At 68.9% G+C, this 55,515-nt stretch carries 58 protein-coding genes and 1 pseudogene (1 of these 59 only partly in view); 26 read left to right on the top strand and 33 right to left on the bottom strand.

The features are described from left to right. The 13 genes and pseudogenes from METUNV1_RS15555 to dbpA all read left to right on the top strand — a co-directional run. Positions 1-301: pseudogene (locus METUNV1_RS15555) on the top strand (transposase); the annotation flags it as partial. A 565-nt stretch (positions 302-866) separates the two neighbouring features. Beyond that, positions 867-1,466 carry a hypothetical protein gene (locus tag METUNV1_RS15560; RefSeq protein ID WP_008063408.1) on the top strand — a complete coding sequence of 200 codons (600 nt, stop codon included), beginning with the start codon at positions 867-869 and terminating at the stop codon, positions 1,464-1,466. A gap of 177 nt (positions 1,467-1,643) precedes the next feature. Then, positions 1,644-2,330 (top strand): hypothetical protein, encoded by a 687-nt coding sequence (locus tag METUNV1_RS15565; RefSeq protein WP_081471378.1) that lies wholly within the window; start codon positions 1,644-1,646, stop codon positions 2,328-2,330. Between the two features lie 29 nt (positions 2,331-2,359). Beyond that, complete coding sequence (locus METUNV1_RS15570) at positions 2,360-2,956, top strand: transglutaminase-like domain-containing protein (RefSeq protein ID WP_008063412.1); 597 nt, start codon at positions 2,360-2,362, stop codon at positions 2,954-2,956. Between the two features lie 4 nt (positions 2,957-2,960). Continuing rightward, a complete protein-coding gene (locus tag METUNV1_RS15575; RefSeq protein WP_008063413.1) occupies positions 2,961-3,269 on the top strand; it encodes a hypothetical protein in 309 nt (102 codons plus the stop codon). Between the two features lie 94 nt (positions 3,270-3,363). After that, complete coding sequence (locus tag METUNV1_RS15580) at positions 3,364-3,807, top strand: SRPBCC family protein (RefSeq protein ID WP_008063417.1); 444 nt, start codon at positions 3,364-3,366, stop codon at positions 3,805-3,807. A gap of 101 nt (positions 3,808-3,908) precedes the next feature. Beyond that, positions 3,909-4,463, top strand: a complete 555-nt coding sequence (locus METUNV1_RS15585) for a hypothetical protein (RefSeq protein ID WP_008063418.1) — start codon at positions 3,909-3,911, stop codon at positions 4,461-4,463. Between the two features lie 81 nt (positions 4,464-4,544). After that, positions 4,545-4,913 carry a cupin domain-containing protein gene (locus METUNV1_RS15590; RefSeq protein ID WP_008063419.1) on the top strand — a complete coding sequence of 123 codons (369 nt, stop codon included), beginning with the start codon at positions 4,545-4,547 and terminating at the stop codon, positions 4,911-4,913. 41 nt (positions 4,914-4,954) lie between these two features. Further along, positions 4,955-5,434, top strand: coding sequence for a HugZ family pyridoxamine 5'-phosphate oxidase (locus METUNV1_RS15595; RefSeq protein ID WP_008063420.1), 480 nt, complete (start codon positions 4,955-4,957; stop codon positions 5,432-5,434). A 58-nt stretch (positions 5,435-5,492) separates the two neighbouring features. After that, positions 5,493-5,822, top strand: a complete 330-nt coding sequence (locus METUNV1_RS15600) for a hypothetical protein (RefSeq protein ID WP_008063421.1) — start codon at positions 5,493-5,495, stop codon at positions 5,820-5,822. 4 nt (positions 5,823-5,826) lie between these two features. Beyond that, positions 5,827-6,306, top strand: coding sequence for a DUF2127 domain-containing protein (locus METUNV1_RS15605; RefSeq protein ID WP_008063422.1), 480 nt, complete (start codon positions 5,827-5,829; stop codon positions 6,304-6,306). Positions 6,307-6,446: 140 nt separating this feature from the next. After that, positions 6,447-6,959: a superoxide dismutase family protein gene (sodC, locus tag METUNV1_RS15610; RefSeq protein WP_008063423.1), complete on the top strand. Its 513-nt coding sequence runs from the start codon at positions 6,447-6,449 to the stop codon at positions 6,957-6,959. Positions 6,960-7,057: 98 nt separating this feature from the next. Continuing rightward, positions 7,058-8,464 carry an ATP-dependent RNA helicase DbpA gene (dbpA, locus tag METUNV1_RS15615; RefSeq protein ID WP_008063425.1) on the top strand — a complete coding sequence of 469 codons (1,407 nt, stop codon included), beginning with the start codon at positions 7,058-7,060 and terminating at the stop codon, positions 8,462-8,464. Positions 8,465-8,787: 323 nt separating this feature from the next. On the opposite strand, the gene METUNV1_RS15620 is transcribed toward dbpA, so the two are convergent. The 26 genes from METUNV1_RS15620 to METUNV1_RS15745 form a co-directional block, all read right to left on the bottom strand. Continuing rightward, entirely contained in the window at positions 8,788-10,908 is a 2,121-nt protein-coding gene (locus METUNV1_RS15620) for a TonB-dependent receptor (protein ID WP_008063427.1), read from the bottom strand. 186 nt (positions 10,909-11,094) lie between these two features. After that, complete coding sequence (gene nikR, locus METUNV1_RS15625; RefSeq protein ID WP_008063428.1) at positions 11,095-11,598, bottom strand: nickel-responsive transcriptional regulator NikR; 504 nt, start codon at positions 11,596-11,598, stop codon at positions 11,095-11,097. 13 nt (positions 11,599-11,611) lie between these two features. Then, the gene (locus tag METUNV1_RS15630) at positions 11,612-13,063 is read right to left on the bottom strand and encodes a nickel-dependent hydrogenase large subunit (protein ID WP_008063430.1); all 1,452 of its coding nucleotides are present in this window, start codon (positions 13,061-13,063) and stop codon (positions 11,612-11,614) included. A gap of 48 nt (positions 13,064-13,111) precedes the next feature. Next, the gene (locus METUNV1_RS15635; RefSeq protein WP_139026392.1) at positions 13,112-13,606 is read right to left on the bottom strand and encodes a hypothetical protein; all 495 of its coding nucleotides are present in this window, start codon (positions 13,604-13,606) and stop codon (positions 13,112-13,114) included. A gap of 10 nt (positions 13,607-13,616) precedes the next feature. After that, positions 13,617-14,624, bottom strand: a complete 1,008-nt coding sequence (locus tag METUNV1_RS15640; protein WP_008063432.1) for an NADH-quinone oxidoreductase subunit B family protein — start codon at positions 14,622-14,624, stop codon at positions 13,617-13,619. Positions 14,625-15,067: 443 nt separating this feature from the next. Continuing rightward, positions 15,068-16,516 carry a sigma-54-dependent transcriptional regulator gene (locus tag METUNV1_RS15645; RefSeq protein ID WP_008063435.1) on the bottom strand — a complete coding sequence of 483 codons (1,449 nt, stop codon included), beginning with the start codon at positions 16,514-16,516 and terminating at the stop codon, positions 15,068-15,070. After that, positions 16,513-18,240, bottom strand: coding sequence for an enoyl-CoA hydratase-related protein (locus METUNV1_RS15650; RefSeq protein WP_008063437.1), 1,728 nt, complete (start codon positions 18,238-18,240; stop codon positions 16,513-16,515). The genes METUNV1_RS15645 and METUNV1_RS15650 overlap by 4 nt, the downstream gene beginning before the upstream one ends. A gap of 1 nt (position 18,241) precedes the next feature. Further along, the gene (locus METUNV1_RS15655; RefSeq protein WP_008063439.1) at positions 18,242-18,721 is read right to left on the bottom strand and encodes a hypothetical protein; all 480 of its coding nucleotides are present in this window, start codon (positions 18,719-18,721) and stop codon (positions 18,242-18,244) included. A 5-nt stretch (positions 18,722-18,726) separates the two neighbouring features. Further along, on the bottom strand, positions 18,727-19,803 hold the full coding sequence (hypE, locus tag METUNV1_RS15660; protein WP_008063441.1) for a hydrogenase expression/formation protein HypE: 1,077 nt from the start codon (positions 19,801-19,803) through the stop codon (positions 18,727-18,729). Then, positions 19,800-20,942: a hydrogenase formation protein HypD gene (hypD, locus tag METUNV1_RS15665; protein WP_008063442.1), complete on the bottom strand. Its 1,143-nt coding sequence runs from the start codon at positions 20,940-20,942 to the stop codon at positions 19,800-19,802. The genes hypE and hypD overlap by 4 nt, the downstream gene beginning before the upstream one ends. Next, the gene (locus METUNV1_RS15670; RefSeq protein ID WP_008063444.1) at positions 20,939-21,178 is read right to left on the bottom strand and encodes a HypC/HybG/HupF family hydrogenase formation chaperone; all 240 of its coding nucleotides are present in this window, start codon (positions 21,176-21,178) and stop codon (positions 20,939-20,941) included. The genes hypD and METUNV1_RS15670 overlap by 4 nt, the downstream gene beginning before the upstream one ends. Next, a complete protein-coding gene (locus METUNV1_RS15675) occupies positions 21,169-22,308 on the bottom strand; it encodes a Kae1-like domain-containing protein (RefSeq protein ID WP_008063445.1) in 1,140 nt (379 codons plus the stop codon). The genes METUNV1_RS15670 and METUNV1_RS15675 overlap by 10 nt, the downstream gene beginning before the upstream one ends. Then, positions 22,305-23,246 (bottom strand): hydrogenase nickel incorporation protein HypB, encoded by a 942-nt coding sequence (gene hypB / locus METUNV1_RS15680; protein WP_008063446.1) that lies wholly within the window; start codon positions 23,244-23,246, stop codon positions 22,305-22,307. Before hypB ends, METUNV1_RS15675 begins: the two co-directional genes overlap by 4 nt. 134 nt (positions 23,247-23,380) lie before the next feature. After that, positions 23,381-23,725: a hydrogenase maturation nickel metallochaperone HypA gene (gene hypA / locus METUNV1_RS15685; RefSeq protein WP_008063447.1), complete on the bottom strand. Its 345-nt coding sequence runs from the start codon at positions 23,723-23,725 to the stop codon at positions 23,381-23,383. Beyond that, complete coding sequence (locus tag METUNV1_RS15690) at positions 23,718-24,797, bottom strand: hypothetical protein (protein WP_008063448.1); 1,080 nt, start codon at positions 24,795-24,797, stop codon at positions 23,718-23,720. Before METUNV1_RS15690 ends, hypA begins: the two co-directional genes overlap by 8 nt. After that, on the bottom strand, positions 24,794-25,306 hold the full coding sequence (gene hybE, locus METUNV1_RS15695; protein WP_008063451.1) for a [NiFe]-hydrogenase assembly chaperone HybE: 513 nt from the start codon (positions 25,304-25,306) through the stop codon (positions 24,794-24,796). The genes METUNV1_RS15690 and hybE overlap by 4 nt, the downstream gene beginning before the upstream one ends. Positions 25,307-25,339: 33 nt before the next feature. Then, positions 25,340-25,561 (bottom strand): rubredoxin, encoded by a 222-nt coding sequence (locus METUNV1_RS15700; RefSeq protein ID WP_008063453.1) that lies wholly within the window; start codon positions 25,559-25,561, stop codon positions 25,340-25,342. Positions 25,562-25,563: 2 nt separating this feature from the next. Then, positions 25,564-26,430: a hydrogenase expression/formation protein gene (locus METUNV1_RS15705; RefSeq protein ID WP_008063463.1), complete on the bottom strand. Its 867-nt coding sequence runs from the start codon at positions 26,428-26,430 to the stop codon at positions 25,564-25,566. Between the two features lie 12 nt (positions 26,431-26,442). After that, the gene (locus METUNV1_RS15710; protein ID WP_008063465.1) at positions 26,443-26,940 is read right to left on the bottom strand and encodes a thioredoxin domain-containing protein; all 498 of its coding nucleotides are present in this window, start codon (positions 26,938-26,940) and stop codon (positions 26,443-26,445) included. After that, positions 26,937-27,290: a HypC/HybG/HupF family hydrogenase formation chaperone gene (locus tag METUNV1_RS15715; protein ID WP_008063466.1), complete on the bottom strand. Its 354-nt coding sequence runs from the start codon at positions 27,288-27,290 to the stop codon at positions 26,937-26,939. The genes METUNV1_RS15710 and METUNV1_RS15715 overlap by 4 nt, the downstream gene beginning before the upstream one ends. Positions 27,291-27,293: 3 nt before the next feature. After that, on the bottom strand, positions 27,294-27,968 hold the full coding sequence (locus METUNV1_RS15720) for a HyaD/HybD family hydrogenase maturation endopeptidase (RefSeq protein ID WP_008063468.1): 675 nt from the start codon (positions 27,966-27,968) through the stop codon (positions 27,294-27,296). A gap of 22 nt (positions 27,969-27,990) precedes the next feature. Continuing rightward, on the bottom strand, positions 27,991-28,407 hold the full coding sequence (locus tag METUNV1_RS15725; protein ID WP_339327527.1) for a HigA family addiction module antitoxin: 417 nt from the start codon (positions 28,405-28,407) through the stop codon (positions 27,991-27,993). Between the two features lie 4 nt (positions 28,408-28,411). Continuing rightward, positions 28,412-29,143 carry a Ni/Fe-hydrogenase, b-type cytochrome subunit gene (gene cybH, locus METUNV1_RS15730; protein WP_008063475.1) on the bottom strand — a complete coding sequence of 244 codons (732 nt, stop codon included), beginning with the start codon at positions 29,141-29,143 and terminating at the stop codon, positions 28,412-28,414. A 25-nt stretch (positions 29,144-29,168) separates the two neighbouring features. Further along, positions 29,169-29,759 carry a HupE/UreJ family protein gene (locus tag METUNV1_RS15735; protein ID WP_008063476.1) on the bottom strand — a complete coding sequence of 197 codons (591 nt, stop codon included), beginning with the start codon at positions 29,757-29,759 and terminating at the stop codon, positions 29,169-29,171. Positions 29,760-29,794: 35 nt separating this feature from the next. After that, positions 29,795-31,651, bottom strand: coding sequence for a nickel-dependent hydrogenase large subunit (locus METUNV1_RS15740; protein WP_008063479.1), 1,857 nt, complete (start codon positions 31,649-31,651; stop codon positions 29,795-29,797). Positions 31,652-31,719: 68 nt separating this feature from the next. After that, the gene (locus tag METUNV1_RS15745) at positions 31,720-32,805 is read right to left on the bottom strand and encodes a hydrogenase small subunit (RefSeq protein ID WP_008063481.1); all 1,086 of its coding nucleotides are present in this window, start codon (positions 32,803-32,805) and stop codon (positions 31,720-31,722) included. 552 nt (positions 32,806-33,357) lie between these two features. On the opposite strand from METUNV1_RS15745, the gene METUNV1_RS15750 reads away from it, so the two are divergent. Next, positions 33,358-34,488, top strand: coding sequence for an aminotransferase class V-fold PLP-dependent enzyme (locus METUNV1_RS15750; protein ID WP_008063483.1), 1,131 nt, complete (start codon positions 33,358-33,360; stop codon positions 34,486-34,488). 271 nt (positions 34,489-34,759) lie between these two features. On the opposite strand, the gene METUNV1_RS15755 is transcribed toward METUNV1_RS15750, so the two are convergent. Beyond that, positions 34,760-35,725: a LysR family transcriptional regulator gene (locus METUNV1_RS15755; RefSeq protein WP_008063488.1), complete on the bottom strand. Its 966-nt coding sequence runs from the start codon at positions 35,723-35,725 to the stop codon at positions 34,760-34,762. A 373-nt stretch (positions 35,726-36,098) separates the two neighbouring features. On the opposite strand from METUNV1_RS15755, the gene METUNV1_RS15760 reads away from it, so the two are divergent. From METUNV1_RS15760 to fba, 11 genes are all read left to right on the top strand, one after another. Continuing rightward, on the top strand, positions 36,099-37,565 hold the full coding sequence (locus tag METUNV1_RS15760) for a form I ribulose bisphosphate carboxylase large subunit (RefSeq protein WP_008063489.1): 1,467 nt from the start codon (positions 36,099-36,101) through the stop codon (positions 37,563-37,565). Between the two features lie 136 nt (positions 37,566-37,701). Continuing rightward, on the top strand, positions 37,702-38,121 hold the full coding sequence (locus METUNV1_RS15765) for a ribulose bisphosphate carboxylase small subunit (RefSeq protein ID WP_008063491.1): 420 nt from the start codon (positions 37,702-37,704) through the stop codon (positions 38,119-38,121). Between the two features lie 10 nt (positions 38,122-38,131). Beyond that, entirely contained in the window at positions 38,132-39,064 is a 933-nt protein-coding gene (gene cbbX, locus METUNV1_RS15770; protein ID WP_008063492.1) for a CbbX protein, read from the top strand. After that, the gene (locus METUNV1_RS15775; RefSeq protein WP_008063493.1) at positions 39,054-39,821 is read left to right on the top strand and encodes an HAD-IA family hydrolase; all 768 of its coding nucleotides are present in this window, start codon (positions 39,054-39,056) and stop codon (positions 39,819-39,821) included. The genes cbbX and METUNV1_RS15775 overlap by 11 nt, the downstream gene beginning before the upstream one ends. Beyond that, a complete protein-coding gene (gene rpe, locus METUNV1_RS15780) occupies positions 39,818-40,537 on the top strand; it encodes a ribulose-phosphate 3-epimerase (RefSeq protein WP_008063495.1) in 720 nt (239 codons plus the stop codon). The genes METUNV1_RS15775 and rpe overlap by 4 nt, the downstream gene beginning before the upstream one ends. Continuing rightward, positions 40,530-41,234: an HAD family hydrolase gene (locus tag METUNV1_RS15785; protein ID WP_008063496.1), complete on the top strand. Its 705-nt coding sequence runs from the start codon at positions 40,530-40,532 to the stop codon at positions 41,232-41,234. The genes rpe and METUNV1_RS15785 overlap by 8 nt, the downstream gene beginning before the upstream one ends. 70 nt (positions 41,235-41,304) lie before the next feature. Then, the gene (locus METUNV1_RS15790; protein WP_008063499.1) at positions 41,305-42,375 is read left to right on the top strand and encodes a class 1 fructose-bisphosphatase; all 1,071 of its coding nucleotides are present in this window, start codon (positions 41,305-41,307) and stop codon (positions 42,373-42,375) included. A 38-nt stretch (positions 42,376-42,413) separates the two neighbouring features. Next, positions 42,414-43,292, top strand: coding sequence for a phosphoribulokinase (locus METUNV1_RS15795; protein WP_008063502.1), 879 nt, complete (start codon positions 42,414-42,416; stop codon positions 43,290-43,292). Between the two features lie 10 nt (positions 43,293-43,302). Further along, entirely contained in the window at positions 43,303-45,342 is a 2,040-nt protein-coding gene (gene tkt / locus METUNV1_RS15800) for a transketolase (RefSeq protein ID WP_008063504.1), read from the top strand. Next, a complete protein-coding gene (locus tag METUNV1_RS15805; protein WP_008063506.1) occupies positions 45,339-46,202 on the top strand; it encodes a glyceraldehyde-3-phosphate dehydrogenase in 864 nt (287 codons plus the stop codon). Before tkt ends, METUNV1_RS15805 begins: the two co-directional genes overlap by 4 nt. 102 nt (positions 46,203-46,304) lie before the next feature. After that, positions 46,305-47,321 (top strand): class II fructose-bisphosphate aldolase, encoded by a 1,017-nt coding sequence (gene fba / locus METUNV1_RS15810; protein WP_008063508.1) that lies wholly within the window; start codon positions 46,305-46,307, stop codon positions 47,319-47,321. Positions 47,322-47,486: 165 nt separating this feature from the next. Here fba and METUNV1_RS15815 read toward each other — a convergent pair whose 3' ends face one another. The 4 genes from METUNV1_RS15815 to METUNV1_RS15830 all read right to left on the bottom strand — a co-directional run bounded on the left by METUNV1_RS15815 (position 47,487) and on the right by METUNV1_RS15830 (position 51,534). Further along, positions 47,487-48,860, bottom strand: a complete 1,374-nt coding sequence (locus METUNV1_RS15815) for a sensor histidine kinase (protein WP_008063509.1) — start codon at positions 48,858-48,860, stop codon at positions 47,487-47,489. Positions 48,861-48,880: 20 nt separating this feature from the next. Next, complete coding sequence (locus METUNV1_RS15820) at positions 48,881-49,645, bottom strand: helix-turn-helix transcriptional regulator (protein ID WP_008063511.1); 765 nt, start codon at positions 49,643-49,645, stop codon at positions 48,881-48,883. A gap of 10 nt (positions 49,646-49,655) precedes the next feature. Next, positions 49,656-50,516 carry a DMT family transporter gene (locus tag METUNV1_RS15825; RefSeq protein WP_008063512.1) on the bottom strand — a complete coding sequence of 287 codons (861 nt, stop codon included), beginning with the start codon at positions 50,514-50,516 and terminating at the stop codon, positions 49,656-49,658. Between the two features lie 82 nt (positions 50,517-50,598). Then, positions 50,599-51,534 carry an extracellular catalytic domain type 1 short-chain-length polyhydroxyalkanoate depolymerase gene (locus tag METUNV1_RS15830; protein ID WP_232416310.1) on the bottom strand — a complete coding sequence of 312 codons (936 nt, stop codon included), beginning with the start codon at positions 51,532-51,534 and terminating at the stop codon, positions 50,599-50,601. A 405-nt stretch (positions 51,535-51,939) separates the two neighbouring features. On the opposite strand from METUNV1_RS15830, the gene METUNV1_RS15835 reads away from it, so the two are divergent. Further along, on the top strand, positions 51,940-54,132 hold the full coding sequence (locus tag METUNV1_RS15835) for a putative bifunctional diguanylate cyclase/phosphodiesterase (protein WP_008063516.1): 2,193 nt from the start codon (positions 51,940-51,942) through the stop codon (positions 54,130-54,132). 19 nt (positions 54,133-54,151) lie between these two features. Here the strand turns inward: METUNV1_RS15835 and METUNV1_RS15840 are convergent, their stop codons facing one another. Beyond that, positions 54,152-55,051, bottom strand: a complete 900-nt coding sequence (locus METUNV1_RS15840; RefSeq protein ID WP_008063517.1) for an arylamine N-acetyltransferase family protein — start codon at positions 55,049-55,051, stop codon at positions 54,152-54,154. Positions 55,052-55,107: 56 nt separating this feature from the next. Further along, positions 55,108-55,515, bottom strand: the 3' portion of a protein-coding gene (locus tag METUNV1_RS15845; RefSeq protein ID WP_008063518.1) for an acetamidase/formamidase family protein. 1,077 nt of this gene lie beyond the right edge of the window; the window shows 408 of its 1,485 coding nt (coding positions 1,078-1,485); the start codon falls outside the window, past its right edge; the stop codon is at positions 55,108-55,110.

Consider the following 55,515-nt stretch of genomic DNA (forward strand, 5'->3'; position numbering starts at 1 on the left):
GGCTATGACACGGCGGAATTCGTGGCTGCGCTCGAACGGCGCGGTATCAAGGGCGCACGTGGGGCGCGGCAAGGTCAGCGGCAGCGCCGTCGATGGACGCACCGCGCGTGGCAAGGGCTACGCGATGAGTCTGCGCAGGCGAAAGATGATCGAAGAGGCCTTCGGCTGGATCAAGACGGTGGGTGGTCTGCGCAAGACGCGGCACAAGGGGCTGGAGAGGCTCTCCGGTCAGGCGCTGTTTGCGTTCGCGGCGTACAACCTGACTCGAATGCTGAGCCTGATGCGAACGGCTGCCGCGTAGAGGGATAGATGCGTCCGCTGCCTGGCGAGCAGCCGAATACGAGGGTGAGAGAACCCCGAATCACACGCCACGGCGCACTTCCGGTGCCGGAAAAAACGAGCGGAAGGACATGATCCGGAAGGATTCAAGGGTTTCTCACCAGCCTGCTAACCCTTTCATCGAGCTGACGTGCCGCGGCAAGCCGGGTCACGCAGCTCATATCAAACGTTGAGGCTGTAGAAAAACCCCTCCCGCCCCACCGCCGTCCACATGCCGTCGTTATGATTGCGCATCGCCTCTCCGGAGCTCCGCGATGCCGCGATTCAAGACGCCTGACTACGGCCTGAAGCTCATCCCGGTCGATTTCGCGCAGCAGGTGCTGCCGGGTACCTTCGAGCGCGCGCGGCCATCGGGGCGACACCTGTGCAGACCTGACCGCACTGCGCCACCACTGAGGTGCAACACTTCAAGACAGAGGCACCGGATACGGGCATCAGGCGGGATCACCGGCGGCGCCACGACCTCGGCATAGCGCTGCAGGCAGGCCAAGGCAGAATCGGACGACCACGATTTCGGAACGCACTCGATGCATCTCACCCCCTCCCCGGTCCGCCTGGCCGGACTTTTCGCGCTTGCCATCTGCAAGGCCGTGTTCGCGCAGCAGCCTGCGGGCCTGCCGACGCATTGCGCGAAAGGTGAGTACGCCTATCTGAACGCGTACATGTCGGAAATCCGCCGGCCGCCTGAAGGGGGTTACACGCTCGTCAAGACAGGAAAGCTGCTGTCCGTCTGCGCGGACAGCAGGTCCGAGCCCTTCCGCAAGGTGGCGTACCGCTTCGGGCCGGAGGGAAAGGTCGAGATGGAAAGCGTGGCGAGCGATGACAGGAGGTTCTTCGTGTTCGACCGGTCAACCTCACCGCACACCGGCGAAAACGTGATGTTCTTCAGGATCGGTGCCTACACGTACTGCGTGACCGAGGCGACCGCTCAGGGCAGCGGCATCGGATTGCGGGTCCTGAAGTCGGGTCGTCAGGTGCTGGATCTTTTTTCGGGCAATCGCCGCGGTGCGGACTTCGAATCGGAAATGATTGAGATGAATTTCGTGGCGCCCCGTTCGCCGGTCTTTCGGAGCTACCTGCTGTCAAATCCGTTCGAAACACCCTGCGACCCAATGCCGAGGACCTGACCGGTGCTGCACGCCGACCCCGTCGTCGCGCACGGCTTGACGGGTGTGCGATGCCAGCGTGATCCGCCCGCACCGGATCGGGCGCCGCGGTCCTTCGACACCGTGCAGAGGGATTCGCGTCGGGCTGTTACATTCGAGTCCCGTATCGCCCCACCTCAAACGTCTTTGCGATTGCCCATGAAAACCACGCACACCGCGCTCGTCACCGCGGCATTGCTTTCAATCGGCGCCCGGTGCGGTGCCGCGACATTGCAGATCCCGGCCGGACTGGTGCCGGAAAGTCACAAGGTGGTCGAGACCATCCGGGGAGACCTGAACGGTGACGGCCGGGACGACGTGGTGCTGCTGATCAAGGCCCGGGACCGGAAGGGATTGTTCACCGATGAACAGGGCGGAACGGTCGACCGGAACCGCAGAGGGCTGGTCATCGCGCTCCGGAACGGTGACCGCTACGAACCGGTGCTGAAGAATCTGAACTGCTTCTCGTCCGAAAACGAGGACGGCGGCGTCTACTTTGCGCCCGAGCTAAGCGTGAGCAGCCGGAAAGGCAATCTGCTGATCGAGTACAGCCACGGCAGATACGGTTACTGGACATACACCTTCCGCTACCGGAATTCAGCCTTCGAGCTGATCGGCTATGACAGCAGCAGCAACAGTGGGCCGGTGGTCGACCGGTTCATCAGCATCAACCTGCTGACCAGTAAGGTTCTGAAGAAGGTGAACACGAACGCCGATGCGCAGGGTGGTGACGAGCGGTTCAGAGAAAGCTGGCTGAAGGTGCCGACGCCCAGGCGGATCGCACTTGCGGATATCGAGGACTTCGACGAACTGTCGGTCGAGCGCATGCTGGGTCTGTCCAGATGACGGTCGCACCGATATCGCCCGGATCAGGCATGCCGATGCACGCCTTCCTCGCCGCCAGCCGCTACATCGACTTCGATCATCCCGAGGTGCAGGCCCGCGCACGCAGCCTCGCCGCCGATGCGGATTCCGAGCACGCGCTGGTCCGGCGCTGTTTCGAATTCGTGCGGGACGACATCCGGCACAGCGTCGACTTCCGCCTGAATCCGGTGACCTGCCGGGCCTCGGACGCGCTGCAGCACCGCACCGGCTACTGCTACGCGAAAAGCCATCTGCTGGCAGCGCTGCTGCGGGCGAACGGCATTCCGGCAGGGTTGTGCTACCAGCGGCTGTCGGTCGGCGACCACGGCGCGCCCTACTGCCTGCATGGCCTGAACGCGGTGTTCCTGAGCGACCACGGCTGGTACCGGCTGGATGCGCGGGGCAACAAGCCGGGCGTGGACGCCCGCTTCAGCCCGCCGGTGGAAGCGCTCGCCTTCGCGATCCGCGAACCGGCCGAGCGCGACCTGCCGGAGATCTGGGCCGAGCCGCTGCCGGTGGTGACCGAGGTGCTGGAACGTTACGCGCGCTATGCCGAGGTGCTGGCCCATCTGCCGGACGTGGTGCTGCTCGACCGGGCTGTCGGCTAGGCATATGGATCTTTCGCCGCTGATCGCCCTCGCTGTGCCGCTGGCCGGCTGCGTGCTGGCCGCGCACTGCGGGCTGAGCGCCGCCGGCGCGGCGCGTCCCGCCTATGTCGCGGCCGCGCTCGGCGTCGCGCTCGCGCTGGGTCTGGGCCTCACCTTCGTGCAGTCGGCGCTGCACACGCTGTGCATCGAAAGCCTGCATCTGTGCACCCAGCGCGGCGACCGGAACATGGGCTACTGGTTTCAGTCCCTGCTGGCGACGCCGGTGTTCTGGCTCACCGGCTGGGTGGCCTGGCGCACGCGCCGCGCCCGCTGACGCCGGGACCGGCCGGCTGTCGATTTCCGGCCGGTGCCTTCGTCGACCCGATGTCGCCGGCTTCAGTCCGGCCCCTGCAATGAGGAGATGAACCATGTCCCGCACCCTCCATCTGCACCGCGTGTTCCGCGCGCCGCCGAACCGCGTATGGCGCGCCTTCACCGACGCCGACGCACTGGCGAAATGGCTGCCGCCCTACGGCTTCACCTGCACCGTCCACGAGCTCGATGCGCGCGTGGGCGGCCGCTTCCGCATGTCCTTCCGCAACTTCTCGAACGGCCAGGCGCACGGCTTCAGCGGCGAATACCTCGAACTGGTGCCGGACAGCCTGATCCGCTACACCGACGTGTTCGACGACCCGAATCTGCCGGGCGTGCTGGAGGTGACGGTGACGCTGCGCCCGGTGCTGTGCGGCACCGAGCTGAAGGTGGAGCAGGCGGGCATACCGGAACCGATTCCGCTGGAAATGTGCCACCTCGGCTGGCAGGAATCGCTGGCCCAGCTCGCCACGCTGGTCGAGCCGGACATTCCGGGCTGAGGCCTTCCTGCCGGTCGCGGCTTGGCGGGCCGGGGAGCACCGGCGATACTCGCCAGCCCCGCGTGCGCCGTGCGCGCGAGTGTTCCGTATGGGGTATCCGCATGAGCAGGGAATGGGTTGTCGACGCGAACTACCGTTTCATCGCCGCCAGCCAGGAGGTGAACGCCCGCATCGGCCAGCGGCAGCAGGCGCTTGCCCTGTACGTGACGCTGGTGGTGAGCCTGCTGGCGGCACTGGTCGCGCTGAAGCCAAGCGAAGGTCGCGGGCCGGTGCCGGTCGAGTGGCTGCTGCTCGGCTTTCCGGTGGCGTCGCTGTGTCTTGCCTTCCTGAACTACAAGGCTGAACGCGCGATCACCAATCTGCGCCGCTTCATGGCTGCACTTGAACAGCTCGGCCAGGCGCACGAGCAGATGCCGAGCTATAACACCCACCCGCAATGGGCCAGCGGCGCCAACAAGGCCCGCCGCTTTCACGACTACGCGTCGGCGGTGCTGGTCGCCGGCGGCAACGTGATCGGGCTGGGTGCCGTCATGCGCATCTATCCGGCGCGCATGGCCGAAGCGCCGCTCACGCTATGGCTGTCGACAGCCGTGGCGGTTGCCTCGGTCGTGGTCATGCTGCTCAGCCCGCGCTGGAGTTACCGCCCGACGACGTGACGCCGGGCGCCGCGCCTTGACCACGCCCGGGCCGGCGACGCATGCTTTCGTTTCGCCATCCCTGCCCGCGGAGCCACCGCCATGATCGTGTTTCCCCAGGACGAAAACCGCCTGCATTCGATGCAGGGCAATCACATCGCCGGTGTCGCCACGCCGGGCAGCGGTGCGCGTCAGGTCGAAATGTGGCGCGGCCACATGGAGGCAGGATCCGCCACGCCGCCGCACCGGCATTCGGGCGAGGAGGTGGTGCTGTTCCTGACCGGCAGCGGGCGCGCGACCGTGGATGGACAGGAGGTGCGCTACGCCGCCGGCGACACGCTCATCCTGCCGGCCAACGCGGTGCATCAGATCTTCGCCGAAACCGAAAGCAGCTTCGTGTCGGCGATGCCGCTGGGCGACACCGTGTCGCTGCCGGACGGCACGGTGATGGACCTGCCCTGGCGGGCGTGATGCCGGGCCGGCCGCCACCGCCCGTGCCACAATCCGGCGCCATGAACGCCGAACAGACCGAAGCCCTGCGCCATCTGCTGGCCAGCCAGCCGGTGGCGGCACTCGCCACGCTGCACCGCGGAGATCCGGCGGTGTCCATGGTGCCGTACGCGCTGCTGCCGGACGGCCGCGTCATCATCCACGTCAGCGCGCTGGCCACCCACACCGCCGACATGAAGGCCCACCCGGCGGTGGCACTGATGGTGACCTCGCCGGCCACGCCCGAGGTGTCGCCGCTGGCGCTGCCCCGGCTCAGCATGCGCGGGCAGGCCGCGCCCTGCCCGCCGGACGCGCCGGAACATGCCGACGCGCGCGCCGCCTATCTGGCGCGGCTGCCGGACGCCGAGCCGCTGTTCTCCTTCGCCGACTTCTCGCTGCTGCTGATCACCGTCGATTCGGCACGCTGGGTCGGCGGCTTTGCCCAGGCGCAGTCACTCACAGGGCGCCAGTTCGTCGCCGCGCTCGGCACGGCCGGCGCCTGACACGCGGATACAGTGGCGCCGTACCGCCCGCGGACGCGCCCGGTATGATGGCCGCGCCATGACCGCCCCGCACGACAAGGAAATCCGCGACCACGAACTGACCATGCACGTGTTCACCGTGTCCGCCGGCATGGTCGGCGTGTGCCTGACCGCGATCGGCCTGCTGCGGCTGATCGCGTCGCAGACCCAGGTGCAGACCGTCGGCGACGACCTGCTGGCCATCGACGCGCTGGTTTTCGTGAGCTGTTCATGCCTCGCCTTCTGGTCGTTCAAGACCCGGCGGCCGGTGCTGCGACGGCGGCTGCGGGTGGTGGTCGACAGCCTCTTCCTGTTCGGCCTGGTGGCGATGGCGGCGATCTGTTCGGTCATCGCCTACGCCATCTTCTAGCGCCGTGAGCGCGCACGCCGGCCGCACCGTCCGCCTGATCGCGCTGTTCGAAGGCTTCAAGGGCGCCATCGTGCTGCTGGCCGGCAGCGGCGTGCTGGCGCTGCTGCACCATGACGTGCATGCGCTCGCGGCAACGCTGGTCGCGCACGCGCACCTGAATCCCGCATCGCATTACCCGCGCATCTTCATCGACGCGGCCAGCCGCCTCGATGACCCGCACCTGCTGCAGCTGGCCGCCGGCGCGGCCGCCTATGCCGCGCTGCGGCTGGCCGAAGCCTGGGGGCTGTACCACGGCCGCGCGTGGGCGGAAACGCTGGCGGCGGTGGGCGGGGCGATCTACCTGCCGTTCGAGCTGCAGCAGGTGATCGCCACCCGCGCCCCGCTGGCCATCGTGCTCTGTCTGCTCAACGGTGCGGTGGTGGCGGTCATGGTGGCCGCGCTGGTGCGCCGGCGTCACCCGCCGCCGACGGCGGATCACCGGTAGCGCATCCGGCACCGGGCAAGCAGGTTTTTCCGGCCGGTTCGCCGCCATGACACTATGATCAGAGCAGGCGCACGGCGCTCTGTCGCGCCCGCTGCCCGCAGCCGTGTCCAACCGCAGTGCGTAGAACAGGAGATGACCCGATGAAGAAGACAGCCCTGGTGCTGATGCTGATGGCCGCCGGTGCGGCCTGCGCCGACACCGTCGTGCAGGTGAATCTGGTGGATGAGAAAGGCGTCGGCACGCCGGTCGGCAGCGTGACGATTTCCGAAAGCCGCTACGGCCTGGTGTTCACGCCGGCGCTGCAGGGCCTGCCGCCGGGTCTGCACGGCTTTCACGTGCACCAGAACCCGAGCTGCGACAGCGCGGAGAAGGACGGCAAGCGGGTGCCGGCGCTCGGTGCCGGCGGGCATTACGACCCGAAAGCGAGCAATGTGCACGGCACGCCCTGGGGCGAAGGCCATCTGGGCGACCTGCCGCCGCTTTATGTCGATGCTGCCGGCAATGCGACCACCCCGGTGCTCGCGCCCCGGCTGACCGCCGCCGACGTGGCCGGCCGTTCGCTGATGGTGCACGCGGGCGGCGACAACCACGCCGATCACCCTGCACCGCTGGGCGGTGGCGGGGCCCGCGTCGCCTGCGGCGTCATCCGCTGAACGACCGCGCCGCGCGCACCGCAGCCCTCCCGGCGCCCCGCTCCGGGCGGCGGCCCTCAAACAGCGGCGCGGCGGCGCCGGATCGCGGATAATCCGGCATGACCTCTGCCGCATCCCCCTCCCCCGATACCGCCTTCGACAGCCTGCCGCTGTCGCCCGCCACCCTCGCCAACCTGAAAACGCTGGGCTTCGACGCCATGACGCCGGTGCAGGCCGCCGCGCTGCCGGTGGCGCTGGCTGGCCGCGACCTGATCGCGCAGGCCAAGACCGGCAGTGGCAAGACCGCGGCCTTCGCACTGCCGCTGCTGGCGAAGCTGAACACGCGCTGGTTCTCGCCGCAGGCGCTGGTGCTGTGCCCGACCCGCGAACTGGCCGACCAGGTGGCCAAGGAAGTGCGCCGGCTGGCGCGCGGCACCGACAACATCAAGGTGCTCACGCTGTGCGGCGGCACCAAGATCGGCCCGCAGGTCGACAGCCTTTCGCACGGCGCGCACGTCATCGTCGGTACGCCCGGCCGTCTGCTCGACCACCTTGAACGCGGCTCGCTGGACCTGCGCGGCATCAACACCCTGGTGCTGGACGAAGCCGACCGCATGCTGGACATGGGCTTCGTCGACGACATTGCAGCCGTCGCACGCCAGTGCCCGCGCGAGCGGCAGACCCTGCTGTTCTCGGCCACCTTTCCGGACGGCATCGAGCGGCTGGCCGCGCAGTTCATGCGCACGCCGCAGCGTATCGAGGTGGAAACCCGGCACGCAGAACAGACCATACGCCAGCGCTTCTTCGAGGTGGACGAGGCGCAGCGCCCGGCGGCGGTGCTGGCGCTGCTGCGTCACTACCGGCCGGTCAGCACGATCGCCTTCTGCAACACCAAGCGGCGCTGCCGCGAGGTGGTGAGCGCGCTGCAGGCCGCCGGCATCGAGGCGATCGAACTGTCGGGCGATCTGGAACAGCGCGACCGCGACCGCGCGCTGCTGCGCTTCGCCCAGCGCAGCGTGTCGGTGCTGGTGGCGACCGACGTGGCCGCGCGCGGGCTGGACATCGCCGGGCTTGACGCGGTGATCAGCGTCGAACTGACGCCGGACCCGGAAGTGCATGTGCACCGCATCGGCCGTACCGGCCGTGGCGACGCGGAAGGCGCCGCCTGGTCGCTGGTCGCGCCCTTCGAACAGGTGCGCGCGCAGCGCATAGAACAGACCCAGGGCCGGCCGCTGGAATGGGGCGCGCTGGCCGATCTGAGCCCGGCCAGCGACGCGCCGCTGGTGCCGCCGATGGCCACGCTGCAGATACTCGGCGGCCGCAAGGAAAAGATCCGCCCCGGCGACGTGCTCGGCGCCCTCACCGCCTACGCCGGGTTCGCCCGCGAACAGATCGGCCGCATCGACGTGACCGACTATCTCACCTTCGTCGCGGTCGACCGCAGCATCGCGAAAGAAGCCGTGCTGCGGCTGGACGGCGGCATGGTGAAGGGGCGCTATGTGAAGGTGAGGGTGGTGGACGAGTAAGCGACGCGCACGCTTCTTTTCACCGCAGCCATCGCGGCGAGGGCGCCGCTGGCTCTGTTTCAGCGTCTGATCGCGGCGGGGGTGCCGCGCCCACCAGAGCCGCGCCGCCGTCACCCGGTAAGCGCGGCGGTCCGCCGCGATATGGCGTACGACTTGCCGCGTTCTCCGTTCCACGATCTGATCGCGGCGGGGCGCCGCTCCCACGAAGAGCTGTGCCAGGGTCTGCTCAGACCCGGTGGGAGCGGCGCCCCCGCCGCGATGCGGCGCATCACCCTGCGCCGTTTCCGTTCCGGCGCTGGTCAGCCCGCACGGCCGAAGTCCCCTCAGAACCGCGCATTCACCGTCAGCCGCAGGCTGCGCGGTTCGACCGGGTGGATGTGGCGGTCGTCGGTGCCGGCCAGCGGCTCGCCCGGCAGACGCGAGGTGTAGAAGTACTCGATGTCGTTGTCGCGGCGGTCGAACAGGTTGAACACGTCCAGCATCAGCCGCAGATCCTGCCGCACGCGGTAACCGACGCGCAGCACGGTGAGCGTGGTCGGGTCGGAGCGCACCGAGTTGTCCTCGATCAGCGCGCGGGCGCCGACGTGGCGCAGCTGCACGTGGCCGAACCAGCCGGCGGCCAGCGGGTTGTCTTCGGTCAGGCTCACGCCGGCCGCCAGCACGGTGCCGGCGGCGCCCGGTACGTGGTCACCGGCCGGGTCGCGGTCGGTGAAGCGGGCGCGCGACAGCGCGACGTCGAGGTCGAGCAGCAGCCAGGGGCGCGGCGTCCAGCGGTTGTTCCACTCGATGCCGCTGCGCCGGCTGGCGCGGTTGGGTTCGGTTTCGCCGGCGTCGCCGACGAACAGCAGCTCGGAATCCAGCTTCAGCGTCCACAGCGCGAGCGAGCTCTGCAGGCCGGGCAGCACTTCGCTGCGCACGCCCAGTTCGCCGCCGCGGGTGCGCACCAGCGCATCCACCGGATCGGCCGGCAGGCCGCCCTTGGCGGTGAGCCGCGCGGTGGTGCCGCGCGCGTCGTTGCTGTGGAAACCCTGGCCGTAGTTCACGAAGTACTCGGTGTCGGCCCACGGCCCGAACACCAGCGACAGCTTGGGCGAGGCGATGTGGTCCGAGGTGTCGCCGCTGTTGGCGGCGATCGAACTGGCCACGTCGAACTGGAAGCGATCGATGCGCAGGCCAGCCAGACTACGCAGCCAGGGCGTCCATTGCACGCTGTTCTCGCCGTACAGGCCGACGCTGGTCTGGCGCACCCGGCTTTCCTGGATGACGCCGGTGGTGGTGCGCGCCACGGTCGAATACAGGCCGACCGGCGCCAGCCGGTCGTGGCGCATCTGCACGCCCAGCGTGTTGGTCATGGACCGGCCGGCCAACTGGCCGTCCCAGCTGCGGCTCAGTGCGAAACCGAATACCGAACGCTGTTCCGACTGCCGGAACTGGTCGCCGTCGACCGGGTTTTCCAGCGCGTAGGTGAAGTTGGACCACAGATCGAGTTCGGAGCGGATGGCATAGGCGCTGAAGCGCAGCACGCCGTCGTCGCGCAGGCGCTGGCCGTCGAGCGACAGGCTGTAGCGCTGGGTCTTGCCGCCGTCGGTCGGGTCGACCGCGCCGTAGCGGTCAAGCCGGCCTGCCCGCAGCGCGCGCAGCGGAATCTGGTCGGTGGAATCCCAGCGCGCGCTGTAGGCCATGGCGGTGACCGAAGTGGTGTCGGCCCCCTCGCCCAGCGTGTAGCGCAGTACGCCGTTGATGCGGCGGAAATCTTCCGGGTTCTGCCACGGGCCGTCGGCGCTCGACGTTTCGAGTGCGTACAGCAGCGTGCCGGCGCCGACGGCGTGCGCGTTCATCAGCAGGCCGCGCCGGTAGCCGTCACCACCCAGCGTGGCTTCAGCCGTACCGTAGGCGGTGCGGTCGCGCAGCTTGAGCCGGGCCGAACCGGCGGACGAGAAGTCGCCGTCCTCGGCGAAGTAGGGGCCCTTGCGGTAATCGATGCGCTCGATCAGTTCGGGAATGAGCCAGTTCAGGTCGGCATAGCCGTGGCCGTGCGCGTGGGTGGGCATATTCACCGGCATGCCGCCGACCCAGGTCGCGAAGTCGGTGCCGTGGTCGAGGTTGAAGCCGCGCAGGAAGTACTGGTTCGCCTTGCCGCCGCCGCTGTGCTGCGTGACGATGAGACCGGGCACGAATTCCAGTACCTCGGCCGGGCGCTGCGTGGGCCGGTTCGCGATCAGGCGCGCGGTCGCCGTGCCCTGGCTGGCGGCGTCCGACGTGCCGACCGCATTGTCATAGTGGCCCTCGACCGTCACCGGGTCGACGTGGTGCGCGGCCGGCGCCGCCTCGTGCGCCAGCGCGGTGCCCCAGGCACCCGCGAGGGGCAGGCACAGCGCGGGCAGCCATCGTCGTGCGGGCGCCGGCGCCCGGCGCGGTGCGGTATTCGTCCCGGAGTGGTTCATGGCGTCGTTGTATGAAGAAGTGTCGAATCTTCATACGCGAGAAGCGTGCCAGTGTTTCGCACACGATGAATCAGGGGCTTGGCGCAGGCCTGCGCACCGGAAGCGGTCAGCGCGCTGTCGCTTCAGTCCATGCTGCGGCTGCACCGCTTGCGGTGACAGCGATGTGCGGCCCTCTGCTGCCCGCGCTCAGGTGACCGGCTTCACATGCACATGCCCCGCACTTCCGCCGGCCGCGTGGCGGCGGGTGTAGCGGTGGCCGGCGGGACCGGCGTGGTGGTGGTGGGCATCCATCTCGACCGCGATCAGGTTCACCTTGCCGTGGTGCACGCCGCGCTCGGCGCACACCGCGTCGGCGAAGGCCTTCACCGCCGCGATCTCCCCTTTCAGCAGGACGGTTTCCAGACAGTGGTCATGGTCGAGGTGGGCGTGCATGGTCGACACCGTGAGGTCGTGGTGCGCGTGCTGCAGGCTGGTGAGCCGCTCGGCCAGATCGCGTTCGTGATGGTTGAACACGTAGGACAGGCAGGCCACGCAGTGGGTGGCGCTGCCGGTCTGCTGCTGCGAGCGGTCGAGCTCGGCGCGGAACAGGTCGCGTACAGCCTCGGAGCGGTTGCCGTAGCCGCGCTGCGCGATCCAGTCGTCGAACTGGGCGGCCAGCTGGTCGTCGAGGGAAATGGTGAAGCGCTGCACGCGGGTCTCCGGGTCAGTGCACGGTGCACACCATGCAGGGGTCGAACGATCGCACGATGTGCTGCACCGCCACCGGCGTGGTTTCGCCATCGCGCACCGGCGCGCCCTCGAGCGCGGCTTCCAGTGCGCCGGGCCGGCCCTCGGCGTCGCGCGGCGAGAAATTCCAGGTGGTCGGCGCGACGATCTGGTAGTTGGCGATGCGGCCGTCGCGCACCGAAATCCAGTGGCCCAGGCTGCCGCGCGCCGCTTCCGACAGGCCGGCCGCGATGCCTGCGTCCGGCAGCGGGCCCGGCGTGCAGAAGGGCTCGCCCGGCCGCAGCGCGCGCAGCCAGTCTTCCATCAGCGTGACGACGCGCGCCAGTTCGAGCAGGCGGGCGACCACACGGGTATAGACGGTGCCGCCATGCCGGCTCACCAGATCGACGATGAGCGGGTGGGCGCTCGCCAGCTGGCGCGCGATGGCGCCGGTTTCGACCACCTCGCCGGCCAGCCGCGGCGCCTTGTTCCAGGTGTAGGCGCCCGGCTTGTCCGGTTCCGGCAGCGTGATGCCGGAGCCTGGATGCTGCGGCCCGCCCGCATCGCTGAGCCAGGCGTGGGTCGCGTCTTCGCGGATGGCGGCGGCGTCGACCGGCGACAGCGTGCCGGCATGCCACACGCCCGCGCCGAGCGCGGCGCGGCCGTCCGGCTGCGGATAGGCGCCATAGCTCAGATAGCGGCCGGGGCCGGCGCCCAGCGTGGCGAGCGCGGCGTCGCGCGCCACCGTGGCGAAGAAACGCAGATCGCTGCCCAGCGGGTCGCGCGCGACCCAGTCGTCGAACGCCGCTTCCGAATCGAGCGCGACCACCGCTTCCAGCGGCGCGCCATAGGAGTGGGTTTCGAGAAAGCGGCGGAACTCGCGCACCCGCGCCAGCAGCCGCACTTTCTCCGCCGCGTCGACCGCGCGGGTCGAGCCGCCGGGGTCGATGCTCTGCGTATGCGGCCACTTGCCGGCCAGCGTGCCGAGCAGCGTGAACCAGCGCTGGCGCGCGGCGATCGCGGCGCGCACCCGCTCGCCGGTGCTCGGCGTATAGCGGCGCACCGCCTCTTCGTGCCAGGGGCGGCCGGCATAGACCAGGCGCACGAAATCCGGCATGAAGAACAGATAGAAATGGGTCAGATGATCGGCCAGATTCTCGGTGGCCAGGATCACATTGGTCACGTGCCGGCCGTTGTCCGGCATCGTGATGTCGCCCAGCGCCGCCAGCGCCCGCGCCGCCGCCACCGACTGCGACACCGAACAGATGCCGCAGATGCGCGGCACATACACCAGCGCGTCATGCGGCTCGCGCCCGCGCAGGATCTGCTCGAAGCCGCGGTACATCGGCGCATTCACGTGCGCCGACGCGACCCGGCCATCGGCGACGTCCAGCGTCACTTCAAGATCACCTTCGACGCGGTTGAAGGGGCCGACGAGGAGGCGGGTCATGTGGAGGCGTCCAAAAGATTGTTCCGACGCTTGCGGTTGCGGACGCGGTCAATTTCGCAGGACATGATTTGCACGAACAGTATGGCAACGAGCTGCCAACTTGTAAGCAAGACGACAGAACGATTCAACGTCGAATACGCCGTGGCCAGATTGTGAGCCAACCGTCAGTGACACTAGAGAAAAGCGCTTGCCAAAAATAACCCCGGACTCAGGGTCATGGGACGTCGGAAAGTACGCAAACTCAGCGTGCGCCAGAGCCCTGTTGCGAAGATTTTTACAGAGATCATGCAAGGCCAGCTCTTCCTTGGACAGAGGCGCAAAGTCATCAATTGCAAGCTTGGAGACGGCGTCCCCGGTCCCACTGCTTCTTTCGTTCTGTGAGAACGGCCGGTAATAGACAACTACCGCCATAAAAAGCAGCGCCTCTTTCGCAAGACTGTCTGGTGAATGCAGCAATGACTCTTCGGCAAGCTTTATCGCCTGCTCGAAGTCATGAACAGCAATCGAATATCGATTGAGCTCTGCGCTAGTAAGTGTCCGCATGAACCGATGGTCACTTCAATCGTGTCCGCCGCGCCACCGGCGGCACCACCACGTGGTCCGACACCGCATTCACTTTGACTCGCTTCGGCGTCGCCGACTTGGACAGCGAGGCCAGCGCGACGAACCAGGCCTTGGGCATGTCGGTCGGCAGGCCGATCGGAATGCCGGCGAGCTTGGGCGTGGCGTGGAAGGGGTGGCCGGGTTCCTGGAAGCCGGGTTCGGTGCAGCTGATGCAGGCGTAGCCGCCGCGGGTGCAGGAGCCCTCGCCGTTCCACGGCCGGGTGTTGCAGTCGGCATGCGCCTGCGTGCCCTTGCAGCCCATGTGTTCCATCATGCAGCCGAGGTCCGAGGGCTTTTCGGCGCTGGCCTTGAATTCGTAGTACTCGTTGCGGGTGCAGCCGTGGTGCACCAGCTGGTCGGCGTAGAAGCGCGGCCGGCCCAGCGTGTCGAGGTCGGCGGCGCCAAAGCTGCCGCCGGCCAGCGCCATGAGGGTGTCCAGCACCCAGCTCGGGTGGGTCGGGCAGCCGGCGATATTGATCACCGGCAGGCCGGCGCCGGCGTGGAAATCCGCGCCGAGCAGGCCGCCGCGAGCGTCGTCCTCGTACTGCAGGCCGCAGGCTTCGGTCGGGTTGTCGCCGCCCGCGGTGACACCGCCCCAGGCCGCGCAGCTGCCGATGGCCACCACGTGGCGCGCCTTTTCGGCGAGCCTGCGCACCCAGTCGATCATGGGCAGACCAGTGCCGGCCATGATGTGGAAGCGACCGCTGCCATTCGGCCCGCGCAGCAGCGAACCTTCGACACACAGCGCGTCCAGCCGCTGCGTGCCGTCGAGAACGCGGCCGAGCAGCGCCACCACGTCGTCGCCGCTGTCCAGCGACAGCGACGGATGCCAGAGCAGGTCGATGCCGGCGTCACGCAGCTGGCCGTGGAAGTCGTCGGTGTCGGCGCACAGCAGCGACATGCTGCAGCCGCCGCAGCCGCCGGACTGCAGCCATAGAACGGTGAAGGGGGTGCTCATCGCCGGGTGCTCAACTCATTCATCGTCGTGTTCATGCTGAACCCACACTGTAGCAAGGCAGGCGCGAGACCTGTGGGCGCGGCGCCCTCGCCGCGATGGCCGCTTCGGATCGCGCACCGGCACCTGGCCCAGGCCCCATCGCGGCGGGGGCGCAGCTCCTGCGGGTGGGCACAGCGGGTCGCGTGAGCCGGCCGTAAAGCGGACCGGCGCGGTCATGCGTTCGCCAACCGGACCTCGCTGCGCATGGCCGAGGTCTGTGGGAGCGGCGCCCTCGCCGCGATGGCAGCGGTGGCAAGGGCGCCAACGCGAGGGGCAGGCCCGGTCTGCGATGGCGGCGAGAGCAAGAGAGACCGCGCGATGCACACGTCCGGATCGCGGCGGGGGCGTCGCTCCCACACCGGGCCGCCACACGCGCTGCCGCTGTGCACGCGACGTCTCCGACCTCACCCTTCCAGTCCGAATCTGACCATCTTGCCTCTGAGGCCGACGCGGGACAGGCCGAGTTCCTTGGCGGCGCGGGTCTTGTTCCAGCGGTGGCGGAGCAGGGTTTCGCGCAGCACCATGGCTTCGATGGCGTCGAGGCGTTCGGCCAGCGTGCCGCTGGCGGGCAGGGCGGCGGCGCTGGCGGTGGCGGTGAGGCCGGCCTGACCGTGCAGCACGCGCTGCGACAGCGACTGCGCCTCGATGCGCTCGCTGTCGCTCAGCGCCAGTGCGCGCGCAAGCTCGTTGCGCAGTTCGCGGATGTTGCCCGGCCACGGATAGCCCATCAGGCAGGCCATCGCCTCGTCGGTCAGCGAGGCACCGGGCCGGCCCAGTTCGATGCCGACCTCATCGACCACGCGGCGGGCGATCGGCTCGATGTCGCCCACCCGCTCACGCAGCGGCGGCACGGTGAAGGTGGCGCCCGCGATGCGGTAGTACAGATCCTCGCGGAACAGACCTTCGCGCACCCGCTGTTCGAGGTCGCGGTGGGTGGCGGCGATCACGCGCACGTCCACCGGCACCGCGCGGGTAGCACCCACCGGCCTCACCTCGCCCTCCTGCAGCACGCGCAGCAGGCGCACCTGGAAGGCGGGCGAGGTTTCGCCGATTTCGTCGAGGAATACGGTGCCGCCGTCGGCGCGCTGGAACAGGCCGATGTGGTCCTCGTAGGCGCCGGTGAAGGCGCCGCGCTTGTGGCCGAACAGTTCGGATTCGAGCAGGGTTTCCGGTATCGCCGCGCAGTTCTCGACCACGAAGGCGCCGTTGGCGCGCGGGCTGGCGTAGTGGATGGCGCGCGCCAGCAGCTCCTTGCCGGTGCCGGATTCACCCAGCACCAGCACCGACAGGTCGTAGCGCGCGACCCGTGCGGCCATTTCGCACACACTGTCCATCGGGCTGCCGGCGGCGCGCTCGATGCGGTCGAAGCCGAAGGTGCGGCGCGCGCGCTCCAGCTTGTGCGCGGCGCGCTGGCGCAGCACCGGCGTGGCGGTGCGCAGTTCGAGATCGAGGCGGGCGGTTTCCTGCTGCAGCGTCTGCGCCTCGGCGGCATTGCGCACGGTGGCCAGCAGGTGGTCCGGCACCCAGGGCTTCAGGATGTACTGGTAGATGCCGGCGTCGTTGATGCCGGCGATGATGTCTTCCGAGTCGGTGTAGCCGGATATGACGATGCGCACGATGTCCGGCCAGCGCTCGCGTACCTCTTTCAGGAACACGACGCCGGTCAGGCCGGGCATGCGCTGGTCGCACAGGATGACGTTCACCTCGTGCCGCTCGAGCTGGGTGCGCGCGTCGTCGGCACCGCTGGCGGTGAGCACGACGAAATCCTCTTCCAGCGTGCGGCGCATCGCGTCCTGCGAGCGCACTTCGTCGTCGACCACCAGCACGGTGGGCAGGCGCAGACCGGCGTTCATCGCGCGGCCACCTCGCGGTGCATTGCCAGATGGCGCGGCGTCCACGCATGCGGCAACCGGTGCACGAAGTGATGGCGCGCGACGTGGTAACTGGGGTCGAAGCCGTAGAAATTGCGGTGCATGCGGGCCAGTTCCTCCTGCCGGTAGTCGGCGAGCGGGCGGGCGGCTTCGTCGGCGGCCCGCGTCCTCTGTTTGCGCGCGAGCGCGTCGCAAAGATTGTACGACGCGGCCATCGCGCAGGCCTCCTGCAGCGCGGCATCGAGCAGGACCGCCGGCGGGCCGTCGATGCAGCGATCGATGAAGCCGATGCGCGCCGCCTCCGGCGCCGACAGCGGCAGACGGCGCTGCATCAGCGCGCGCGCGCCGTCGGTGCCCAGCCGCTTCGGCGCCAGATAGGTCCAGTACTCCGAGCCGTACAGATTGCCCATGTTCTTGTAGTGCGGGTTCAGCATGACGCCACGCCCGGCCCACACCTGGTCGGCGGCCAGCGCGAGGAAGGCGCCGCCGGCGCCGGCATTGCCGCGCAGCAGCGACACGGTGAGCCGGTCGGTGGTGGTCAGGATTTCCAGCGCCACATCGTTCATCGCGTTGATGTTGCGCCAGGAGGCGTCGGCCGCGCTGTCGCCGTCGCGGTGGGTGGCGTGCTCGATGGTGTTGAGGTCGATGCCGTTGCTGAAGAAGCCGGCGCCGCCCACCAGTATGAGCAGCTGGGTGTCGCGCCGCTTCACCTCGACCAGCGCGTCGCGCAGCCGCGCGCACTGCGCGGTGGACATCGCGCCATTGCAGAAGTCGAAACTGAGCACGCCGACCCGCGCGCCGGGTGCGCCGTGTTCGGCGTAGCGCAGTTCCGCCCACTCGTCGTCGGCGCGCGTGAGCGGCGCCACGCGTTCGGGCAGGGCGGCGGTTTCATCGGCCAGCGCGAGCGCGGCCGGCAGCTTGATGCTCACGGTGCGGTCAAGCCGCGCGATGCGCCCCAGCCACACCGCGCCATCGACCGTGCGGCACAGCAGCGCGTCGTCGCGCCGCGCCAGCGGCTCACCGGGGGCGCCGTTCAGACCGGCCCACGCAGCCGCCGTAGCCGGATGCGCGTCGTACAGCCGGACCTCCACGCCACACAGCCGGCTCACCACACCGGGCTGGCCGTCAGAGGCGCGCACCTTGGCCAGCACGGTGGCGCTGTCATCACGCGCCCAGTCGATGGCGCGACGCGCCTGCGGCAGCACGCCGCGCCAGCCGTCGGCCTGCGGCGGCAGCGTGAGCGGAGGTTCACCCGCTGCGTGGCGAGCCAGCGCCTGCAGCGTGGCCGCCACCGCGGCTTCGGTCACTTCGGCGCGGTACAGCGCGCCCTTGGAGGCGGCACGCATCGGAAAGCCGGCATGCGCCCACACCGGGCCGGCGTCGAAATCGCCGTCGGCCTGCAGCACGGTGACGCCCCATTCGGCGCGGCCTTCGAGAATGGCCCAGTCCAGCGCGGCCGGGCCGCGGTCACCCGGCGGCCCCGGGTGCACGATGAAACAGGGCAGCGCGCGCCACACGCTGTCCGGAATGCGCCGCTTCAGGAAGGGCGCGATCAGCAGGTCGGGCCGGAACAGCGCGACCGCCTCTTCGGTCACGCTGTCGGCGATGTCCAGCTCGACCGACAGCGTGTGGCCGAGCGCAGCCAGTTCGGCGTACAGCCGCTGGCTCAGGCTGTTGAAGCTGTGACAGAGCAGCAGGATGCGCATGTCAGAGTTCGAAGCGCAGGCCGGCCAGCGCGCGGGCGGCGTCCTTGCGGCCCATGTAGAGCGCCAGTCTGGATTCGATGTGGTCGAGCGCGCGATTGAAGGCGTCGGCGTCCGCCGCCTGCAGCAGCGGACGGGCGACCAGTCCGACGTCCGGCCCGAAATGCGGCGCCAGCCGCTGCAGCGCGTCGCTGCGGCGCATTTCGAGCTGGGGGTCGGCCAGGCCCGGCACAGCGCCGGTGGGGTCGGGCGCCACGGTTTCCACGCAGCCCAGACGCAGCAGTTCGTCCAGCAGCGCCTGCGCGTCGTCGCCGATCACCTCCTGCAGCGCCGACAGCGGCGCCCGGCCATTGACCACGATGAGCGCCGCGCGCAGGCGGCCGCGCAGCATGCTCGCGCGCGACAGCAGCTCGCTGCGACCGCGTTCGGTCTTGGCGTAGATGCGGTCGGCGGTCATCGTCGCGTCGAACAGCGAAGAGAACACGCGGTTCAGCAGATGCGCGGCAGCTGTTCGCCGCTGAGCCAGTCCACCACGCGGCGACCGCCGAAGCGGGTGTTCATCTGCACGAAATGGTGCGGGTCTTCGGTCACGCTGCCGATGCATGCGGCGTCAGCGCCGTGCGGATGGGCACGCATCGCGGCCAGCACCGCGTCAGCCTGGTCCGCAGGCACGATGGCCAGCAGCTTGCCTTCGTTGGCGACGTAGAGCGGGTCCAGCCCCAGCAGTTCGCAGGCGGCATCGACTTCCGGTTTCACCGGAATCGCCGCTTCGTCGAGCAGCATGCCGACGCCGGACTGGCGGGCGATCTCGTTCAGCGTGGTCGCCACGCCGCCGCGGGTCGGATCGCGCAGCGTGCGGATCGCCGGACAGGCGGCCAGCATGTCGGCGACCAGACCGTTCAGCGCCGCGGTGTCCGACACGATGGTGGTTTCGAACTCCAGCGATTCGCGCTGCGACAGCACCGCCACACCGTGGTCGCCCACCGTGCCCGACAGCAGGATGACGTCGCCCGGCCGCGCGTGCGCACCCGACACGTCGATGCCGTGCGGCACCACGCCGACGCCGGTGGTGCTGATGAACACGCCGTCGCCCTTGCCCTGCTCCACCACCTTGGTGTCGCCGGTCACCACCGCGACGCCGGCTTCGCGCGCGGCGGCCGCCATCGACTGCACGATGCGCTTCAGGTCGGCCAGCGGAAAGCCCTCTTCGAGAATGAAGCTGGCCGACAGCCAGAGCGGGGTGGCGCCCATCATGGCCACGTCGTTCACCGTGCCGTGCACGCTGAGCGCGCCGATGTCGCCGCCCGGGAAGAACAGCGGCGAAATGACGTGGGCGTCGGTCGCCATCACCAGACGAGCGCCCTGCGGAATGGCCAGCGAAGCGCCGTCATTGCCCTGGCGCAGGAAGGGGTTGTCGAAGGCGGCGAGGAAGATTTCCTCGATCAGCTGCGACGCTGCGCGCCCGCCTGCGCCGTGACCCATGTCGATGCGGCCGTTGCGGATGTCCAGCGGCCGGACATAGCCGGCGCGCACGGTGCCGCCCTTGCTGTCGTCTCTCGCGTTCATGCGCTCACCTTCACCGGAATGTCCTTGAATCTTCCATACGCGTAATGCGCCGCGCACGCCCCCTCGCTGGACACCATGCAGGAACCGATCGGGTTTTCCGGCGTGCACACGGTGCCGAAAATCTTGCAGTCGGTCGGCTTCTTGACGCCGCGCAGGATGGCGCCGCACTCGCAGGCCTTGTTGTCGGCCACCGGCGTATAGCCGACATCGAAACGGCGTTCGGCGTCGAACTCGGCAAAGGCCGGGCGGATCTTCAGCGCGCTGTACGGCACTTCGCCCAGGCCGCGCCATTCGAAGCTGGGCCGCAGTTCGAACACCTCCGACACCTTCTGCTGCGCGGCCAGATTGCCGTCGCGGTCCACCGCGCGGGTGAATTCGTTCTCGACGTGGGCGCGGCCCTCGTTCACCTGACGCACCAGCATCAGGATGGCCTGCATCACGTCCAGCGGCTCGAAGCCGGCGATCACCACAGGCTTGCGGTATTCCTCGGCGAAATGCTCGTAGGGCGCGGCGCCGATCACGATGCTCACGTGCGCCGGGCCGATGAAGCCGTCGATCGGCACCGTGCCGTACTGGCGCACTTCCGGCGATTCCAGAATGTGGGTGATGGCGGACGGCGTCAGCACGTGGCAGCACAGCACGCTGAAATTCTTCAGCCCCTCGCGCTGCGCGCGCAGGATGGCCAGCGCGGTCGGCGGCGTCGTCGTTTCGAAACCGATGGCGAAGAACACCACCTGCCGCTCCGGGTTGTCGCGGGCGACGGTGAGCGCGTCGGCCGCCGAATACACCATGCGGATGTCGCCGCCGCGCGCCTTGGCCTTGGTCAGAGACAGGCTGTCCGAGGCCGGCACGCGCATCGTGTCGCCATAGGTGCACACGATCACGTCGTGTTCAAGCGCCAGCCTGATCGCCATGTCGACGCGGCCGATCGGCAGCACGCAGACCGGACAGCCCGGGCCGTGAATCATGCGCACATTGGCCGGCAGCAGTTCGCTCACGCCGTAGCGCGAGATGGCGTGCGTGTGGCCGCCGCAGAACTCCATGAAGCTGTACTGGCGATCGGCGCGCGCTTCCGTAGCCAGACGGTCGGCAATCCTGCGCGCGACGTCGCCATCGCGGAACTCGTCGATGTATTTCATGCGGCGGACTCCGTTGCGGCCATCGCCGACATTTCGCCGAACAGCGCCAGCGTGCGCTCGGCCTCGTCGGGATCGATCATGCCGATGGCGTGGCCGACGTGGACGATGACGTAGTCGCCGACCTGCGCCTGCGGCACCAGTTCGATCGACACTTCCTTGCGGATGCCGCCGAGGTTCACCATCGCGCGTTCGTCCGCGCGCAGTTCGACCAGCTTGGCGGGAATGGCTAGACACATGACAGCATCTCCGAGTGCGTGTGCGGGGCGATGAGGATCTGCTGCGCGACCGCCCAGGCCTGGCCCCAGGCCAGACCGGCGTCGCCGCAGGAGGTGGATTGCGGGCGCAGCACGCGCAGGCCGCGCCGCTGCAGCCTCAGCGTGACCCGGCGGGTGAGCAGCGCATTCATGAAACAGCCGCCGCCGAGACAGACGGTGTCGACGCCGGTGGCGCCGGCCGCTTCCAGCGCCCACTGCGCGAGCGCGTCGGCCAGTTCGAAATGGAAACGGGCGGCCGCGGCGTCGACCGCGTCCGCCGGCGTGTCGAACAGGGTCGCAACCAGCGGGCGCAGATCCAGCTGTTCGCTGCAGGCGGCCGGCGCATCGACGTCGAGCGACGGTTCGCCGTGCTGCGCGCACCAGCGCTTCGCTGCGGTTTCCAGCGCGATCGCGGCTTCGGCTTCGTGCGACTGGCGCACGCTCAGGCCGAGCGCGCCGGCGGCGGCGTCGAACCAGCGGCCGGTGCTGGTGGTGGGCGGGCTGTTCAGACCGGTGTCCAGCATGCGGGCCACCGTCCGCGCCGCAGCCTGGCCCACTGCCGGCGCAAAGCGCGGCTCGATCTCGTCGCCACGGCCCAGCACGCGCAGCACCGCGGCGGCCATGCGCCAGGGTTCGCGCGCGGCGGCGTCGCCGCCGGCCAGCCGCAGCGGCCACAGATGACCGAGCCGGCGCCAGTCGCCGGGCGCCACCCACAGCAGCTCGCCGCCCCAGGCCAGGCCATCGGTGCCGAGGCCGACGCCGTCGAGCGCCAGACCGACCACCGGTTCGGTCAGGCCGTGCTCGGCCATCACCGCCGCGATGTGCGCGTGGTGATGCTGTACGCCGACCGCCGGCACACCCAGCCTCTCGGCCAGTTCCACCGCCAGCCGGCTGCTGTGGAAGTCCGGATGCAGATCGTGCGCCACCGCCTGCAGCGGCACGCCCGACTGCGCGAGCAGCGCGTCGAGCGAGCGCTCGAGCGCGACACAGGCGGCCGGGTCGCCGAGGTCGCCGTGCAGCGGCGACCAGTGGGGCTGGCCGTCCTCGAGCAGACAGGCGGCGTTCTTGAGCCAGGCGCCACAGGCCAGCACCGCCGGCAGGCCGGGGTTCATGATGCGCGCACCGGCTGTGCAGCGGGTTGCGCGACCGCCGGCTGCATGCGGGCGGCAATCCAGGCCAGCCATTCGTCCATGCCTTCGCCGGTGGTGGCGGACACGCGGATCACCTCGATGTCCGGATTCACCCGGCGCGCGAAATCGATGCAGCGCTCGACGTCGAATTTCAGATAGGGCAGCAGATCGACCTTGTTCACCAGCATGAGGCGGCTGGCGGCGAACATGTCCGGGTACTTCAGCGGCTTGTCCTCGCCTTCGGTCACCGAAAGGATGGCCACCTTGGCCGCCTCGCCCAGATCCCACATGGCGGGGCACACCAGATTGCCGACGTTCTCGATGAACAGCAGGCTGCGCGCCGCGCCGTGATCGTGGCGGTGCAGCCGGGCGAAGGCTTCGGCCACCATGGGCGCGTCCAGATGACAGCCCTTGCCGGTGTTCACCTGGATTGCCGGCGCGCCGGTGGCGCGTATGCGGTCGGCGTCGAAAGCGGTCTGCTGGTCGCCCTCGATCACCGACACCGGCAGGCCGGGCGCGCGGCCTTTCAGCGCCTCGATGGTGGCGCACAGCAGCGTGGTCTTGCCGGAACCCGGGCTGGACACGAAATTGAATGCGGTCACGCCGTGCGCGGCGAAGTGCCGGCGGTTCTGCGCGGCGATGCGATCGTTCTCGCCGAGGATGTCGGTTTCCAGCCGGATCGCGCGCGCCTGGCTCATGCCGGGCACCGACACTTTCGCCGCACCGGCGCCGAAGTGCAGGTCGCCGCTGGCCGGGTCCACGCTCACGTGGGCGTGATCGGCAAGCACCGGCTCCGCTGCACGCGAAGCCGGTTTCGCGCGGCGCGCGGCCGGTGAATACGGGTTCGCCGGATGGGCGTGGCCATGCCCCTCGATGCTGACCTGGCTGCCGTCACCGGCACATCCACAGACTACGCACATGTCGATCTCCTCCGTCCTCGCCCGGTCTGGGCCGGGTCATGTTCTGCTGCGTCGCGCGGCAGGGGCCGCGCACATTCCTGTCTCCGGTCTGCCCGCCCTGTGCGGACCCGACCTTCTGCTGCGGCGCTCGCCGCTCAGTCCTCGACCTGCATGTCGATCACTTTCAGTTCGGTACCGCCGGTGGGCTGCAGCCGGTAGCCGCCGCAGTGCGGGCAGGCGTCGCCGCGCTGCGCGATCTGCACGGTGACGCTGCAGTCCATGCACCAGGCTTCGCCCGGCGGTTCGTCGATGTCGATCCGGGCGCCGTCGAGCAGGGTGCCGGGCGCGATGGCTTCGAGCGCGAAGCGCAGCGCGCGCGACTCGACGCCGGCCAGCTGCCCCGCTTCCAGCCGCAGATGCGTGACCCGGGCGAAGCGCTCGCGCTCGGCCGTACGCTCGACCAGCTGCAGGATGCCGCCGGCCAGACTGGCTTCATGCATGGGCCACCTCCGGCAGCAGCAGGTCGTAGCGCACGCAGGGGTCCCAGGCGCTCATCAGCACCGCCACCTGACGCGCGATGTCCGGCGCCTGCGGGTCCAGCGTTTCGAGCGACGCGGCGACCGCGCCCTGCGGGTGGAAATTCCATTCGGTCGGCGCCAGCACCCGGCAGCGCTGCACCACGGTGCGGGTCGGGTCGAGCTCCACGTAATGCAGCAGCAGGCCGCGCGCCATTTCGGCCCAGGCCAGACCGGTGCCCGGCCCGAGCGCGAGCTGGCCGCTGCGCAGCCGGGACGCGGCATCCGGCAGCGCCAGCCGCACGGTTTCGGCAATGCGGGCGGCCATGCGGGCACCTGCGGTGGGCGCCGGCGGCGCCTTGGGGGCGTCGTCGAGCCGGGTCCAGCAGCCGGTTTCGGCGCAGCGGCTATCGAGGTCGGGCAGACGGCTGAAGTCGTCCTCGTCCGCCAGGCGGCCGGCCAGCGCGCGCAGGCCGGCGTCGTCGGCGTGCACCCGCAGCGGTGAAGCCACCGGCAGCCGGCGGTCGGCGATCGGGGCGATGTCGTCCATCAGCGCGGCCAGCCAGCTGGCGCGGCCGGCGCGCCAGCTGGCGAAGGCGGCGTGCGGATCGGCGTCCCACGCGGCCAGCCAGTCCTGCGCGCGGCCGCCGAGCAGATGGCGTTCAAGCCAGTCGGCCGGCGTATCGGTAGCGTCCGGACGCAGGAGCGGACAGGCCGCGAGCGCGCGCTGCGCTTCGGCTGAGGGCGAGCCGGCCAGCCGGGTTGGCCAGTCGAGCAGCAGGCGGCGCAGGTGTTCGCGCAGTGTTTCGTCGCGCAGGCTCGCGGTGCTGGGCGGCGCCTCGATGCCGCGCGCCGCATCCACCGCCGCCCGGGCGCACAGCGCGTGGGCATGGGCGCACAGGCTGAACACCGAAGACAGCAGGCTAGGCAGCGCGTCGGCCGGCTTGCCGCGACCCAGCGTGGCGGCCCAGTCCGGGCGGCTGCCGGCCAGCGCCTGCGGCCGCGCGGCGCCCGGGCGCACGCGCAGCACGCCGGCCAGTGCGTCCAGCGTGTTCATGGGGTGCGGCTCCGGCCGAACAGGAAGCCGCGGCGCGACGGACGTTCGACCTCGCCCTCCGCCTCGCGCGGCGCGGCCGCAGGCGCCTGCGGCGTACGCAGACGGATGAGCACCGCCCGCGCGGTGGCGACCGCGTTGTCCTGGTCCGGAAAATCGAACATCGGCGAAAACAGCGAACAGGCGTCGAAAGTGCCGATGGCCGCCTCGTGCGCGCCGATGAAGTCGAAGCGCTCGTTGCCGAGCGCCAGCCGGCGGCTGACGCCGACCCGCCCCGGATCGTCCTCGCGCACCAGCGGCAGGCGCACCAGATTCATGAACCAGGGCGTGACCAGCACGCCGCTGACCGCAGCCGGCAGATCCGGCTCCGACGCGCAGGGCTCGAAACCGACCGCCTCCACCCGCAGCGCGGGGTTGATCACCGGCAGCCCGGCCATGCGAGTGTCGGCGATCTGGCGGAACAGCGTCTCGAGGGCGCTGATGCGGTAGGCGAGCATCGGGTCGGTGGTCATGTCGGTCGCTCAGGTGCGGTGAGGTGATCAACCTCAGTCGATCACCATGAACTGGTCGGCGTCGCCGTCGCACTGCGGACAGCGCCAGTGCGACGGCAGGTCGGTGAATGCGGTGCCCGGCGCGATCTGCCACACCGGGTCGCCCTGCTGCGGGTCATACACCCACCAGCAGATCTTGCATTCGAGCTTCGCATTGTCCGGCAACTTTCCGGCGTCGCCGAGATAGCTGCCTTCGAAGCGTGCGGGTTCCGACATGATCAGGCGCCTTCCACCCAGGCCAGCACTTCGGTCAGACGCTCGAACGAATCTTCGAGATCTTCCTTCGCGGCCATCGCGACTTCCGGCAGCGCGGTCACTTCCACCGTGTTCAGGATGACCACATCCTGCGAGTTGTAATAGACGACGCGCCAGGTATTGGGCACGCGCGTATTGGTGATGCGGCAGTTGCCGTAGCCGCGCGACAGGATGAGCACGCGGCCGGTGCCGAGGTGGTGGTCCATGAAGCCGATGTCTTCCTGCGACATCGGCAGCAGGGTGAGATTCACCACATGCGCCGGCTGGCCCGGCTTCCATGCGCGCCACTGGTCCTCGATCTCGGCCAGCAGCGCCGGCGCGTTCTGCACGTTGGGCGGCAGCGCGCCCTGCCAGCGCGGCACCGAGAACCACAGGTCATCGACCGCCGAACTGCGCAGGATGTGCGGAATGGCGCCGACCTCTATGGTGTCGGACTGCACGCGGCCGCCGTCGGTCACGATGACGCGCCACACGCCGGCGAACACCGATTCCTGCACGTCGACCCGCCAGGCGGTGTCGCCCTCGGTACGCACCTGCGCGCTCACCTCGCCCTCGCCCATGACCTGGTTGATCAGCTTCAGGTCGTCCGGCGGCAGGCGGGTCAGGTCGATGCTGCGGTTGCGGCCGTCGAGGCGGGTTTCGCCGACGCAGGCCAGCACGTCGCGCAGCGCCAGATGGGCCTGTTCGTGGCCGACCAGCTCTTCCGGCTCGGGCAGGATGGGCGGACGGAAGGTTTCCATGCCCTGCGGCATGTTCATGTACTGCAGCGTTTCGTCTTCGACCTGTGAGCCGGGGCCGATGACGGCGACCGGAATCGGAAACTCTTTCACGTTGGACTCCGTTCAGTGGCAGGAGGATTCGGAACCGGCGCCGGCGTTGCGCACCGGAATGCCGACCGTGGGGGCACGCGAGGTGGGCATGGTGAGCGCCAGGCCGACCCGTTCGACATAGACGTCCCAGTCCAGCATGCCGGACAGGGTGGTGACGTACTGGCCGTCGCGCACGAACACCAGCGCCGGCCAGCGGATGGAGCCGTAGCGCCTGGCGATCGCGTCCTCGTCCTCGCGGGTGGCGACACCGATCCTGAAGCGGCGCGGGAACTGCACCAGCAGTTCGGGCAGCACCACCGCCACGTCCAGCGCTTCCGGGAAGCGCACCGGGTCGCCGGCCAGCAGGATGATGCGGTCGCCACCGGCGGCGGCCCAGTCGGCCACGGTGTCGGCGGTGAGCCACTGCGCGCCGTGAGCGCTGACCAGCCGTTCGATCAGTGGCGAAGCCGCGGCCGGCGCGGCCACCGGCAGCGTGACGATGGGCGCGGATGCGCCGTGTTCGATGCTCATGCGGGTTCTCCCAGAAGGCTGCCCTGAGGGCTGTGTTCGCTACGGGCCGCGGCGCCGGACAGCGCGCGCAGCTGTTCTTCACTCATCGCGGACGGCAGCGCGAAAGCGGCATCGCCGTCGCCGCCCTCGCCCTGCATGACCGCCTCGATCATGTCCAGCGTGGCGTCGACCTCGCGCGCACGCTCGGCGCTGATGCGCTCCTGCGCGCTGTCGAGGAACACCAGCAGCCAGTCGCCGACCGCCACCTCGCCGACCAGCGCGGAGCGCACGCGGCGCAGGCCCAGCCGGCCGACGCAGCGCACATGACCCGGCTCGACCGCCATCACCTGCATCGGAATGCCCAGACACATGGTTCAGCCCTCCGCCACGGTGGTCGGGAAGAAACGGGCGTCGCCGCTGCGGCAGGCGAGGTCCTCGGCCGGGCGCTCGTCCTCGTAGCGCTCCAGCCCCAGTTCGGCGAAGGTGATGCATTCGCGCACCGTGAGCGGCGTGCTGCGCGGCTGCGGGCCGGCGCCCCAGCGCCGCAGCGTGTCCAGACCGATCTGCAGTGCGTCTTCCAGCGCGCGGCGGACGGTCGGGCGCAGGCTGCCGCCGTAGTCCTCCAGCTCTTCCGGCTGGCAGCCGATCAGCAGCACTTCGCGCGGATAGCGGCCGGTGAGCTGGGCCAGCGACAGCACTTCCTGGAAGCCGGTCTGGTGCAGGCTCATCTTCTTCGCGCCCATGAAGCGGGGCACGTCGTCGTTGGCGATGCACTTGATGGTGCCCGGCTCCAGACCGTAGTCGATGGCGTCGAAAATGAGCAGGCAGTCGGCCGCCTGCACGTGCTGCACCAGGTAGAGGCCCTGGGTGCCGCCGTCGATCAGCTGCACCTCGATGCCGTCTGCGGGCGCGAATTCCCAGCGCTGCTGCAGCGCCTCGACGCAGCGCACGCCGAAGCCCTCGTCGGCCCACAGCACATTGCCGATGCCGAGCACGACCAGGGTGTCACCAGGGCGGTGACAGGCGGTTTCGGACGCAGTGGTGTACATCGTCGCAATCCCTCGGAAAAAATCAGTGGGCGCCGCGCGGAAGCGTGGCGTCAGGCGTGGCGCGCAGCGCCTTCCAGGCGTGGAAGCTGTCCCAGGCCGACTGCAGCGCGAGCCAGAAGGCGGCGTCGGTACCGAACAGCAGGGCACAGCGGATGGCGGTGTCGGGCGTCATCGCGCGCTGGCCGTGCACGATTTCGTGCAGACGGCGGCGCGACATGCCGAGCGCGCGTGCAGCCTCGCTCTGCGACATGCCGATGGGAGAAAGGTAGTTGTGCTGAAGAAACCGCCCCGGATGCCACGGCGTCCGCACCGGAATGCCCGCAGGCGGGTGCGAACGACGCGACGAACCGGGACGCAAGGGGTGCACAACGAGCCTTCTTTCTCTTGAGGAGACGGGGGTCGGTGCCGCGGCGCGCGCGGGAGCGGGAGCCGCGGACACCGTTTCAGTCCTTGAACGTGCGGTGGCCGGAAATCATGGTGCTCACCACGCTGGAGCGACCCATGATGTCTTCGCGGATGGCCGCATAGACGTGCAGGATGACGAACACGATGAGCGCCCACATGCCGAGGTGGTGCCAGGTATGCACGTCCTGCGACTGTCCCATCAGCGGAATCACCCAGCCGAACATCCGCTCCTGCCACGAGCCCATCTGCGCGCCTTCGCCGTACAGCGCGAAGCCGGTGCAGATCATGAACAGCGTGAGCAGCAGGTAGCCGAAGAACATGGCGAAGCGCGCCAGCGGGTTGTGGCCGACATAGCGCCCGGGACGCGGGCTCATGAAGGCGTACCACTTGAGCATGCCGAACACCTCGATCCAGTAGGCGCGGGTGAGCAGCGGCACCCAGAACAGCTCACGGGCGTGGTGATTGCCGACGATGGCCCAGTAGATGCGGCCGATCAGGCCCACCGCCAGCAGGTAGCCGGCGGCGAAGTGGGCGAAGCGGATATAGCCCATCAGGAAGTTCGCGCTGGCCTCGCCCGGCTGGGTCGGCAGCGGCGAGCCGATGAAGAAACCGGTCAGCGCGAGCACCGTAATGGCGAGCGCGTTGATCCAGTGCCAGATGCGGACCGGCGCCTCGTACACATAGACCGACTTGATCGAGCGGCCGTGGGCGACCGCGCCCTCGTCGATGCCGGTGGCGTGGGACAGCTTTTCTGAAGTGGTGGCGGACATCTGTCGTCTCCCGCGGTTGGGTGCTTCAGATGCGCGACGCGAACATGAACAGGCCGGCCGCACCGACACCGGCGGCCTGCACGCGCCACGCCCAGGCCGGCACGCGGGCCAGCCAGCTGCCGGCCACGAGACCGGCGGCGTGCAGCAGCGCCGAGCCGGCGACGAAGCCCGCGGCATAGGCGGCGAACGAGCTGCCGGCAGCCCACTCGGCGCCGTGCGCCACGCCGTGCAGTGCACCGGCAGCGGCGACCAGCGCGAAGCCGGCCGTGGCCGGCAGACGGCCGCGGCCAAGCAGCAGCACGCCCAGCGCGGCGACGCTCAGCGCGACACCGGCTTCGACGAAGCCGCCGGCGCCGGTCTGCACGCCGATGAAGGCGCCCACCAGCAGCGCGATCAGAAAGAAGGCCGGGCCAGCCAGACGCTGCGCGGCCGGCAGGGCCGCCGCCGACCACACGCCGACCGCAATCATCGCCAGCAGGTGATCGGCACCGGCAAACGGGTGGGCCAGGCCGGCGGCCAGACCGTGGGCGCCGTGGCCTTCATGCGCCTGGACGACCCCGGCGGCCAGCGTCAGGGCGGCCGCGACGGACGCGCGGCGAACGAGGGACGTATTCATGTTTCCTCCTGATTTCGTTATGTCGTGGGCGCGCTTCAGCGCACCTTCACCGTGGTCAGTTCCTGGCCGTCCTCGCTCATCACGTGCGTCGAGCAGGCGAGGCAGGGGTCGAACGAATGCAGCGTGCGCAGGATTTCCACCGGCTGTTCCGGATTCACCATCGGCGTGTTCATCAGGCTTGCCTCGAAGGCGCCGATCTGGCCCTTGGTGTCGCGCGGACTGCCGTTCCAGGTGGTCGGCACGACGCACTGGTAGTTCTCGATGCGGCCGTCCTTGATGCGGATCCAGTGGCCCAGCATGCCGCGCGGTGCGGCCACGGTGCCCACGCCCTTGGCTTCCTTCGGCCAGGTCTTCGGGTCCCACTTCTCGACGTTGGCGGTGCTGCGGTCGCCGGCCTTGATGTTGCCGATCAGCTGCTTGTAATCGTCATACATCATTTCCGCGGCGTACTGGCTTTCCAGCGCGCGGGCCAGCGTGCGGCCGATGGTGGTGGGCAGCAGCTGCTTGGCGGTGAAATGGGTTTCCGGCAGGCCGAGCGCCTTCGGAATGGCGCTGTTGATCGCCACCGCCGATTCATCGACCTGCTGCTTCACGCGCTGGCACCACTTGTTGCCCTTGGTGGCGTGCGCATAGCCGAGGATGTAGCGCGACAGCGGGCCGACCTCGACCGCGTGACCGCGCCAGCGCGGCGACTTGATCCACGAGTACTTGGCGCTCTCGTCGATCTCCTCGATGTTGGTGCGCGAACCCTTGGTGTTGGCGCCCAGCACGTAGTTCGGCTCGGTCACGCCGTCCCACGGGTGCAGACCCTTGGATTCGTCGGCGTACTTGTACCAGCTGTGGGCGACGAATTCCTGCACCTGTTCCGGGTCACGCGGGTCGATCTCGTGGATCTCGTCCCAGTTGCCGTTGAGGATGACGCCGCCCGGCAGCTGATGCGTGCTGTGGTCGTACGGCACCTTCTCGTAGGTACCGTAGTCGGCCACGTTGGTGGCCGACAGGCCGCCGCCGTACAGCCAGCCGGCCTGCTTGTAGATCGTTCCGATGGCGAGCACGTCCGGGACATAGACGTTGTTGTTGAACTCGATCATCTCCTTGATGCGCGCCTCGACGAAGTTCAGCCGTTCCATGTTGATCGGCGCACCGGCGGCGCCATCGCCGTCGATGTTGATCGCGCACGGCACGCCGCCCACCAGGTAGTTCGGGTGCGGGTTCTTGCCACCGAAGATGGTGTGCACCTTGACCCATTCCTTCTGCAGGTCGAGCGCTTCGAGGTAATGGGTGACCGCCATCAGGTTCGCTTCCGGCGGCAGCACATAGGCCTTGCTGCCCCAGTAGCCGTTCATGAAGGGGCCGAGCTGGCCGCTTTCGACGAACTTCTTCAGCCGGTTCTGGATGTCGCGGAAATAGCCGGGCGAGGACAGCGGGTGCGCCGGCGACACCATCTGCTGCAGTTCGCTGGTCTTCTTCGGGTCGGCCTTCAGCGCGGACACGACATCGACCCAGTCGAGCGCGTGCAGGTGATAGAAGTGCACCGCGTGGTCGTGCACCTGCAGCGTCTTCGCCATCATTTCGCGGATCAGGTGGGCATTCAGCGGAATCTTGATGCCCAGCGCGTCTTCCACCGCGCGCACCGAAGTCAGTGCGTGACAGCCGGTACAGACGCCGCAGATGCGCTCGACGAAGGCCCAGGCGTCGCGCGGATCGCGACCCTTCAGGATCACTTCGAGGCCGCGCCACATGGTGCCGGTCGACACCGCGTTGCGGATGACGTTGTTGCTGTCCACATTCACTTCACAGCGCATGTGACCTTCGATGCGCGTGACCGGGTCGACGACGATGCGGCGGCCCGAGTTGTCCATGTTGAAACCTTGCGTTTCGTAAGCACCCATCTTCGTATCCTTTGCTGGAACAGGGCCCGCAGGCGCGGCTCAGGGCCGCGCGCCTGCGGGGTTCGCGATCAGTGGTCGGCGGTGGTGGTGGCGCTGTCCTGCTTGTGCGAGGCGCGCTTGATGGCCGACACCGCGGCGTGGGCCGCGACCGCCGCACCGACCACGCCGGCCGCGGTGGCGCCGACCTGGTCCGCATTGGCTTCGATGCCGAACTGGTGGATGTCGGTCAGCCGGTCGTAGAACGAACCCTTGTCCCAGAAGCCGTCTTCCGAACAGCCGATGCAGCCGTGGCCGGCCTTGATCGGGAAGCTGGTGCCCTCGTTCCACTGCACGGTGGAACAGGCGTTGTAGGTGGTCGGGCCCTTGCAGCCGACCTTGTAGAGGCAGTAGCCCTTGCGCGCGGACTCGTCGTCCCAGGACTCGACGAACTGGCCGGCATCGAAGTGCGGACGGCGGTAGCACTTGTCATGGATGCGCTGGCTGTAGAACATCTTCGGCCGGCCCTGGCGGTCCAGTTCCGGGATGCGGTCGAAGGTGAGCATGTAGGTGATGACGCCGGTCATCACTTCGGCGATCGGCGGACAGCCCGGCACCTTGATGATGGGTTTGTCGAAGATGACCTTGTGCACCGGGGTGGCCTGGGTCGGGTTCGGCTTGGCCGCCTGCACGCAGCCCCAGCTGGCACAGGAACCCCAGGAGATGATGGCCTTGGCGTCCTTGGCCACGTGCTTGAGCTGATCGATGAAGGGCTTGCCGCCGATGATGCAGCTCATGCCATCCTGATTCAGCGGCGGGTTGCCCTCGACCGCCAGGATGTAGTTGCCCTTGTACTTGGTCATGATCTCTTCGAGGATCGCCTCCGCCTGGTGGCCGGCTGCGGCCATCAGCGTGTCGTCGTAGTCGAGCGAGATCATCGACAGCACCACGTCCTTCGCCAGCGGGTGAGCCGAGCGGATGAAGGATTCGGAACAGCAGGTGCATTCCAGACCGTGCAGCCACAGCACCGGGGTGCGCGGCTTGGTTTCCATCGCGTGGGCGATCTGCGGCACGAAGGCCGGACCGAGCCCGAGCGAGGTGGCGGTCAATGAACAGTACTTCAGGAAACTGCGGCGCGAGATGCCCTGCCGGCGCATCACCTCATAGAAGGTTTCCATCCTGGTCTCTCTCCTGTGCTTCTTGTTGTCAGCGGCCCATCACCTTCGCTGTACGCACGCCGCGATTCCGGTGAGCCTGTGTGCGAACGGACCCGTCCCACCTCTCAATGCGTCAGTCGACGGTGCGATGCGCACAGGTGGCCTGAGCTACTAACAAGTTGCGGGCCAGTCCGGATTTCCGCGCTGCAACAAGAATATTGATACAGATCAAGGTCTTGTTCCGTATCGGAAAAGATATGCAGGGTCGTGGACGGCGCGCTGCCGGTCGTCAAGGCGTGATGGAAGGTGGTCTTCCGCTTTCCACCTGCTGGCGGAAGCGCTGCTTGCAGCGGTCAGCCGGCTGCCCGCCGGCGCCGCGGTCGCGGGAACGGAAACACGCGGGTTATGTCCCCACAACGGAAACCCGACATTCCGGCAACCCGCCCCGGTGGATTAGAATTCAGGCCCTTCGTGCGGACCCGCGCCGCGCGAACGCCCGCAGGTTCTGTCCAGCCGCCGCCACAAGCGGGGGTGCAAATCTGTCGTCTACCCCACTGAAACGGAGAGATCACCGTGTCCGGCCTTCTGCCCAATGTCGATCCCGAAGGACTGCTCGAGTATTCGGTCGTGTATACCGACCGTGCGCTGAACCACATGTCTGCCGCCTTCCAGGGCGTCATGAAGGACATTTCGCGCGTACTGAAGCAGGTCTACAACGCCAAGTCGGCCATCGTCGTGCCGGGCAGCGGCACCTTCGGCATGGAAGCCGTCGCGCGCCAGTTCGCCACCGACCAGAAGGTGATGGTGATCCGCAACGGCTGGTTCAGCTTCCGCTGGACCCAGATCTTCGACATGGGCCGCATCCCGTCGGAACAGATCGTGCTCAAGGCGCGCCAGCCGGAACCGGGCTCGCAGAAGCCGTTCGCGCCGGTGCCGGTCAAGGAGGTGGTGGCCGCCATCCTGGAACAGAAGCCGGCCGTGGTGTTCGCGCCGCAGGTCGAAACCTCGGCCGGCATGCTGCTGCCGGACGACTACCTGCGCGAAGTCGCCGCCGCGGTGCGTGAGGTCGATGGCCTGTTCGTGCTGGACGCGATCGCCGCCGGCACGCTGTGGGTGGACATGGCCGCGCTCGGCATCGACGTGGTCGTGACCGCACCGCAGAAGGGCTGGAGCGGTTCGCCCTGCGCCGGCCTGGTCATGCTGGGCGAACGCGCCCGCGCACGCATCGACTCGACCACCAGCACCAGCTACGCCGCCGACCTGAAGAAGTGGCTGCAGATCATGGAAGCGTACGAGAACGGCGGCCACGCCTATCACGCCACCATGCCGACCGACGGTCTGGTGCAGCTGCGCAAGGTGATGCTGGAAACCGAGCAGTACGGTTTCGACAAGGTGAAAGCCAACCAGATCGAACTGGGCCGCCAGATCCGCGCGCTGCTGGAAGCCAGGGGTTTCGACAGCGTCGCCGCCGAAGGCTTCAAGGCGCCCTGCGTGGTGGTGAGCTACACCACCGATCCGGACATCCAGTCGGGCAAGAAATTCATGGCGCAGGGCATGCAGATCGCTGCCGGCGTGCCGCTGCAGGTCGATGAACCGGCGGACTTCCGCACCTTCCGCATCGGTCTGTTCGGCCTCGACAAGCTGCAGAACGTCGAGCGCACCGTAGCCAGCTTCAAGGCCGCGCTGGACAAGGTGACCGGCTGACCGCCCCACCTTCCGTCGTTGTCCCACGGGCGCCGTACGCGCCCCGCGGCTGACTTCAAGGCGGCGCCGGTCTGGCGTCGCCGCCCCCCGCACAGCCGGCAGGTGCGGAGCGTGCCATCTCCGAAACGACCCTGCATCATCGCTGACGTCCGCTGACCGGTGCCGGCGGCGGCCGGACTCATCCCCGCCACCCTCCCGCCGCAATTCCCGCGACCATCCCCTCTCCGCCCCACCAGCGGCTGACGCCGCCCGCGCACGCGCGCCGCGCTAGTTAGTGCGTGGGCTCGGCCGCACACACCTGCATGGCGAGCCCGGGCGTCCGGCTGAGCTGATCCTGTACGTGCTGCTGGCCGTGGTCCAGCAGGAAGCGCCGGAAATCGGTGGCCACCGGCGTGAGCTGGCGCGAGGCGAGATGGATCACGTACCACTCGCGCTCGATCGGATTGCCGGTCACCGGCAGCAACGCCAGTTCGCCGGATTCCAGTTCGTGCCGGCAGATGTGCTGCGACATGAAGGCCAGCCCGAAGCCGGCGGCGCACATCTGCTTGATCGCCTCGTTGCTCGACAGTTCGGAGCCGATGCGCAGCGTCAGATCGGCTTCACGGAACAGCTGTTCCAGCGTGGTGCGGGTGCCCGAGCCGCGCTCGCGCACCAGCAGGTCCTCGTTCGCGATGTCGCGCAGCGCCAGACGCCGGCGCCCCATCAGCGGATGCATGGGCGCGGCGACGAAGGCCATCGTGTGGCGCGCGAACGGCTCGGCCACCGTCTTCAGGTCACGCGGCGGCCGGCCCATGATGACCAGATCGACCTCCTGCGTGGTGAGCAGGCGCACGATTTCGTCGCGGTTGCCCACCTTGAGCTTCATCTCGACATTGGGCTGCTCACGCGCGAACACCACCAGCATGCGCGGCACCAGGTATTCGGCGGTGGTCACCACGCCGATGCGCAGCCGGCGCGACACCACGCCGCGGTGCGCCGCCATTTCGTCGCCCACCTCGCGCCACAGGTCGAGGATGCGCGCCGCGTAGTCGGCCATCAGCCGGCCGGCCGAGGTGAGCCGGATGCCGCGGCCCTCGCGCTCCAGCAGCGGCGTGCCGGCGGATTCTTCCAGCAGCTTGAGCTGTATCGACACCGCCGGCTGGGTCAGGTGGATTTCACTGGCCGCCCGCGACACGCTGCCCAGGCGGGCAACCGCATGCAGCGCGGACAGCTGGCGGAGCGTGGCGTTCTTGAGCATGGCGTTCTCCTGCGGGCTGTACGGGGTACCCACCCCGTTACACGTTTCGCGCCAGCCCGGAACCGGCCCGGCAGAAAACCGCCGAATGAATGGCAAGTCATTGATAAACAAAAACTGATACCAGCCCTGCCGCGCCGCCGCAGCGATCGGCTCCGGCAAGCGTGATTGCAGCGCCCGCGCCGCTCCGCAAGCGCTGCTTGCAGTCGATGCCCGGTTTTGTGCGGCGCACCAGCGCAGCCCGATGCAGGTCAAAGAATAAGTTTGCCTTAATAACAGAAGGAAAAAAACAAACTTTTCTTATCCATGACCCTTCACCAGACTGGATTCAACGCCGGGCCTTACCGGCGAATGACCGCATCCACAGGAGGAAGACATGGGCGACATGAACACGCCGCAGCAGATCACCGACGCCAAGAAACGCTATTCGGCCGGCGTCCTGAAGTACGCGCAGATGGGCTACTGGGACGGCGACTACCAGCCGAAGGACACGGACATCGTGGCGCTGTTCCGGATCACGCCGCAGGACGGCGTGGACCCGATCGAAGCCGCCGCCGCGGTGGCCGGCGAATCGAGCACCGCGACCTGGACCGTGGTGTGGACCGACCGCCTGACCGCCTGCGACATGTACCGCGCCAAGGCCTACCGGGTCGATCCGGTGCCGAACAATCCGGGCCAGTACTTCTGCTACGTCGCCTACGACCTGTCGCTGTTCGAGGAAGGTTCGATCACCAACGTCGCCGCCTCCATCATCGGCAACGTGTTCTCGTTCAAGCCGCTGAAGGCCGCCCGCCTGGAAGACATGAAATTCCCGGTGGCCTACGTGAAAACCTTCGCCGGCCCGCCGACCGGCATCATCGTCGAGCGCGAACGCCTGGACAAGTTCGGCCGCCCGCTGCTCGGCGCCACCACCAAGCCCAAGCTGGGTCTGTCCGGCCGCAACTACGGCCGCGTGGTCTATGAAGGCCTGAAGGGCGGCCTGGATTTCATGAAGGATGACGAGAACATCAACTCGCAGCCCTTCATGCACTGGCGTGACCGCTTCCTGTTCGTGATGGACGCGGTGAACAAGGCCAGTGCCGCGACGGGCGAAGTGAAGGGTTCCTACCTGAACGTGACCGCCGGCTCGATGGAAGAGATGTACCGCCGCGCCGAATTCGCCAAGGAACTGGGCTCGGTCATCATCATGGTCGATCTGGTGGTCGGCTACACCGCCATCCAGTCGCTGTCGCACTGGTGCCGCCAGCACGACATGATCCTGCACCTGCACCGCGCCGGCCACGGCACCTACACCCGCCAGAAGACCCACGGCGTGAGCTTCCGCGTGATCGCCAAGTGGATGCGCCTGACCGGCGTCGATCACATCCACGCCGGCACCGCGGTCGGCAAGCTTGAAGGCGACCCGCTCACCGTGCAGGGCTACTACAACGTGTGCCGCGACACCCATACCAAGGTGGACCTGCCGCGCGGCATCTACTTCGACCAGGACTGGGGCGCACTGCGCAAGGTGATGCCAGTCGCCTCCGGCGGCATTCACGCCGGCCAGATGCACCAGCTGATCGACCTGTTCGGCGATGACGTCGTGCTGCAGTTCGGCGGCGGCACGATCGGCCATCCGCAGGGCATCCAGGCCGGTGCCACCGCCAACCGCGTGGCGCTGGAAGCCATGGTGCTGGCGCGCAACGAAGGCCGCGACATCGCCAACGAAGGTCCGCAGATCCTGCGCGACGCCGCCAAGTGGTGCAGCCCGCTGGCCGCCGCGCTCGATACCTGGGGCGAAATTTCCTTCAACTACACGCCGACCGACACCTCGGACTTCGTGCCGACGCCCTCGGTCGCCTGAGCGGCCGGACCGCCTGCTCCCCCTGTGGGAGCGGCGCCCCACTGCGATCAGCGCGTCATCAGGCACCAACGCGGTGTCTGTGCCCATCGCGGCGGGGGCGCCGCTCCCACAGCCCCCTTCTTACCGGAGAACCACCATGCGCATTACCCAAGGCACCTTCTCTTTCCTGCCCGACCTGACCGACGCGCAGATCCGCGCCCAGATCGAATACTGCCTGGCCCAGGGCTGGGCGGTCGGCATCGAGTACACCGACGATCCGCACCCGCGCAACACCTTCTGGGAAATGTACGGCAACCCGATGTTCGACCTGCGCGACCCGGCGGCCATCATGCTGGAGGTGAAGGCCTGCCGCGACACCTTCCCGCAGCGCTACATCCGCGTCACCGCCTTCGATTCGACCCACGGCACCGAATCGGTGGTGCTGTCCTTCATCGTGAACCGGCCGGACGCCGAGCCGGGCTTCCGCCTGATCCGCACCGAAGAGCCGGGCCGCACGCTGCGCTACTCGATCGAGAGCTACGCGGTGCAGGCCAGCCCCGAAGGCGCGCGTTACTGAGCCGGCCGCGATGGACGCCGCCACCCTGATCCAGACCGTGCCGGCTGCCGCCGGCGAGGCGACGTCGCCACGCGCGATGTTCGCCTCGTCCGGCGTGCAGGCGCTGCTCGAACAGCTCGACGCCGAGCTGGTCGGGCTGGCGCCGGTCAAGGGCCGCATCCGCGACATCGCGGCGCTGCTGCTGATCGACCGGCTGCGCGCGCAGCAGGGCCTGCAGTCGCAGCCGCCCTCGCTTCACATGTGCTTCACCGGCAACCCGGGCACCGGCAAGACCACGGTCGCGCTGCGCATGGCCGAAGTGCTGCGCCAGCTCGGCTATGTGCGCAAAGGTCATCTGGTGGCGGTCACCCGCGACGACCTGGTGGGCCAGTTCATCGGCCATACCGCGCCCAAGACCAAGGAAGTGATCAAGAAGGCCATGGGCGGCGTGCTGTTCATCGACGAGGCCTACTACCTGTACCGGCCGGAGAACGAGCGCGACTACGGCCAGGAGGCGATCGAAATCCTGCTGCAGGTGATGGAGAACCACCGCGACGATCTGGTGGTGATCCTCGCCGGCTACCGCGACCGCATGGACACCTTCTTCTCCAGCAATCCGGGCATGGCGTCGCGCATCGCGCACCACATAGATTTCCCGGATTACAGCGAGGACGAGCTGATGCGCATCGCCGAGCTCATGCTGGGCGGCCTGAACTACCGCTTCGACGGCGACGCGCACGAGGCTTTCGCGCGCTACATCGCGCTGCGCCGCCAGCAGCCGCATTTCGCCAACGCGCGTTCGGTGCGCAACGCGCTGGACCGCATCCGGCTGCGCCACGCCACCCGCCTGTTCGGCGCCGACGCCGCGCCCGACCGCGACGCGCTGTGCCGGCTCGAAGCGTCGGACGTGCTGGCCAGCCGCGTATTCGCGGCCGACGGAAAGGACGACCTTCATGCGTCTTGATGCCCTCATCTTCGACGTGGATGGCACGCTGGCCGACACCGAAGAAGCGCACCGCACCGCCTTCAACCTCGCCTTCGAACAGCTGGGCCTGGGCTGGAAGTGGACTCGCGCCGACTACCGCCGGCTGCTCACCACCACCGGCGGCAAGGAGCGCATCGCGCGCCACATCGCGTCGCTGGACCTGAGCGAAGCCGACCGCGCCGACCTCGGCACCCGCATTCCGCAGATCCACGCGATCAAGACCCGGCTGTACAGCGCGGTGGTGCGCGACGGCGCGGTGCCGCTGCGCACCGGTGTGGCCCGGCTGCTGGACGAAGCCGCCGCCGCCGGCTGCCGGCTGGCGATCGCCAGCACCACCACCGCCGCCAATGTCGACGCGCTGCTGCACGCCACGCTGGGCACGCGCGCGCTCGACCTGTTCGGCGTCATCGCCTGCGGCGATCAGGTGGCCGCCAAGAAGCCGGCGCCCGACATCTACCTGCTGGCCATGCAGCACCTCGGCGTGCGCGCCGAGCACGCGATCGCCTTCGAGGATTCGGACAACGGCCTGCGCGCCGCCCACGCGGCCGGTCTGTGGACCGTGGTCACGCCGACCTACTGGAGCGAGGACCACGACTTCTCCGACGCCGACCTGCTGCTGCCGCATCTGGGCGAACCGGCCATCCCGCTGGCCGGCGAACCGGGTGGCCGGCTGCGCGAAGCAGCCTGGCTGTCCTTCGCCGAACTGAGCGGCCTGCGCGAGGAGGCCCTGTCATGAGCGTACGCATCGCCCCCAGCCTGCTGTCGGCCGACTTCGCCCGCCTCGGCGACGAGGTGAGCGCGGTGATCGAAGCCGGCGCCGACCTCATCCATTTCGACGTGATGGACAACCACTACGTGCCCAATCTGACGGTCGGGCCGCTGGTGTGTCAGGCGATCAGGCCGTATGCGGTGCGCGGGCCCGGCCATGAGCCGGTGCCCATCGATGTGCACCTGATGGTGAAGCCGGTCGATGCGCTGATTCCGATGTTCGCCCAGGCCGGCGCGTCCATCATTTCCTTCCACCCGGAAGCGAGCGAGCACATCGACCGGACCGTGCAGCTCATCCGCTCGCACGGCGTGAAAGCCGGACTGGTGCTGAACCCGGCCACGCCGCTCAGCGTGCTCGACCACGTGCTGGACCAGCTCGACCTGGTGCTCATCATGTCGGTGAACCCGGGCTTCGGCGGCCAGCGCTTCATCGAATCCGCACTGCCCAAGATCGAGGCAGTGCGCCGGCGCATCGAGGCCAGCGGCCGCGACATCTGGCTTGAGGTCGATGGCGGCGTCAATGCCGACAACGCCGCGCGCGTCGCCGCCGCCGGCGCCGACACGCTGGTCGCAGGTTCCGCCGTATTCACCGGCGGCCGCTACGCCGATTCCATCCGCACGCTGCGCGAACGCGCCCTCGCCGGCCGCGCGCAGACCCTCGCCCACGAGTCCTCTCATGACTGACAAGAACATCCCCGACCTGAGCCGCATCCACGCCATCGCCTTCGACCTCGACGGCACGCTGGTCGATAGCGCCGCCGACATCTGGCACGCGCTGAATGTCGGCCTGTCCACCGCCGGCCTGCCGACTGTCGACCTCGTCACCGTACGCGGCTGGATAGGCGGCGGCCCGGACAGGCTGATCGCGCGCGCGCTCGCCCACCTCGGCCGCACCGACGACGCCACGCTGCCGGCCCGGCTGCGCGCCGCCTTCGACCGTGCCACGCTGGCCGCGCCGCTGGACCACGGCATGGTCTATGACGGCATCGAGGAAATGGTGGAAGGGCTGTACGCGCTGTGCCCGCTGGTGGTTGTGACCAACAAGCCCACGCCGCTGGCGCGCGCAGTGCTCGCCGCCGCCGGCCTGCTGCCCTTCATGTCCACCGTCCATGGCGGCGACCGCGAAGAGCTGCTCAAGCCCTCGCCGTCCATGCTGGTCGATGCATCGGACCGGCTGGCGGTCAGCACGGCCCAGCTGCTGATGGTGGGCGACAGCGCCGCCGACCTGCTGGCGGCCAAGGCCGCAGGCTGCCCGGTGGCGCTGGTCGGCTGGGGCTATGGCGAGCATGCCTCCGCCCCCGGCGTCACGCCCTGGCCACTGACCCGCCCGGCCGAACTGCTTGCCGCGATGAGCGCGCGCTTCGAGGAACAGACCGAATAGTCACCACATGCCCGCGCAGCGCCGCACAGACGGCACGCGCTCAGGAATTCACATCAAGGGAGGAGAAATCATGCCCACAGGCGGACGCACCACGCTGGTCCAGTACCTGATCGAAGAACGCCGTCGTCATCCGGAGGCGACCGGCGACCTCAATGCGCTGATCACCGACGTCGCGCTCGCCTGCAAGGCGATCTCGCGCAAGGTGGCTTTCGGCGGGCTGGCCGGCGTACTGGGCTCGGCCGGCAGCGGCAATGTGCAGGGCGAGGAACAGAAGACGCTGGACGTGCTCAGCAACCAGATCTTCCTGCGCGCCAACGAATGGGGCGGCCACGTCGCCGCGATGGCGTCGGAAGAGCTGGACGACATATCGCTGCCGCCGGGCCAGTACCCGCGCGGCAAGTACCTGCTCGCCTTCGACCCGCTGGACGGCTCGTCCAACATCGACGTGAACGTGTCGGTCGGCAGCATTTTCTCGATCACCCGCGCGCCCGATCCGGACCGCGAAGCGACCACCGCCGACTTCCTGCAGCCGGGCCGCGAACAGGTGTGCGCCGGCTACGCGATCTACGGCCCCTCCACCATGCTGGTGATCACGCTGGGCAGCGGCACCCACGGCTTCACGCTGGACCCGGTGCTGGGTGAATGGGTGCTCAGCCACCCGGACCTGAAGGTGCCGTCGGCCACCCGCGAATTCGCGATCAACGCGTCCAACAGCCGCTTCTGGGAGCCGGCGGTGCGCCGCTATGTCGATGAGTGTCTGGCCGGCCGCACCGGCCCGCGCGAAGCCGATTTCAACATGCGCTGGATCGCCTCGCTGGTGGCGGAAACCCACCGCATCCTGATGCGCGGCGGCGTGTTCCTGTACCCGAAGGACAACAAGGATCCGGCCAAGCCCGGCCGCCTGCGCCTGCTGTACGAAGCCAGCCCGATCTCCTTCCTGATCGAGCAGGCCGGCGGCCGCGCCAGCACCGGACGCAGCCGGCTGATGGACGTGCAGCCGGAGGCGCTGCACCAGCGCATCGGCTTCGTGTTCGGTTCGGCCGACGAGGTCGAGCGCATCGAGGCCTACCACCGCGAACCGGCGGACGACTTCCGCTCACCGCTGTTCGGCAAGCGCGGCCTGTTCGCCGACATCGTCTGAACGCACACCCGATTCCGCACCCTTCCGCGAGGTTTTCCATGTCCGCGAAACACCCCATCGTCGCCATCACCGGTTCGTCCGGTGCCGGCACCTCGTCGGTCACCCGCACCTTCGAGAACATCTTCCGCCGCGAAAACGTATCGGCCGCCATCATCGAAGGCGACAGCTACCACCGCTACGACCGCGCCGAAATGAAGAAGGCCATGGCCGAAGCCGAAACCGGCGGCCGGCCGCACTTCAGCCACTTCGGCGAAGACGCCAACCTGTTCGCCGAGCTGGAACAGCTGTTCCGCGACTACTCGGAAAGCGGCACCGGCCGCAGCCGCAAATACCTGCACAACGACGAGGAAGCCGCGCCCTACCAGCAGCCGGCCGGCACCTTCACGCCGTGGGAGCCGCTGCCGGACAGCGAACTGCTGTTCTACGAAGGCCTGCACGGCGGCGTGAAGACCGAACATGTTGATGTATCCCGGTACGCCGATCTGCTGATCGGCGTGGTGCCTGTCATCAACCTCGAGTGGATCCAGAAGATCCACCGGGACCGCAGCACCCGCGGCTATTCCACCGAAGCCGTGACCGACGTCATCCTGCGGCGTATGCACGACTACGTGCATTACATCTGCCCGCAGTTCACGCGTACCCACATCAACTTCCAGCGCGTGCCGGTGGTCGATACCAGCGACCCCTTCATCGCACGCACGATACCCACCGCCGACGAAAGCCTGGTGGTGATCCGCTTCGCCAACCCGCGCGGTTTCGACTTCCCCTATCTGCTCAGCATGCTGCACGACTCCTTCATGTCGCGCGCCAACACGCTGGTGGTGCCGGGCGGAAAGATGGAACTGGCGATGCAGCTCATCTTCACGCCGATGATCCTGCGTCTGATCGAACGCCGCCGCCAGCAGCGGGCCGCCTGAGGAGAGCGCGATGAACGACATGAACGCCCCGCTCTTCCTGCGCAGCCAGTGCGCCAACGCGATCCGTGCGCTGGCGATGGACGCGGTGCAGGCCGCGAACTCCGGCCACCCGGGCATGCCCATGGGCATGGCCGACATCGCCGAGGCGCTGTGGCGCCACCACCTGAAGCACGACCCGGCCGACCCGCAGTGGCCGGACCGCGACCGCTTCGTGCTGTCGAACGGCCACGGCTCAATGCTGCTGTATGCGCTGCTGCATCTCACCGGCTATGACCTGCCGATGGACGAGCTGCGCCGCTTCCGCCAGCTGCATTCACGCACGCCGGGCCACCCTGAGATCGACGTCACGCCGGGGGTGGAAACCACCACCGGCCCGCTGGGCCAGGGCATCGCCAACGCGGTCGGCATGGCACTCGCCGAAAAGCTTCTGGCCGCCGAATTCAACCGGCCGGGCCACACGGTGATCGACCACCGCACCTGGGCCTTCGTCGGCGACGGCTGCCTGATGGAAGGCATCAGCCACGAAGTATGTTCGCTGGCCGGCACCTGGAAGCTGAACAAGCTGGTGGTGTTCTACGACGACAACGGCATCTCTATCGATGGCGACGTGAGCGGCTGGTTCACCGACGACACGCCGGCCCGCTTCGAAGCCTATGGCTGGGCCGTGGTGCGCAATGTGGACGGTCACGACCCGGTGGCGCTGGACGCCGCCATCGCGGCCGCCCACGACAGCGACAAGCCGGTGCTGGTGTGCTGCCGGACGCGCATCGGCCAGGGTTCGCCCAACCGCGCCGGCACCGCCAAGGCGCACGGCGAGGCGCTGGGCGACGCCGAGATCGCGCTCACCCGCGAAGCGCTGGGCTGGAGTGCGGCACCCTTCGAGATTCCGGAGGCCCTGCGCGCCGCCTGGTCGGCGAAGGAGCGCGGCGCTGCCTCGCATCGCGCCTGGCAGCAGCGGGTCGACAACTATGCCAAGGCCTTTCCGGAACTGGCCGCCGAACTGCGCCGGCGCCTGCGCCGCGACGCCCCGCTCACGTCGGACGCGCTGCGTGCGCTCGAAGCCGCCTGCGAAGCCGCCGAAGCGCGCGCCGCATCGGTGGCCACCCGCAAGGCTTCGCAGGACACGCTGCACATCGTGGCACCGGCCATTCCGGAACTGCTGGGCGGCTCGGCCGACCTGACCGGCTCCAACCTGACCGACTGGAAGGGCCACCGGCCGCTGAAGGGCGACGGCACTGGCAACCACGTGCACTACGGCGTGCGCGAATTCGGCATGTCGGCGGTGATGAACGGCATCGCGCTGCACGGTGGCTACCGTCCGTACGGCGGCACCTTCCTCACCTTCTCCGACTACGCGCGCAACGCGATACGCATGTCGGCGCTGATGAACCTGCCGGTCACCTATGTGTTCACCCACGACTCGATCGGCCTCGGCGAAGACGGCCCGACCCACCAGCCGGTGGAACACGCGGCCAGCCTGCGGCTGATTCCCGGGGTCGAAGTGTGGCGGCCGGGCGATGCCACCGAAACCGCGGTGGCCTGGCGCGAGGCGCTGCGGCGCGGCACGGGTCCGCAGCCGGGCCCGGCCTGCTTGCTGCTGTCGCGCCAGGCGCTGCCGCATGCCGGCGACGGCACGCCGCGCATCGACGACATCGCGCGCGGCGGCTACGTGTTGCGCGCGCCACGCGACGCCCGGATCTGCCTGATCGCGACCGGCTCCGAAGTGGGCGTCGCGCTGCTGGCGGCAGAACTGCTGGCGGCGGACGGCATCGCCGCCCGCGTCGTGTCCGTGCCCTGCATCGAGGTATTCGAACGGCAGGACGCGCACTGGCGCGAATCGGTGATTCCGCGTGCGCTGCCGCGCATCGCGGTGGAAGCCGGCAGCACCGGACTGTGGTGGAAGTACGTCGGCGAGCGCGGCGATGTGGTCGGCCTGGACCGCTTCGGCGAGTCGGCACCGGCCGGCCAGCTGTTCCAGCAGTTCGGCATCACGCCGGACGCCGTGGCCGCCCGCGCGCGCGCCCTGCTCGCCACGACGGAGCAGCCGTGAGCGTGCGCGTCGCGGTCGACGGCAGCGGCGCGATGGCGGCGAGCGTGCTGCACGCGCTGGCCGGCCGGGACGATCTGGATCTGGTCGTACTGAACACGCCGGGCGGGGATGCCGGGGGTGCCGGCATCGTCCCGCGCAGCCGCGAGCGCGACGCGCGCCGCCTGCCGTGGAAGCGGCATGCGGTCGACATCGTGTTCGACTGCAGCGGCCGCGACGCGCGCACCCATCTGGCCGCCGGTGCGCGGCGGGTACTGAGCTGCGCGCCGGCCGCCCGCGGGGCCGACACCACGGTCGTGTATGGCGTGAACCACCGCGCGCTGCGACCCAGCCACCGCGCGGTACACGGCGCCTGTCGCGCCACCCACGGCATCGCGCCGGTGGCGCGGGTGCTGCACGACGCGCTGGGCATTTCCAACGCCATGCTCACCGCGGTGTACAGCCGCCCGCACGACGTCGAGGGCGACGGCTTCGCGCTGCCGCTGCGCACCGGCGCCGCCGATCACCTGCACCGGGTGCTGCCCGAACTGGACCACTGTTTCGACGAAACCGAACCGATGCGCATGCCCGGCGTGCACGCCTCGCTGATCGGCATGGTGTTCGTCGCCGAGCGCACCACCACGGTCGAGGAGGTGAACAGCCTGATGCAGGCCGCCGCCTTCGGCGACTGGGCGGACATCGTGCGCTACGGCGACACGCCGTTCAGCACCGCGCTGTCCGACCGCGACACCCGCTCGTGCATCTTCGAAGCCGGCTGGACCCAGGTGTCCGGCCGCGTGGTGAAGGTGTGCGCCGGCTACCGCGGCGACCGCGGTTACGCGTACCGCATGGTCGATACCGCCGCCGTATGGAAGGCGTCGTGACGCGACGCCTTCAAGCCTGAAACCGCAGCCGTCAGGACGTCCGCGTCCCCGTCTGGCCTGCCACCCGATTTTCTTTTCGCACCGTCCTTCAAGGAGAACCGCATGCCCATGATTTCCCTGCGCCAGCTGCTCGATCACGCCGCCGAACACGGCTATGGCGTGCCCGCTTTCAACATCAACAACCTGGAACAGATACAGGCCATCATGCAGGCAGCGCAGAAGGTGAATGCGCCGGTCATCCTGCAGGCCTCGGCCGGCGCCCGGAAGTACGCCGGCGAGCCCTTCCTGCGCCGCATGGTGGAAGCGGCCGCGGAAATGTATCCGGAGCTGCCCATCGTGCTGCACCAGGACCACGGCGCCAGCCCGGCAGTGTGCGTGCAGGCCATCCGCTCCGGCTTCACCAGCGTCATGATGGACGGCTCGCTGATGGAGGACGCGAAGACGCCGGCCAGCTACGAGTACAACGTGGACGTGACCCGCCGCGTGGTCGACATGGCGCACGCGGTCGGCGTGTCGGTCGAAGGCGAACTGGGCTGCCTCGGCTCGCTGGAATCCGGCACCGCCGGTGAGGAGGACGGCGTTGGCGCAGCCGGCGTGCTCACCCACGACCAGATGCTGACCGACCCGGACCAGGCCGCCGAGTTCGTCGCCGCCACCGGCGTCGACGCGCTGGCCATCGCCATCGGCACCAGCCACGGCGCCTACAAGTTCAGCCGCAAGCCGACCGGCGACATTCTCGCCATCGACCGCATCAAGGCCATTCACGCGCGCATCCCGAACACCCACCTGGTGATGCACGGCTCGAGCAGCGTGCCGCAGGACTGGCTGGGCATCATCCGCGAGCACGGCGGCGACATCCGCGAAACCTATGGCGTGCCGGTCGAGGAAATCCAGGAAGGCATCCGCCACGGCGTGCGCAAGGTAAATATCGACACCGACATCCGGCTCGCCATGACCGGCGCCATGCGCCGCGCCATGGCCAAGGACCCGTCCGAATTCGACCCGCGCAAGTTCATGAAGGACGCCATGGCCGCCGCCCGCGACCTCTGCATCGAACGCTTCGAAGCCTTCGGCTGCGCCGGCATGGCCGGGCGCATCGTGCTGCGCAAGGCGGCGTAAAGGCTGCAGCACCGTTTTCGCAGGCGGCCGATCGCGGCGGGGCGCCGCTCCCACTGGAAAAGCGCAGCTCGTGGCAGTTGCCGTGGGAGCGGCGCCCCGCCGCTATGCAGCCCATGCATGGCCGCAGGCGGTTTCAGTCCGCCATCGGGCAGACGCCGTCCTGCCTTACGACGTCGAATCGGTCCGCGGCAGTTCGAGCGCGAATTCGGCGCCGCCCTGCGGGTGGTTGCGCGCAGTCAGCGTGCCGCCGTGCTGTTCGACGATGCCGTAGCTGATGGACAGGCCCAGGCCGGTGCCCTTGCCGACCGGCTTGGTGGTGAAGAACGGTTCGAAGATGCGCGACAGGTATTCGTCGGGGATGCCCGGGCCACTGTCGCGCAGGGTCATGCGCACGGTGTCGCCACGGCTTTCGCAGGCAAGGTCGAGGCGGACGGTCTGGCCGTCGCTGCCGGCGGCGTCGCAGGCGTTCTGCAGCAGGTTCATCACCACCTGCTGCAGCTGGCCGGCGCTGCCCTGCACGATGCAGGGTTCACCCGGCGTCCAGTCCAGTTCGATGTCGGCGGTGCTGCCCTTGCGTATCCAGTGGATGGCGCGGCGGATGACGGTGTTCAGATCCACCGGCTCACGCGTGCCGGAATCGACCGCGGAAAAGCGTTTCAGGCCATTGACGATGTCGGCGGTGCGCTGGGCACCTTCGACCGTGCCTTCGATCAGCGAAGGCAGGTCCTTCAGCAGGTGTTCGATGCGCAGCTTCACCCGCATGTCGGCCAGCTCTTCGTCGCTGGCGCCTTCGTGCACCGCGTCGATGTAGCGGCCCATGCGCTCGCTGTATTTCTTCAGCGCATGCACGTTGCCGAGCACGAAGCTGATCGGGTTGTTCAGTTCGTGCGCGACGCCGGCGACCAGCCGGCCGAGCGAGGCCATCTTTTCGGAATGCAGCAGCTGCTGCTGCGCCAGCTTGAGCGCCTCGTGCGCCTCGCGCAGTTCGTGATAGGCGCGTTTCAGTTCGGCGGTGGGCCGGCCGACGAACACGGTGCCGGCGCGCCGGCCGTTGCGCGCGAAGCGCGGCGTGAGGTTCGCGTCCACCGGCACCGGGCGGCCTTCGGCATCGAGCAGGTTCAGTTCGGCCGCGGCGCCACGGCGTGACGGATTGGCGTCGCCCAGAATGCCGCGCAGCCGCGCCGCGCTGTCGTTGTCAGCGAGCAGCGCATACACCGGCGTGCCGTGCAGCAGATCGTCGCTGCGGCCGACCAGTTCGCACAGCGCGGCATTGGTTTCCTCGATCTCGCCGCGCTCGTTGCACACCAGCAGCACGTCCGACATGGCGGACATGACGCTGAAGATGAACTGCTGCGACTCCTCCAGCTCGACGTTCTTCTGTTCGAGCGCGATTTCGTCGCTCACCAGCTGCGAATACACCTCGTCCATGCGCTGGATCACGTCCAGCCAGGTCGCCTCGTCCACGCCCTCGATATGGGCGCGCGCCAGCAGGTGTTCGGTGTCGGCGGAAGCTTTCGGACTGTCCGGGGTGTGGGGCATGACGGCGCTCGGCGCGAAGTTCAGGCCGCCATGCTAGCCGCAGCGCGGCGCCAGTGGCCGGGCGGCTGGCCGAAACGCTGGGTGAAGCGGCGGGTGAAGGCACTCTGGTCGGCAAAGCCGGTGTCGGCCGCGATGTCGGCCAGCGTGCGCTCAGGGCGGTCGAGCAGGGCGAGGGCGGCGTCCAGCCGCAGCCGGGTCAGGTAGCGGTGCGGCGCTTCGCCGAAGGCATCGACGAACAGGTCGTGGAAGCGCCGCGGGCCGTAGCCGAAATGCGCGGCCAGCACCGCCAGCGACGGCGGCTCGCCGGCGTGGGCGCGCAGCCAGCCGTCGATGCGGGCGACCGGAAAGCGGCGGGCGTCGTCCGCTGCCGGGGTAGCGTGCAGCCGGCGTGCCAGATCGTCGGCGAAGCGGGCGGCCAGCATCCAGTGGCGCGGCCGCGACACGCTGCTGTCGCGCACGCCCAGCAGCGGCTGTACCCGGCCACGCAGCGGGGCGTCGATCAGGAAGGGCTGCGGCCGCTCGAACAGTGCGCGGGGCAGGGCGACAGAATCGGCCGGCAGATCCACCACCAGCTGGCGGTTGTCGTGGTCGAGGCCACGGTAGTCGTGCCGGGTGCCGGCCGGAATCACCAGACCGGCGCCGGCATCGACCCGGTGCAGGTGGCCCTCCACCTCCAGTTCGGTCCCGCCGTCGCCGCCCAGCACCACCTGATGGAAGTCGTGCGCGTGCCCGGCCGGTTCGGCGGCGTAGCAGCGGGTATCGACATTGGGATCGGCGGCGTGCATGGCATGACTTTCAGCGACGCCGGCACAGTAGCACGCCGCCCAGGGCCAGCGCGAAACCGCCGATCTGCAGCGGACTGAGTCGCTCGCCGAACAGCAGTGCCGCCTGCACCGCGGCCAGCGGCGGCACCAGCAGCACCAGCACGCTCACCCGCGCGGCCGAGCCCTGACGCACCATCCACACCAGCAGCGTGCTGCCGATGGCCGACAGACCGAGCACCGCCCACGCCAGCGCGCCCCAGAGCGCGACACCCGGCACCCACAGCGACTCGCCGAGCAGCAGCGCCGCCACGCCGGTGACCAGCGCGCCTGCGGCGTTCTGCAGCGCGCTGGAGCTGGACAGATCGGTCGCCGCGATCGAGGTTTTCTGGATCAGCGTACCGGCGGTGATGGCGGCCACCGACAGCAGGGCGACCGCCAGCACCCCGGGCGACAGCGCTTCCGGCCCCACCGTGGCCAGATGCGGCGCAAGCACCAGCCCGACGCCCAGCGCGCCGGCCAACAGTCCACCCCAGAAATGACGGCCCAGCGGCTCACCGAACAGCCGCTGGGCGACCAGGGCGGTCAGCATGGGCTGCAGCGTGGCGAGCAGCGCCATCACCGCGGGCGACAGGCCGTGCGACACCGCCCAGTAACCGCCCCCCATGTACACACCCTGAAGCAATGCACCGGCGATCAGATGCGTGGGCCACTGATCGCGCGCCGGCCAGCGTGCACCAGCGGCGAACGCGATGCCTCCGAACAGCAGCGTGGTGAGCACGAAGCGCGCGCACAGGAAGAGGCCGGGGGCGGCCGCACCGTCGATGGCCCGGGCGACGATGAAGCCGGTGGACCAGACAAGCACGAACAGTACGGGAGCAAGCAGCGCGGACACGGCAAGGGCGGAGGGACGGAAAGCGACAGTCTGCCGCCGTCCGGGCAGTGCTGTCTTGTCGAAAACTGCAGCGCTGACCGGCTCAGTCCGCTTCGAACTGCCGCCGCACGAAGGCCCACACCATGCGCGACGCGTCAGGCCCGCTGGCATCGCCGTGCGGCTCGCGCGCATCGCCGCCGCTCCAGGCATGACCGAGGCCCTCGATCTCGCACAGCATGCTCACGGTGCGGCGGCCCTTGCGGTAACGGGTCATGGTCATCGGCAGGCGCGAGCCGCGCTGCACCCGGGTGGCGCTGCCGGCACGGGCGCCCGCCTGCTCCGCCCAGAGCTGCGCCGCGGCACGGCCGCATTCCGGCCACACCACGCGGTCACGCGAGCCGTGAATGACCAGCAGAGGCGGCCACGGCGGACCCGGTTCCGGTGCCGCGGGGGAACGTTGCCCGCGCATGGCCGCCAGCGCGTCCGAGGCCGCGTCGGCACACCCTGGCGCCACACCGGAATGCATGACCACCGCACGGAAGCGGGCAGGGTGGCGGGTGGCCAGCAGCGCGGCCATGCTGGCACCGGCGGACAGGCCGGCCAGCGCGATGCGCGCCGGATCGACCGGGTGGAACAGGCAGACCTGATCGATGGCCGCCATCAGGCAGGACATTTCGCCCGGGGCCCGGCGCGAACGGGTGCCGAACCAGTTCCAGCAGCCCTGCGCGTTCGCGCTGCGCTCATGCAGCGGATACAGCACCATGAAGCGCTCGCGCGCGGCAATGCGGTTCATGCGCGTGCTGAGCGCGAAGCCGCGGTCGTCCTGCCCGCATCCGTGCAGCATGACCAGCAGCGGCAGTTTCTCGCCGCGGCGTAGGCCACGCGGGCGGAACAGGTGGAAACGCCGCATCCCGCCCAGACCCAACGCCTGGCCGGCCATCCAGTCGCCATCGCCGGGGGGCGCGCGCATGCGTTCGGCCGCGCTGTCGAGCGCGCGGCGCAGCACGCGGCGACCGGAGCGCAATGTCGATCGCGTCATCGCGGACACCACGCGTCCCATCGAACGGGCGAGGGCAGATTGCCCACGGCGGCGCGCCATATTCAAGGCGCCCCGGCCGCGCGCATTGCAGCGGCATGACGGACAGTCATCGACATCGTGAGCGGAGCCGTACGGTGAAAAGCCCCAGTCTAAGCGGCGGGGCGACGACTGCGTCGCATCTGACACAGCGCTGTTCCGGTCGAGATGTAATCGGTCATTTCAGGACGATCACCCGGCCGCGTCAGGTGAAACCATTTGCATCGTGGGAGATCGCGCAGGATGATGTGGCCGTCAGGCATCATGCCGACGGGATGACGCGCACGCCAGTCAGCCTGCTGTCCGTCCATCCTCCCGGAATGCGCGCCCGCAGAGGCGCCATTCCAGAGTCTTGTCTGGGGCCCTGCGATGAAGTGTCCATCCATTCTTCCGTCCGAACCTGAAAGGCTGCGGTCGCTCGATGCCTATGGTCTGGGCAGCGACCGCCCGCTGCCCAGCCTGGATCCGGTGGTGCGCATCGCCGCCCGCATGTTCGGCATGCCGGTTGCCGCGGTAAATCTGATCGGCAGCGACCACGTTTTCTTCGCGGCCAGCACCGGCATCGACGAGCCGGTCGACATGAGCCGTGACGTGTCCTTCTGCGCGCACGCGATCAATCAGGGCGACGTGATGGTGGTGCCCGACGCGCTGACCGACGAGCGCTTTCATGACAACCCGCTGGTGACCGGTCGCGCCTGCCTGCGCTTCTATGCCGGCGTACCGCTGCTGTCGCCGGACGGGCACGCCCTCGGCGCGCTGTGCGTGATCGACAGCGTCCCGCACAAGGATTTCAGCGACGAGGACTGCGAACGTCTGCGCGAGCTGGCCCGCATGGCGGCCGACCGCCTCGAACTGCGGCGGATCGAGGTGGCGCCCGAGCACAGCCGCCCGGCCTTCGACGAATTCGCGCGCAACGCCCCGAACCCGCTGATCGCCTTCGACGCCGACGCGCGGCTGATCGGCTGCAACGGTGCCGCGGCCATGCTGCTGGGCCGCACCCCGGAACAGGGCCTCGGCGAGCCGGTGGACACGCTGCTGCCGGAACGCGATCGCGTCGCCTTCCGCGCACTGCTCGCGCCTGCGGTCGCGCAGGGCTCGCTCGACGGACTGGCGGTGCCCAAGGACATCATCGGCCTGCGCACCGACGGCGTCGAACTGCTGCTCGGGCTCACGCTGTTCCTGCACCGCGAACCGGATGGCATCACCTTCAGCGCCCACCTGCAGGATTGCAGCGAGCGCCGTGAGCGCGAGAACGCGCTGCGCCGCATGGCCAGCACCGACGGCCTGACCGGGCTGGCCAACCGCGCCGGCTTCTTCCGCCGGGTCGAAGAGGTGCTGACCCGGCCGTCACCGGCGGCAGTCATCATGATCGACCTGGACGGCTTCAAGGACGTGAATGACACGCTGGGCCACGCCATCGGCGACGGCATCCTGCAGCAGGTCGGTCACCGGCTGCAGGCGCTGGTCGATGGCGACGGCGTGGCCGCACGCATCGGCGGCGACGAGTTCGCGCTGCTGCTGGCCGGCACCGCCGACCTGAGCCGCGCAGGCGAGGTGGCGCACGCGGTGCTGACGACGATAGAGGATCCCATCGTGGTTGATGGCCACGAAGTGAGGGTGGCGGCCAGCTGCGGGCTGGCGGTCGCACCGCTGCACGCCAGCGAGGCGCTGGAACTGATCAGCAATGCCGATCTGGCGCTGTTCAAGGCGAAGAGCATCGGCCGCGCGCAGTGCTTCACCTTCCAGCCGGCACTGCGCATGGAGGCGGTGGCCCGCCGCCTGTACAGCATGGAACTGCACCGCGCCGCGCACGAAGGCGAATTCCTGCTGTTCTACCAGCCCCAGGTCAGACTGTCCGACGGCGCGCTGACCGGGGCCGAGGCGCTGATACGCTGGCTGCACCCGGAACGCGGCCTGCTGGCGCCGGCCGCCTTCCTGCCGGCACTCGAGGGCGGCCCGCTGGCCGCGACCGTAGGCGCCTGGACGCTGGAAGAGGCCTGCGCACAGGCCGCCTACTGGCGTCGCAACGGCGCACCGGATTTCCGCATGGGGGTGAATCTTTTCGGCGCGCAGTTCCGGGTCGGCGACCTGACCGAACAGGTCAGATCCGCGCTCGAAAGGCACGGCCTGCCGCCGGAGGCGCTTGAACTGGAAGTGACCGAGAACATCGTGCTCGACCACGACGATCTGGTGCTGGATACGCTGCAGCGGGTGCGCGCGCTGGGGGTGGGCGTGTCCTTCGACGACTTCGGCACCGGCTTCGCCTCGCTCAGCCTGCTCAAGCGCTATCCGCTGACCCGCATCAAGATCGACCGCTCCTTCGTCGAGGCCATGCTGGAATCGGAACGCGACGCATCGGTGGTGCGCGCCATCCTCGACATCACCCGCAGTTTCGCGCTCGACAGCATCGCCGAAGGCATCGAACAGGACGTGCAGCGGATACGCCTGTTCCGCGAGGGCTGCGTGCACGGACAGGGCTATCTGTTCGGTCAGGCACTGTCCGCAGACCAGTTCGCCCAGGCTTTCGGGCTGGGCGGCGGCAGCCGGATTTCGAACGGCTGACCGAAGGTGGCGGGCGGCCTCAGTCGGTCGCCAGCGCGCGCAGCCGGGCCAGCAGGTCGGGCTGGTCCGCCACCGGCAGGCCGAACAGGTCCTGCACCGCGGCGATCAGCGCTTCGGCGTCGGGCAGCGTGCGGCGGGCGACGCTGCCGTCAGCCCGGTATTCGGACAGTTCGCGGTTGAACAGCGTCCAGCGCCGGTCGGCACCGGCGCGCGCCAGCATCAGATTGCCGGTGAAAATGGACTGCGGATGGGTGGACAGGAAGTAGCTCGACGCCTCGTAGTCACAGCCGTGCATCGGCAGGCGGCGCACCCGGTACAGATTCTTCCACTCGCCGGCCACCAGCGACTGCAGCCACCAGTAATCGTCGCGTTGCAGCAGGCGGTAGGCGCCGTGCGGCGTGCGCTGTTCGAGCCGGTCTTCCCAGTGCAGACCGGCGGTCACCGTGAGACCGCCGAAACCGACATCGACCAGGCGCGGGCCCTGCGGCGTCGTCACATCCAGCAGCATGTGCGACTGCGGGGTCAGTGCGTCTTCCGGCTGGTTCCACATCACGCGGGCCGCCAGTTCGGTCACCGTGAAGCCCAGCGCCTGCAGCGCATCGGCGAACAGACGCCCATGCTCGAAACAGTAGCCGCCGCGACCCTGCGACAGCAGCTTGTCGGTCACGCTGGCGGCATCGACCGGCACCGGTCGGCTGCGCAGCGGATCGAGGTTCTCGAACGGAATGGCGATGGTGTGCGCCAGTATCAGCGCGTCGAGCGTGCCGGCATCCGGCGCGGGTCGGTCACTGCCGGTCCAGGCGATGCGGGCGAGATAGGCGTCGAGCGGGAAGGACATGGCGGCGGCGATGGAAGACGAAGGCGCGATGATGCCGCGTGCCTCGGCCGCGGCATCATCGAACATGTCACGCCGCGCCATGAAGACTGTGCTGCACACGGCAGGCCTCGGCGCGGGCCGGGCCTGCCGCGTGGCCTTTACAGACTGCCGCCGGAGAACAGTGCCTTGCGGATCACCGCATGCACGCCCCAGTTGCCATCCACCACCTGGGTGACCGCGAAATCGACGCCGACCGACAGCAGCGAGATCGCTTCGTCCTCGCTCAGGCCCTGGGTGTCCATCAGGAAGGTGCGGCTCTTGCGGAAGGCGTCGCGCAGCGCCAGATCGACCGATGACTTGGCGTAGATGTCGCTCTGCGCCTTGTCGCCCAGCTCAGCCAGGTAGTTGGCGAAACTGAAGCCGTGGATCACCCACTCGTCCTGGGTTTCGAGCAGCGGGTATTCGAGCTTGTCCAGCGGTGTGCCGGCGAGATCGGCCTTCTTGTGCAGGATGAACTGGAAGGTGCCGGTCAGCGAGCACTCGATCGCGGTACCGCACAGTTCGGA

This window comes from Methyloversatilis universalis FAM5 (assembly GCF_000214035.2).
Lineage (GTDB): Bacteria > Pseudomonadota > Gammaproteobacteria > Burkholderiales > Rhodocyclaceae > Methyloversatilis > Methyloversatilis universalis.

Excerpts from the sequence above, each read along its gene's own strand:
- hypE (WP_008063441.1), bottom strand. The coding sequence starts at position 19,803 with ATGAACGCGAGAGACGACAGCAAGGGCGGCACCGTGCGCGCCGGCTAT.
- METUNV1_RS15575 (WP_008063413.1), top strand. The coding sequence starts at position 2,961 with ATGGATCTTTCGCCGCTGATCGCCCTCGCTGTGCCGCTGGCCGGCTGC.
- METUNV1_RS15775 (WP_008063493.1), top strand. The coding sequence starts at position 39,054 with ATGCGTCTTGATGCCCTCATCTTCGACGTGGATGGCACGCTGGCCGAC.
- cybH (WP_008063475.1), bottom strand. The coding sequence starts at position 29,143 with ATGTCCGCCACCACTTCAGAAAAGCTGTCCCACGCCACCGGCATCGAC.
- METUNV1_RS15835 (WP_008063516.1), top strand. The coding sequence starts at position 51,940 with ATGAAGTGTCCATCCATTCTTCCGTCCGAACCTGAAAGGCTGCGGTCG.
- hybE (WP_008063451.1), bottom strand. The coding sequence starts at position 25,306 with ATGACCACCGACCCGATGCTCGCCTACCGCATCAGCGCCCTCGAGACG.
- METUNV1_RS15745 (WP_008063481.1), bottom strand. The coding sequence starts at position 32,805 with ATGGAAACCTTCTATGAGGTGATGCGCCGGCAGGGCATCTCGCGCCGC.
- METUNV1_RS15790 (WP_008063499.1), top strand. The coding sequence starts at position 41,305 with ATGCCCACAGGCGGACGCACCACGCTGGTCCAGTACCTGATCGAAGAA.
- METUNV1_RS15560 (WP_008063408.1), top strand. The coding sequence starts at position 867 with ATGCATCTCACCCCCTCCCCGGTCCGCCTGGCCGGACTTTTCGCGCTT.
- METUNV1_RS15570 (WP_008063412.1), top strand. The coding sequence starts at position 2,360 with ATGCCGATGCACGCCTTCCTCGCCGCCAGCCGCTACATCGACTTCGAT.
- METUNV1_RS15755 (WP_008063488.1), bottom strand. The coding sequence starts at position 35,725 with ATGCTCAAGAACGCCACGCTCCGCCAGCTGTCCGCGCTGCATGCGGTT.
- METUNV1_RS15640 (WP_008063432.1), bottom strand. The coding sequence starts at position 14,624 with ATGAGCACCCCCTTCACCGTTCTATGGCTGCAGTCCGGCGGCTGCGGC.
- METUNV1_RS15585 (WP_008063418.1), top strand. The coding sequence starts at position 3,909 with ATGAGCAGGGAATGGGTTGTCGACGCGAACTACCGTTTCATCGCCGCC.
- METUNV1_RS15715 (WP_008063466.1), bottom strand. The coding sequence starts at position 27,290 with ATGTGTCTGGGCATTCCGATGCAGGTGATGGCGGTCGAGCCGGGTCAT.
- METUNV1_RS15690 (WP_008063448.1), bottom strand. The coding sequence starts at position 24,797 with ATGAACACGCTGGACGCACTGGCCGGCGTGCTGCGCGTGCGCCCGGGC.
- METUNV1_RS15590 (WP_008063419.1), top strand. The coding sequence starts at position 4,545 with ATGATCGTGTTTCCCCAGGACGAAAACCGCCTGCATTCGATGCAGGGC.
- METUNV1_RS15645 (WP_008063435.1), bottom strand. The coding sequence starts at position 16,516 with ATGAACGCCGGTCTGCGCCTGCCCACCGTGCTGGTGGTCGACGACGAA.
- METUNV1_RS15565 (WP_081471378.1), top strand. The coding sequence starts at position 1,644 with ATGAAAACCACGCACACCGCGCTCGTCACCGCGGCATTGCTTTCAATC.
- METUNV1_RS15630 (WP_008063430.1), bottom strand. The coding sequence starts at position 13,063 with ATGACCCGCCTCCTCGTCGGCCCCTTCAACCGCGTCGAAGGTGATCTT.
- METUNV1_RS15650 (WP_008063437.1), bottom strand. The coding sequence starts at position 18,240 with ATGCGCATCCTGCTGCTCTGTCACAGCTTCAACAGCCTGAGCCAGCGG.
- METUNV1_RS15820 (WP_008063511.1), bottom strand. The coding sequence starts at position 49,645 with ATGCACGCCGCCGATCCCAATGTCGATACCCGCTGCTACGCCGCCGAA.
- METUNV1_RS15760 (WP_008063489.1), top strand. The coding sequence starts at position 36,099 with ATGGGCGACATGAACACGCCGCAGCAGATCACCGACGCCAAGAAACGC.
- METUNV1_RS15735 (WP_008063476.1), bottom strand. The coding sequence starts at position 29,759 with ATGAATACGTCCCTCGTTCGCCGCGCGTCCGTCGCGGCCGCCCTGACG.
- sodC (WP_008063423.1), top strand. The coding sequence starts at position 6,447 with ATGAAGAAGACAGCCCTGGTGCTGATGCTGATGGCCGCCGGTGCGGCC.
- METUNV1_RS15720 (WP_008063468.1), bottom strand. The coding sequence starts at position 27,968 with ATGTACACCACTGCGTCCGAAACCGCCTGTCACCGCCCTGGTGACACC.
- tkt (WP_008063504.1), top strand. The coding sequence starts at position 43,303 with ATGAACGACATGAACGCCCCGCTCTTCCTGCGCAGCCAGTGCGCCAAC.
- hypB (WP_008063446.1), bottom strand. The coding sequence starts at position 23,246 with ATGTGCGTAGTCTGTGGATGTGCCGGTGACGGCAGCCAGGTCAGCATC.
- METUNV1_RS15740 (WP_008063479.1), bottom strand. The coding sequence starts at position 31,651 with ATGGGTGCTTACGAAACGCAAGGTTTCAACATGGACAACTCGGGCCGC.
- rpe (WP_008063495.1), top strand. The coding sequence starts at position 39,818 with ATGAGCGTACGCATCGCCCCCAGCCTGCTGTCGGCCGACTTCGCCCGC.
- hypA (WP_008063447.1), bottom strand. The coding sequence starts at position 23,725 with ATGCATGAAGCCAGTCTGGCCGGCGGCATCCTGCAGCTGGTCGAGCGT.
- METUNV1_RS15795 (WP_008063502.1), top strand. The coding sequence starts at position 42,414 with ATGTCCGCGAAACACCCCATCGTCGCCATCACCGGTTCGTCCGGTGCC.
- METUNV1_RS15765 (WP_008063491.1), top strand. The coding sequence starts at position 37,702 with ATGCGCATTACCCAAGGCACCTTCTCTTTCCTGCCCGACCTGACCGAC.
- fba (WP_008063508.1), top strand. The coding sequence starts at position 46,305 with ATGCCCATGATTTCCCTGCGCCAGCTGCTCGATCACGCCGCCGAACAC.
- METUNV1_RS15700 (WP_008063453.1), bottom strand. The coding sequence starts at position 25,561 with ATGTCGGAACCCGCACGCTTCGAAGGCAGCTATCTCGGCGACGCCGGA.
- METUNV1_RS15785 (WP_008063496.1), top strand. The coding sequence starts at position 40,530 with ATGACTGACAAGAACATCCCCGACCTGAGCCGCATCCACGCCATCGCC.
- METUNV1_RS15580 (WP_008063417.1), top strand. The coding sequence starts at position 3,364 with ATGTCCCGCACCCTCCATCTGCACCGCGTGTTCCGCGCGCCGCCGAAC.
- dbpA (WP_008063425.1), top strand. The coding sequence starts at position 7,058 with ATGACCTCTGCCGCATCCCCCTCCCCCGATACCGCCTTCGACAGCCTG.
- METUNV1_RS15620 (WP_008063427.1), bottom strand. The coding sequence starts at position 10,908 with ATGAACCACTCCGGGACGAATACCGCACCGCGCCGGGCGCCGGCGCCC.
- METUNV1_RS15635 (WP_139026392.1), bottom strand. The coding sequence starts at position 13,606 with ATGCGGACACTTACTAGCGCAGAGCTCAATCGATATTCGATTGCTGTT.
- cbbX (WP_008063492.1), top strand. The coding sequence starts at position 38,132 with ATGGACGCCGCCACCCTGATCCAGACCGTGCCGGCTGCCGCCGGCGAG.
- METUNV1_RS15600 (WP_008063421.1), top strand. The coding sequence starts at position 5,493 with ATGACCGCCCCGCACGACAAGGAAATCCGCGACCACGAACTGACCATG.
- METUNV1_RS15830 (WP_232416310.1), bottom strand. The coding sequence starts at position 51,534 with ATGACGCGATCGACATTGCGCTCCGGTCGCCGCGTGCTGCGCCGCGCG.
- METUNV1_RS15710 (WP_008063465.1), bottom strand. The coding sequence starts at position 26,940 with ATGAGCATCGAACACGGCGCATCCGCGCCCATCGTCACGCTGCCGGTG.
- METUNV1_RS15840 (WP_008063517.1), bottom strand. The coding sequence starts at position 55,051 with ATGGCGCGGCGTGACATGTTCGATGATGCCGCGGCCGAGGCACGCGGC.
- METUNV1_RS15815 (WP_008063509.1), bottom strand. The coding sequence starts at position 48,860 with ATGCCCCACACCCCGGACAGTCCGAAAGCTTCCGCCGACACCGAACAC.
- METUNV1_RS15670 (WP_008063444.1), bottom strand. The coding sequence starts at position 21,178 with ATGTGTCTAGCCATTCCCGCCAAGCTGGTCGAACTGCGCGCGGACGAA.
- METUNV1_RS15675 (WP_008063445.1), bottom strand. The coding sequence starts at position 22,308 with ATGAACCCCGGCCTGCCGGCGGTGCTGGCCTGTGGCGCCTGGCTCAAG.
- METUNV1_RS15595 (WP_008063420.1), top strand. The coding sequence starts at position 4,955 with ATGAACGCCGAACAGACCGAAGCCCTGCGCCATCTGCTGGCCAGCCAG.
- hypD (WP_008063442.1), bottom strand. The coding sequence starts at position 20,942 with ATGAAATACATCGACGAGTTCCGCGATGGCGACGTCGCGCGCAGGATT.